General features: G+C 30.6%; 60 protein-coding genes, 1 tRNA gene and 1 riboswitch (2 of these 62 running past the window's edge). Of the genes, 10 read left to right on the top strand and 51 right to left on the bottom strand.

What is annotated here, in order from left to right:
• The 11 genes from B3086_RS01485 to B3086_RS01435 form a co-directional block, all read right to left on the bottom strand.
• Positions 1-318, bottom strand: partial view of a peptidylprolyl isomerase gene (locus tag B3086_RS01485; RefSeq protein ID WP_346848842.1) — the 5' end (the start) only. Its footprint begins 684 nt before the window's first position; 318 of the gene's 1,002 nt are visible here — the first part of the coding sequence; the start codon lies at positions 316-318; the stop codon falls past the left edge of the window.
• Between the two features lie 85 nt (positions 319-403).
• Entirely contained in the window at positions 404-3,919 is a 3,516-nt protein-coding gene (gene mfd / locus B3086_RS01480) for a transcription-repair coupling factor (protein WP_346848841.1), read from the bottom strand.
• A gap of 23 nt (positions 3,920-3,942) precedes the next feature.
• Positions 3,943-4,512, bottom strand: coding sequence for an aminoacyl-tRNA hydrolase (pth, locus tag B3086_RS01475; RefSeq protein ID WP_346848840.1), 570 nt, complete (start codon positions 4,510-4,512; stop codon positions 3,943-3,945).
• Between the two features lie 127 nt (positions 4,513-4,639).
• The gene (locus tag B3086_RS01470) at positions 4,640-5,767 is read right to left on the bottom strand and encodes a S1C family serine protease (RefSeq protein ID WP_346848839.1); all 1,128 of its coding nucleotides are present in this window, start codon (positions 5,765-5,767) and stop codon (positions 4,640-4,642) included.
• 33 nt (positions 5,768-5,800) lie between these two features.
• Positions 5,801-7,222, bottom strand: a complete 1,422-nt coding sequence (locus B3086_RS01465; protein WP_346848874.1) for a HAMP domain-containing sensor histidine kinase — start codon at positions 7,220-7,222, stop codon at positions 5,801-5,803.
• Between the two features lie 3 nt (positions 7,223-7,225).
• Positions 7,226-7,912: a response regulator transcription factor gene (locus B3086_RS01460; RefSeq protein ID WP_346870894.1), complete on the bottom strand. Its 687-nt coding sequence runs from the start codon at positions 7,910-7,912 to the stop codon at positions 7,226-7,228.
• Between the two features lie 259 nt (positions 7,913-8,171).
• Complete coding sequence (locus B3086_RS01455; protein ID WP_035132514.1) at positions 8,172-9,131, bottom strand: ribose-phosphate diphosphokinase; 960 nt, start codon at positions 9,129-9,131, stop codon at positions 8,172-8,174.
• 21 nt (positions 9,132-9,152) lie between these two features.
• On the bottom strand, positions 9,153-10,523 hold the full coding sequence (gene glmU / locus B3086_RS01450) for a bifunctional UDP-N-acetylglucosamine diphosphorylase/glucosamine-1-phosphate N-acetyltransferase GlmU (RefSeq protein ID WP_346848837.1): 1,371 nt from the start codon (positions 10,521-10,523) through the stop codon (positions 9,153-9,155).
• Positions 10,524-10,777: 254 nt separating this feature from the next.
• Complete coding sequence (gene spoVG, locus B3086_RS01445) at positions 10,778-11,062, bottom strand: septation regulator SpoVG (protein WP_035132518.1); 285 nt, start codon at positions 11,060-11,062, stop codon at positions 10,778-10,780.
• A 96-nt stretch (positions 11,063-11,158) separates the two neighbouring features.
• On the bottom strand, positions 11,159-11,989 hold the full coding sequence (gene purR, locus B3086_RS01440; RefSeq protein ID WP_035132520.1) for a pur operon repressor: 831 nt from the start codon (positions 11,987-11,989) through the stop codon (positions 11,159-11,161).
• 268 nt (positions 11,990-12,257) lie between these two features.
• On the bottom strand, positions 12,258-12,491 hold the full coding sequence (locus B3086_RS01435; protein WP_346848836.1) for a hypothetical protein: 234 nt from the start codon (positions 12,489-12,491) through the stop codon (positions 12,258-12,260).
• Between the two features lie 256 nt (positions 12,492-12,747).
• Between B3086_RS01435 and hutG the strand changes: the two genes are divergently transcribed.
• Positions 12,748-13,770: a formimidoylglutamase gene (gene hutG, locus B3086_RS01430; protein ID WP_346848835.1), complete on the top strand. Its 1,023-nt coding sequence runs from the start codon at positions 12,748-12,750 to the stop codon at positions 13,768-13,770.
• Positions 13,771-13,850: 80 nt separating this feature from the next.
• Here hutG and B3086_RS01425 read toward each other — a convergent pair whose 3' ends face one another.
• Entirely contained in the window at positions 13,851-13,994 is a 144-nt protein-coding gene (locus B3086_RS01425) for a hypothetical protein (RefSeq protein ID WP_156964321.1), read from the bottom strand.
• Between the two features lie 434 nt (positions 13,995-14,428).
• Here B3086_RS01425 and murC point away from each other — a divergent pair, with 434 nt between their 5' ends.
• Positions 14,429-15,805: a UDP-N-acetylmuramate--L-alanine ligase gene (murC, locus tag B3086_RS01420; protein ID WP_346848834.1), complete on the top strand. Its 1,377-nt coding sequence runs from the start codon at positions 14,429-14,431 to the stop codon at positions 15,803-15,805.
• Positions 15,806-15,882: 77 nt separating this feature from the next.
• Positions 15,883-16,809, top strand: a complete 927-nt coding sequence (locus tag B3086_RS01415) for a PhzF family phenazine biosynthesis protein (protein WP_346848833.1) — start codon at positions 15,883-15,885, stop codon at positions 16,807-16,809.
• A gap of 16 nt (positions 16,810-16,825) precedes the next feature.
• Here the strand turns inward: B3086_RS01415 and B3086_RS01410 are convergent, their stop codons facing one another.
• A complete protein-coding gene (locus tag B3086_RS01410) occupies positions 16,826-18,061 on the bottom strand; it encodes a glycoside hydrolase family 10 protein (protein ID WP_346848832.1) in 1,236 nt (411 codons plus the stop codon).
• An 80-nt stretch (positions 18,062-18,141) separates the two neighbouring features.
• Complete coding sequence (locus B3086_RS01405; RefSeq protein WP_346848831.1) at positions 18,142-18,567, bottom strand: hypothetical protein; 426 nt, start codon at positions 18,565-18,567, stop codon at positions 18,142-18,144.
• A gap of 210 nt (positions 18,568-18,777) precedes the next feature.
• Here B3086_RS01405 and B3086_RS01400 point away from each other — a divergent pair.
• Positions 18,778-18,853 (top strand) — tRNA-Pro (locus B3086_RS01400).
• 126 nt (positions 18,854-18,979) lie between these two features.
• Here the strand turns inward: B3086_RS01400 and B3086_RS01395 are convergent.
• The gene (locus B3086_RS01395; RefSeq protein ID WP_346848830.1) at positions 18,980-19,396 is read right to left on the bottom strand and encodes a hypothetical protein; all 417 of its coding nucleotides are present in this window, start codon (positions 19,394-19,396) and stop codon (positions 18,980-18,982) included.
• 163 nt (positions 19,397-19,559) lie between these two features.
• Here B3086_RS01395 and B3086_RS01390 point away from each other — a divergent pair, with 163 nt between their 5' ends.
• Complete coding sequence (locus B3086_RS01390; RefSeq protein ID WP_346848829.1) at positions 19,560-20,213, top strand: HAD family phosphatase; 654 nt, start codon at positions 19,560-19,562, stop codon at positions 20,211-20,213.
• Between the two features lie 69 nt (positions 20,214-20,282).
• Here B3086_RS01390 and ybaK read toward each other — a convergent pair whose 3' ends face one another.
• Positions 20,283-20,759, bottom strand: coding sequence for a Cys-tRNA(Pro) deacylase (gene ybaK / locus B3086_RS01385; protein ID WP_346848828.1), 477 nt, complete (start codon positions 20,757-20,759; stop codon positions 20,283-20,285).
• Between the two features lie 141 nt (positions 20,760-20,900).
• Between ybaK and B3086_RS01380 the strand changes: the two genes are divergently transcribed.
• Entirely contained in the window at positions 20,901-21,344 is a 444-nt protein-coding gene (locus B3086_RS01380) for a hypothetical protein (RefSeq protein ID WP_346848827.1), read from the top strand.
• Between the two features lie 95 nt (positions 21,345-21,439).
• Here the strand turns inward: B3086_RS01380 and B3086_RS01375 are convergent, their stop codons facing one another.
• Both B3086_RS01375 and B3086_RS01370 read right to left on the bottom strand, forming a co-directional pair.
• Entirely contained in the window at positions 21,440-22,621 is a 1,182-nt protein-coding gene (locus tag B3086_RS01375) for a cyclopropane-fatty-acyl-phospholipid synthase family protein (RefSeq protein ID WP_346848826.1), read from the bottom strand.
• Positions 22,622-22,692: 71 nt separating this feature from the next.
• A complete protein-coding gene (locus B3086_RS01370) occupies positions 22,693-24,597 on the bottom strand; it encodes an endonuclease MutS2 (protein WP_346848873.1) in 1,905 nt (634 codons plus the stop codon).
• A 435-nt stretch (positions 24,598-25,032) separates the two neighbouring features.
• On the opposite strand from B3086_RS01370, the gene B3086_RS01365 reads away from it, so the two are divergent.
• Positions 25,033-25,713, top strand: coding sequence for a lysoplasmalogenase (locus B3086_RS01365; RefSeq protein WP_346892680.1), 681 nt, complete (start codon positions 25,033-25,035; stop codon positions 25,711-25,713).
• A 90-nt stretch (positions 25,714-25,803) separates the two neighbouring features.
• On the opposite strand, the gene B3086_RS01360 is transcribed toward B3086_RS01365, so the two are convergent.
• Positions 25,804-27,045 (bottom strand): hemolysin family protein, encoded by a 1,242-nt coding sequence (locus B3086_RS01360; protein WP_346848824.1) that lies wholly within the window; start codon positions 27,043-27,045, stop codon positions 25,804-25,806.
• Between the two features lie 363 nt (positions 27,046-27,408).
• On the opposite strand from B3086_RS01360, the gene B3086_RS01355 reads away from it, so the two are divergent.
• The gene (locus tag B3086_RS01355) at positions 27,409-27,780 is read left to right on the top strand and encodes a YmaF family protein (protein WP_346848872.1); all 372 of its coding nucleotides are present in this window, start codon (positions 27,409-27,411) and stop codon (positions 27,778-27,780) included.
• Positions 27,781-28,044: 264 nt separating this feature from the next.
• Here the strand turns inward: B3086_RS01355 and B3086_RS01350 are convergent, their stop codons facing one another.
• Together B3086_RS01350 and pepV are read right to left on the bottom strand one after the other, a co-directional pair.
• Positions 28,045-28,500 (bottom strand): YdeI/OmpD-associated family protein, encoded by a 456-nt coding sequence (locus B3086_RS01350; protein ID WP_346848823.1) that lies wholly within the window; start codon positions 28,498-28,500, stop codon positions 28,045-28,047.
• Between the two features lie 332 nt (positions 28,501-28,832).
• On the bottom strand, positions 28,833-30,236 hold the full coding sequence (pepV, locus tag B3086_RS01345) for a dipeptidase PepV (RefSeq protein ID WP_346848822.1): 1,404 nt from the start codon (positions 30,234-30,236) through the stop codon (positions 28,833-28,835).
• Between the two features lie 237 nt (positions 30,237-30,473).
• Here pepV and B3086_RS01340 point away from each other — a divergent pair, with 237 nt between their 5' ends.
• On the top strand, positions 30,474-31,367 hold the full coding sequence (locus tag B3086_RS01340; protein ID WP_346848821.1) for a DUF1002 domain-containing protein: 894 nt from the start codon (positions 30,474-30,476) through the stop codon (positions 31,365-31,367).
• Between the two features lie 55 nt (positions 31,368-31,422).
• On the opposite strand, the gene B3086_RS01335 is transcribed toward B3086_RS01340, so the two are convergent.
• The 5 genes from B3086_RS01335 to B3086_RS01315 form a co-directional block, all read right to left on the bottom strand.
• Positions 31,423-31,848, bottom strand: a complete 426-nt coding sequence (locus B3086_RS01335) for a hypothetical protein (protein WP_346848820.1) — start codon at positions 31,846-31,848, stop codon at positions 31,423-31,425.
• A 138-nt stretch (positions 31,849-31,986) separates the two neighbouring features.
• A riboswitch (cobalamin riboswitch) is annotated at positions 31,987-32,176 on the bottom strand.
• A gap of 132 nt (positions 32,177-32,308) precedes the next feature.
• Positions 32,309-32,887 carry a DUF4269 domain-containing protein gene (locus tag B3086_RS01330; RefSeq protein WP_346848819.1) on the bottom strand — a complete coding sequence of 193 codons (579 nt, stop codon included), beginning with the start codon at positions 32,885-32,887 and terminating at the stop codon, positions 32,309-32,311.
• Between the two features lie 6 nt (positions 32,888-32,893).
• Positions 32,894-33,685, bottom strand: coding sequence for an HAD family hydrolase (locus B3086_RS01325; RefSeq protein ID WP_346892678.1), 792 nt, complete (start codon positions 33,683-33,685; stop codon positions 32,894-32,896).
• Between the two features lie 18 nt (positions 33,686-33,703).
• Complete coding sequence (locus B3086_RS01320; RefSeq protein ID WP_346848817.1) at positions 33,704-34,132, bottom strand: GNAT family N-acetyltransferase; 429 nt, start codon at positions 34,130-34,132, stop codon at positions 33,704-33,706.
• Positions 34,133-34,196: 64 nt separating this feature from the next.
• Positions 34,197-34,760 (bottom strand): HD domain-containing protein, encoded by a 564-nt coding sequence (locus tag B3086_RS01315; RefSeq protein ID WP_346848816.1) that lies wholly within the window; start codon positions 34,758-34,760, stop codon positions 34,197-34,199.
• A 354-nt stretch (positions 34,761-35,114) separates the two neighbouring features.
• Here B3086_RS01315 and B3086_RS01310 point away from each other — a divergent pair, with 354 nt between their 5' ends.
• A complete protein-coding gene (locus B3086_RS01310; RefSeq protein ID WP_346848815.1) occupies positions 35,115-35,285 on the top strand; it encodes a hypothetical protein in 171 nt (56 codons plus the stop codon).
• 77 nt (positions 35,286-35,362) lie between these two features.
• Here B3086_RS01310 and eutM read toward each other — a convergent pair whose 3' ends face one another.
• The 25 genes from eutM to B3086_RS01185 all read right to left on the bottom strand — a co-directional run.
• Positions 35,363-35,653 (bottom strand): ethanolamine utilization microcompartment protein EutM, encoded by a 291-nt coding sequence (eutM, locus tag B3086_RS01305; RefSeq protein WP_346848814.1) that lies wholly within the window; start codon positions 35,651-35,653, stop codon positions 35,363-35,365.
• A gap of 72 nt (positions 35,654-35,725) precedes the next feature.
• A complete protein-coding gene (locus B3086_RS01300) occupies positions 35,726-36,376 on the bottom strand; it encodes a phosphate propanoyltransferase (RefSeq protein ID WP_346848813.1) in 651 nt (216 codons plus the stop codon).
• Entirely contained in the window at positions 36,376-37,974 is a 1,599-nt protein-coding gene (locus B3086_RS01295; protein WP_346848812.1) for an acetaldehyde dehydrogenase (acetylating), read from the bottom strand. Before B3086_RS01295 ends, B3086_RS01300 begins: the two co-directional genes overlap by 1 nt.
• 34 nt (positions 37,975-38,008) lie before the next feature.
• A complete protein-coding gene (locus B3086_RS01290) occupies positions 38,009-38,686 on the bottom strand; it encodes a BMC domain-containing protein (protein ID WP_346848811.1) in 678 nt (225 codons plus the stop codon).
• A 17-nt stretch (positions 38,687-38,703) separates the two neighbouring features.
• On the bottom strand, positions 38,704-39,366 hold the full coding sequence (locus tag B3086_RS01285) for a cupin domain-containing protein (RefSeq protein WP_150843642.1): 663 nt from the start codon (positions 39,364-39,366) through the stop codon (positions 38,704-38,706).
• A gap of 78 nt (positions 39,367-39,444) precedes the next feature.
• Positions 39,445-39,708: a EutN/CcmL family microcompartment protein gene (locus B3086_RS01280; protein ID WP_035134869.1), complete on the bottom strand. Its 264-nt coding sequence runs from the start codon at positions 39,706-39,708 to the stop codon at positions 39,445-39,447.
• A complete protein-coding gene (locus B3086_RS01275) occupies positions 39,705-40,007 on the bottom strand; it encodes a BMC domain-containing protein (protein WP_035134867.1) in 303 nt (100 codons plus the stop codon). The genes B3086_RS01280 and B3086_RS01275 overlap by 4 nt, the downstream gene beginning before the upstream one ends.
• Positions 40,008-40,025: 18 nt before the next feature.
• Positions 40,026-40,871, bottom strand: a complete 846-nt coding sequence (gene eutJ / locus B3086_RS01270) for an ethanolamine utilization protein EutJ (RefSeq protein WP_346848810.1) — start codon at positions 40,869-40,871, stop codon at positions 40,026-40,028.
• Positions 40,853-41,533, bottom strand: coding sequence for a cobalamin adenosyltransferase (locus B3086_RS01265; RefSeq protein WP_346848809.1), 681 nt, complete (start codon positions 41,531-41,533; stop codon positions 40,853-40,855). The genes eutJ and B3086_RS01265 overlap by 19 nt, the downstream gene beginning before the upstream one ends.
• Positions 41,534-41,539: 6 nt before the next feature.
• Complete coding sequence (locus B3086_RS01260) at positions 41,540-41,986, bottom strand: EutP/PduV family microcompartment system protein (protein ID WP_346848808.1); 447 nt, start codon at positions 41,984-41,986, stop codon at positions 41,540-41,542.
• The gene (locus tag B3086_RS01255) at positions 41,983-42,336 is read right to left on the bottom strand and encodes a BMC domain-containing protein (RefSeq protein ID WP_035134859.1); all 354 of its coding nucleotides are present in this window, start codon (positions 42,334-42,336) and stop codon (positions 41,983-41,985) included. The genes B3086_RS01260 and B3086_RS01255 overlap by 4 nt, the downstream gene beginning before the upstream one ends.
• A 39-nt stretch (positions 42,337-42,375) precedes the next feature.
• Complete coding sequence (gene cutD, locus B3086_RS01250; RefSeq protein ID WP_346848807.1) at positions 42,376-43,329, bottom strand: choline TMA-lyase-activating enzyme; 954 nt, start codon at positions 43,327-43,329, stop codon at positions 42,376-42,378.
• Positions 43,330-43,438: 109 nt separating this feature from the next.
• On the bottom strand, positions 43,439-45,979 hold the full coding sequence (gene cutC / locus B3086_RS01245; protein WP_346879116.1) for a choline trimethylamine-lyase: 2,541 nt from the start codon (positions 45,977-45,979) through the stop codon (positions 43,439-43,441).
• Positions 45,980-46,028: 49 nt separating this feature from the next.
• Positions 46,029-47,522: an aldehyde dehydrogenase family protein gene (locus B3086_RS01240; protein WP_346879859.1), complete on the bottom strand. Its 1,494-nt coding sequence runs from the start codon at positions 47,520-47,522 to the stop codon at positions 46,029-46,031.
• Positions 47,523-47,562: 40 nt separating this feature from the next.
• The gene (locus B3086_RS01235; protein ID WP_035134854.1) at positions 47,563-47,871 is read right to left on the bottom strand and encodes a BMC domain-containing protein; all 309 of its coding nucleotides are present in this window, start codon (positions 47,869-47,871) and stop codon (positions 47,563-47,565) included.
• Positions 47,872-47,896: 25 nt separating this feature from the next.
• Positions 47,897-48,193 carry a BMC domain-containing protein gene (locus B3086_RS01230; protein WP_035134852.1) on the bottom strand — a complete coding sequence of 99 codons (297 nt, stop codon included), beginning with the start codon at positions 48,191-48,193 and terminating at the stop codon, positions 47,897-47,899.
• Between the two features lie 294 nt (positions 48,194-48,487).
• Positions 48,488-48,754, bottom strand: a complete 267-nt coding sequence (locus B3086_RS01225) for a hypothetical protein (RefSeq protein WP_346848804.1) — start codon at positions 48,752-48,754, stop codon at positions 48,488-48,490.
• Positions 48,741-49,853 (bottom strand): membrane protein, encoded by a 1,113-nt coding sequence (locus tag B3086_RS01220; protein WP_035134848.1) that lies wholly within the window; start codon positions 49,851-49,853, stop codon positions 48,741-48,743. The genes B3086_RS01225 and B3086_RS01220 overlap by 14 nt, the downstream gene beginning before the upstream one ends.
• A 120-nt stretch (positions 49,854-49,973) precedes the next feature.
• A complete protein-coding gene (locus tag B3086_RS01215) occupies positions 49,974-50,240 on the bottom strand; it encodes a hypothetical protein (protein WP_346879858.1) in 267 nt (88 codons plus the stop codon).
• Between the two features lie 4 nt (positions 50,241-50,244).
• Entirely contained in the window at positions 50,245-51,336 is a 1,092-nt protein-coding gene (locus B3086_RS01210; RefSeq protein WP_150843634.1) for a hypothetical protein, read from the bottom strand.
• 454 nt (positions 51,337-51,790) lie between these two features.
• Complete coding sequence (locus tag B3086_RS01205; RefSeq protein ID WP_346879857.1) at positions 51,791-52,621, bottom strand: MerR family transcriptional regulator; 831 nt, start codon at positions 52,619-52,621, stop codon at positions 51,791-51,793.
• A gap of 604 nt (positions 52,622-53,225) precedes the next feature.
• Positions 53,226-54,368 carry a 1-propanol dehydrogenase PduQ gene (locus B3086_RS01200; protein WP_346848802.1) on the bottom strand — a complete coding sequence of 381 codons (1,143 nt, stop codon included), beginning with the start codon at positions 54,366-54,368 and terminating at the stop codon, positions 53,226-53,228.
• A gap of 277 nt (positions 54,369-54,645) precedes the next feature.
• Complete coding sequence (locus B3086_RS01195; protein ID WP_346848801.1) at positions 54,646-55,410, bottom strand: molecular chaperone DnaJ; 765 nt, start codon at positions 55,408-55,410, stop codon at positions 54,646-54,648.
• Positions 55,411-55,511: 101 nt separating this feature from the next.
• Complete coding sequence (fliB, locus tag B3086_RS01190; protein ID WP_346848800.1) at positions 55,512-56,669, bottom strand: flagellin lysine-N-methylase; 1,158 nt, start codon at positions 56,667-56,669, stop codon at positions 55,512-55,514.
• 667 nt (positions 56,670-57,336) lie between these two features.
• Positions 57,337-57,671, bottom strand: the end of a protein-coding gene (locus B3086_RS01185) for a DUF3307 domain-containing protein (protein ID WP_346892675.1). It continues 487 nt past the right edge of the window; 335 of the gene's 822 nt are visible here — the last part of the coding sequence; its start codon lies off the right edge, out of view — the gene reads right to left on this strand; its stop codon occupies positions 57,337-57,339.

Genomic DNA, 57,671 nt, shown 5'->3' with positions numbered 1-57,671 from the left:
TACTCCAAGCTTTTCACCATTATTTTTTATGACAATATCGTTAACCATAGTATCTAGTATACTTAATCTTTGCTTCTTTATATATTCCATAGCCTCTGAATTTTCTTTATAATTTTCTCCGTACTGAGCCTTTACTTGCTCATAAACCGTACTTAACCTACTGTCCACTTCTCCTAAGGTTATCTTTTCTTTATAAACCTTAGCAACTACTGTCTTATTAATACCTGCCTCTGTTTTTTCTATCATTCCACACCCCACTGCTGAAAGCATTAGTGTAGACGCCATTAGACCAGCTAAAATCTTCTTTAATTTTATCAATTTATTATCCTCCATTCGGTTTTTTTAGTTATTATTGCTATTCAATTTTACCATAAAAATACTATTAAATAAATAGTAGCTAAATCTATTTACTCATTGTTGATAAATCCTTAATAATATTTATAAGTATATCTAATAGCTCCTTTTTATTAATATCCTTACTCTTATACACTAGAACTGGAACATCTCCCATTTTAAATGTGATTTGTCTCTTATAATTGTCTAGTATATATTTTACCATTTCAGAAGTTAAGTATGACTTGTCTTTAAAGGTTATCTGTACTTGAATTCCAGTATCCTTTATCTCTAAAACCCCAATTTCTCTAGCAATTGCCTTTAAATAAGCTATATTCATTAAATTATAAACACTTTCTGGAATATTAGAGTATCTATCTTCAATCTCCTCAATAACCTCTAACATATGCTCATAGGATTCAATAGATGCAATCTTTTTATATACTTGAATTTTTTGAGTTTCATCCTGTATATAGTTACTAGGAATATATGCATCAATTTTCATATCTACTGTAGTTTCAATAGGTTCCTTATCTACTTCACCTTTTACAATGCTTACTGCATCTTCAAGCATTCTGCAATATAAGTCATATCCAACAGCAGACATATGACCACATTGAGCTGCTCCCATTATATTCCCTGCACCTCTTATTTCTAAATCTCTCATAGCTATCTTTAATCCTGAGCCTAATTCTGTAAAGTCTTTTATTGCCTTTAATCTTTTTTCTGCAACCTCTGTTAAAACCTTATCCTTAGTATAAGTAAAGTAAGCATATGCTATTCTATTGGTTCTCCCTACTCTTCCCCTTAATTGATATAGTTGAGATAATCCCATCTTATCTGCATTTGCTATTATCATAGTATTTGCATTCTGAATGTCTATACCAGTCTCTACTATAGTTGTACTTAAAAGTATATCGTATTTTTTATCTACAAAATCTATAATTACCTTTTCCAATTCTCTTTCGGTCATCTGACCATGACCTATAGCAACTCTAGCTTCTGGGACCAACTTTTGCAAATATGTTGCCATATCACTTATAGTTTCAACCCTATTATATACAAAAAATACTTGTCCTCCCCTATTCATTTCCCTAATTATTGCATCTCTTATAAGTTGATCATTAAATTCTACAACGTAAGTTTGAATAGGATATCTTTCTTCAGGAGGAGTTTCTATTATACTTATATCCCTCACTCCTGTTAAAGACATGTGTAGGGTTCTAGGAATAGGAGTAGCACTTAAAGTTAATACATCTATGTTTTTCTTTATTTCCTTAATCTTCTCCTTGTGACTAACCCCAAATCTTTGCTCTTCGTCTACAATTAATAAACCTAGATCCTTAAATACCACACTCTTTTGAAGCAACTTATGAGTACCTACTATAATATCTAAATTTCCTTCTCTTAGAGCATTTAAAGTTTCTTTAACTTGAGACGCAGTTCTAAATCTGCTAATCATTCCTATTTTAATAGGAAAATCTGAAAACCTTTTTAACATATTTTTATAGTGTTGCTCTGCTAGTATTGTAGTAGGTACTAATATAGCTACCTGTTTTCCATCCATAACACACTTAAAGGCAGCTCTAAGCGCAACCTCGGTTTTCCCATATCCAACATCCCCACAAAGAAGCCTATCCATAGGTTTATCGCTTTCCATATCTTTTTTAATATCTTCAATTGCAGTTAACTGATCCGGGGTTTCCTCATATGGAAATTCTCCTTCAAACTGACTTTGCCAAGGGGTGTCCTTGGCATATTTATGCCCCTTTAAAGTATTTCTGATAGCATAAAGCTTAACCAAATCTTCAGCAATATCTTCAACAGATTTTTTTACTTTACTTCTAGCCTTTGCCCATTCACTTCCACCTAATTTATTTATTTTGGGTGATTTGCCTTCACTGCCAATATATTTTTGTACTAAATCTAATTGCTCTACAGGGACATATAAAGTATCTCCTGAATTATATTCTAAAACCAAATAATCTTTTTTATTTCCCTGTACATCTAATTGATTAATACCCTTATATACACCAACTCCATGGTTCACATGTACCACATAATCACCAAGCTTTAAATCAGTAAAGCTTTTTATTTTTCCTGCACCTTTTTTAGTAGTTCTTCTTGTGGCTTTCCTCTTAGATTGACCGAAAACTTCGGAGTCTGATATAACACATACCTTTAAATCAGGATACTCAAATCCTTTAATAGAACTTCCAAAGGTCACCACTACTTCCCCTTGCTGAATGCTAGAAACTAGGTCTTTATAAGTAGCTTCTATCCCTCTATCTCTTAAAGTGTCAATTAATCTTTCTCCCCTTGTTCTTGTACCAGATAAAATTAAAGTTCTATATCCTTTTTTCTTTTTCTCTATTATATCTTCAATAAGCATGTCTAACTGTCCATGATAATCATGAATTGTAATCTGAGAAAATGCTATTAAATTTCTTGGTTTTAATGCATTAGAAGCAGTTCCTAAACTCTGTAAAGTTATAGTTTTACTCACTTCTAAAATTTCTCCAATCATTTCTTTAGGTATTAGTAGTTCTCCTTGTTTCGGTAAAATGTTACCTCTACTTAGAAAATTTTCATAATTCTCTTCAAATTCAAAGTATACACTATCCAACTTACCCATAGCCCTATTTACATCATCCACTACAACTAAACTATCCTTAAAGTAGTCTAAAAATGTAGTTTTATTTTTATAAAAATAAGGAATATAGCTATCAATAGTTTCAAAGGTCCAAGTTTCTTCAAGACTCTCCAAATTTGTCTTAACCGTAGAATTTATTCTTTCTAAAGCATCCTTATCTTTAGATTTATTAAATCTTGATATAGCTCCATCTAATTCCTTTCTAATTTCTTCTTTTGCAAGATTTATAACCCCTTCTGTAAGAATTATCTCTTTAGCTGGAAATATTTCTACTTTATCTACTTTATCTATACTTCTTTGATTGTCTTTATTAAAAGTTCTTATGGAATCAACTTCATCATCAAAAAGCTCAATCCTAAATGGCATGCTACTAATAGGAGGATAAACATCTATAATCCCCCCTCTAACTGAAAATTGACCTATGTTTTCTACAACACTACACCTTTCGTAACCACATTGTACAAGTTTTTCGCTCAACGCTCTTATGTCTATGGTACTTTCTAAAGAAATTTCAAATGAAAATTTCTTGAATAGCTCTACAGGAGCATAGGATGCTGCTAAAGCCTCGATAGAAGTTACAACAATACATTTTCCCTCATGAAGAATCTTATTTAATACTTTCAGCCTCTCCCATCTCAAGTCCCCTGATACAGCTTCTACATTGTAAAAAGTTACCTCACTCGTAGGAAAATAATATACATCATTACAATAAAAGCTAAGATCTTCATATATGTTTTTAGCTTCCATGTCATTATGAGTTAGCACTAGCATACTTTTTTCTATATCTTCATAAACACCATATAGCAAGTAGCTCTTACCAGATTCCGAAAGACCATGTATGCCTAATGGATACTTTTCCTCATTTATATATCTCTTTATATCTCTATATTCACTACTTAACTTTAAAGGTGTCATTACTCCTTTTAGTCTCAAAATATCACCTCTTAAACTATTTACTACTTTCCTGCATTAAAAGAATTAAATTTATTCATTGCTTGATTAATTCCTTCATTTATGATCACTGATACTGCATCCACTGCTGCCTCAAAAGATTTTTCAATAATCTCTCTATCTTCATTAGAGAATCTTCCTGTAACAAACTCAACTAAATCATAGGCTGGCTCTCCAATTCCAACTTTAATCCTTGAAAAACTATCAGTACCTAAATGAGAAATTATATTCTTAATACCATTGTGACCGCCTGCACTTCCTTTTCCCTTTATTCTAAGTCTTCCAACTTCTAGACTAATATCATCGTATATAACTATAATATTTTCTACTGGTATTTTATAAAAGTCTATTATACTTCTAACGCTTTCTCCACTTAAATTCATATAAGTTTGAGGTTTTAAAAATATAACCTTTTCATTGGCTATACTACTCTCACCGTATACTCCTTTAAATTTTGTCCTATTTATACTAAAGTTATACTTTTTTTCACACATATCAACTACATCAAACCCTACATTATGTCTTGTTTTATCATATCTATCTCCCGGATTTCCTAATCCCACAACTAAATACATAATTACCTCCAATATATTCTATAACATAATATCTCTTAACATAAAAATAATCTTCTTTGACTATTATACTAGAAGTTTTACCTAAAATAAAATAAAAGTAGCATCCCTAAATGCTACTTTTTATATATTACTCTGAAATCTTTATTTTAAAGTCAACATAATCACCATTTTTGAATACTTTATATTTTATTGTCTCTCCACTTTTAAATTTACTCATTATAGAATTTATGTCACTGACAGTATTAACTTTCATACCATTCACTTCAACAATTATATCTGTTGGCCTAATTCCAGCTTCATAAGCTAAACCATTTCTTGTAACTTCCTTTGCATATACTCCATCAATACCATTTTCACTTTGGGAAATAGCCTCTTCCCCATAAACTCCCATATGGTTAATAAGAGAATCTTGCTTATCTAAAATTCCATAGGTAATAGGCTCTAGATCCTCTGCGGAAATATAAAAACTATTTTTTAAAAATTCATTGTGATATGTCATAGTAGTATTATTTACTCCTATAAGTTCTCCATCCAAATTACATAAAGCTGCTCCAGTATTGATAAACTTAGGAATAACTGAAGTCTTTATCATTCTTAAAGACTCAGCTACTTTAGTTTCTCTATTTTTAAATACTATATTTTCTCTAGTATTTAACACCGTACTTACCTCTATATTTTCATTAAAAGATTTACCCAGAGGATTTCCTACACTAATAACTCTATCTCCCTTTTCAATCTTAGTAGAATTCTTAGCTATAGTCATAGGTTGTAATGCATCTCCATTTATTTTAATCATAGCAATATCATAAATACTATCAAATCCTATTATAGATGCATTATATACAATGTCATTGTGTAACTTCACTTTAACACTGGTTGCATCCTCAATACCTAAATAGCTAGTTATAACATATTGTCCATTTTCTATGACAACGCCTACTCCTACATTAGTTTCTTTTATACACTTATCATCTGCAATAACCTTAATAACTGAAACAACAGATTGGGCTGCTTTGTGAGCAGCTGATTGAAGCTTTGAATTAGTGGTATTAACTTCTTCGTCTTTATTATTACCTTGAACATAATAATTTTCGTTTTCAGTGTTTACCACTAAAGCTGTAACAGCCCCACCTAAGGAGGCTACAAATAAGCAAAATATAGTAATTGCAACAATTTTACCTTTACGTCTTTTCTTAATTTTGTTAAAGGTTATTTTTGCTTTAACATCCTTATAATCATCATTAAAATTGCTCATAATAGCCTCCTTCCTCTTAGCTCCTTAAGATTATTACATACTCTTCTTTGCTAATTGTAAAGTAAATATAAATTCAACTCCATTTTCTTTATTACACGCCCATATTTCTTCATCATGTAAGCTAACAATCTTTTTAACTATAGAGAGCCCTAATCCTGTACTCACTTTTTGTGTTCTTGATTTATCAACTTTATAGAATCTTTCCCAGATATGTTTAATATCTTCTTCATCTATATTAGATCCCTCATTAAAAATTGATATATTAGCCTTCTTACCTTTTTTTCTACAGGATATTTGTATCAATCCATCTTCTTTTCCATATTTAATAGCATTATCTAAAAGATTAGTTATAACTTGTGTTATTTTATCTCCATCTGTAAGTACCCAGAGTTCACTTCCTTCAAAAAATACCTGTACATCCAAATTTTTATTTCTTATTCTATTTTCATTTCTCAATATGCATATTCTCACTATTTCATTAATGTCCACAGGTACCTTCTCCAGCTTATAAGTACCCGATTCCACTGCTGATAAATCAAGTAAATCATTAATAAGTCTTGTTAATCTTTGTATTTCTTCATAGGCTATATTTAGATAATACTTATGCTTTTCATCAGGAACTACTCCATCTAAAATTCCACCTATAAATCCTTTTATAGATGTCATTGGAGATCTTAACTCATGAGAAACATTTGAAATAAACTCTTTTCTATTTTGTTCTACCTTTTGTAGCGAGTCTGCCATCACATTAAATGCATTTGCAAACTCCTCCATTTCATCATCAGAATGAATTTCAACTCTTTTATCTACATCTCCTTGAGCTATTTTTCTTGCAACCCCACTCATTTCTGATAACGGATTAACTATCATCTTTTGAGAAAAATAATAAATTACGATACAAGAAGCAATTACAGCGAAAACTGCAGATAACCAAATAATTTGATAAACATTAGAAAGTGATTTATCTAAAATATCTGTTGATACACTAAATAAAGTGGCTCCCATAGATTGCCCTTTAGCATCTTTTACAACTTTCATCATAACGTATACTTTCTCATCCATATAAACTCCATACTCATTAAAAGCATCTATATAATCACTATTGTTTATATTTTCCAAATCATCATGAAAAATCTGTTTCCCTATGAGTGGAGTATATTTAATGTTAGTAACTGAATAAACATATCCATTACTATCTACGAGAACTATATCATCATTTATATATGTTGATATAAACTTTATATTTGTAGTTAATTCTTCATATGATGATGCCCCAGTTAAATATTTTGTTGCAATACCTTCAATTATATCTGCCTGTCTAGTAAGATCACTTTGTCTCGTCTTTATAAAATAATCTTGAAACCAAAAGGAAAGAAATGCAGCTAAAATAGTAAAACTTACTGTAATTATAATGGTGTAAGTAACAACCATTTTAGAAAATAAGCTATTTTTCACCATCTATTTCACCTCAAATTTATATCCAACTCCCCAAACAGTTTCTAACTGCCAATTATCTCCTCCTGATACTTTTTCTCTTAATCTCTTCACATGAACATCTACAGTTCTTGAATCTCCTGGATAATCATATCCCCACACTTCACAAAGCAGTTGTTCTCTTGTAAATACTCTGTTTTTATTACTTGCTAAGAAGTGTAATAATTCAAACTCTTTAGGTGGCATTTTAATTTCCTGTCCCATGTATGTTACATTATATGAATTTATATCTATAACTAAATTATCAAAGGTTAATGTTTCTTTACTATCACCCTCTGCAGTATATCTTCTTAGAACAGCCTTAACTCTAGCCATAAGTTCCTTAGGTTCAAAGGGTTTTACTATATAATCATCTGCTCCAAGCTCAAGTCCTAAAACTTTATCAAAAGTTTCTCCTTTTGCAGTTATCATTATAACTGGTGTTTCATTATCCCTTCTTATCCACTTTAGCACATCTATGCCATCCAGGTATGGTAACATAACATCTAAAAGCACTAAATCAGGTTTATAACTAGTAAATGCTTCTTGAGCCTCTCTTCCGTCATTGGCCACCTTAACATGGTATCCTGAATTCTCCAAATACATCTTTATTACTTCACATATATTTTTATCATCATCAACAACTAATATCTTTCCTAAATTACCTTCCATTGATATCCCTCCTAAATACTTAAGATATTTTATTTAATTTACGAATATAATTTCTACATAATATCTTTTATAATATTATATAACAATAACTTTAAGTCCAAGTATTTTCTCATTAAAATTAATATTTTTAACAAAATATTTATAAAGTTATGGTGAAAACATTCCTTTTTATACTAAAAATAGGGGAAGAAAAACTTCCTCCCCTAAATAAAACCAAATTACTGTCCAAACTTATTATGAATACATATAATATTTAATATTATTCATCAAAAAGCTTGCTTACAGAAACTTCTTCATATATTCTTCTAATAGCTTCTGCAAATAACGGTGCTATAGATAATATTTTTATCTTATCAAGCATTTTTTCTTGTGGTAGATGAATACTATCAAGCATAACTAGCTCTTTTATCACCGATGCTTCTAGTCTTTCTATGGCTGGACCAGAAAGTACAGCATGTGAACAACAAGCATATACTTCAGTAGCACCCATTTTAACTAAAGCATTAGCACCATTACAAATAGTTCCAGCTGTGTCTATCATATCATCTATTAGTATAACCTTTTTACCTTTTACTTCACCGATTATATTCATAACTTCAGCTACATTAGCCTTTGGTCTTCTCTTATCTATAATAGCTATTGGAGCGTTTAGTTTATCAGCAAACTTTCTTGCTCTTGTAACACTACCAAGATCTGGTGAAACTACAACTACATCATCACAATCTTTAAATCCTTTTTCTATAAAGTAATCACTTAGTATTGGTGAACCCACTAAATTATCAACTGGAATATTGAAATATCCTTGTATTTGAGCTGCATGTAAGTCCATAGTTAAAACTCTATCTGCTCCTGCTGCTGTAATTAAATCAGCAACTAATTTTGCTGTAATTGGATCTCTTGCCTTTGCCTTTCTGTCTTGACGTGCATATCCATAGTAAGGAATAACCGCCGTTATTCTTCCTGCTGATGCTCTCTTAAGTGCATCAATCATAATTAAAAGTTCCATTAAATTATTGTTTACTGGGGCACTAGTTGGCTGTATAACAAATACGTCCAGTCCTCTAACAGTTTCTCCAATATTTACCGCAATCTCACCATCACTAAAAGTAGTAACTTGACTTTCTCCAACAGAAAGCCCTAAGCGGTTTGCAATATCAGCAGCTAATTCTGGATATGAGTTTCCTGCAAAGATTTTAATGTTTCTTCCATGGCTTATCATTTATGTAGTCCTCCTAAAATTTTATTTGTTTTTATTTTTATCATATACCCAGTTCTCTTTATTTATTTGCCTAGCTCTTGCTATAGCTAAGGAGCCCTCTGGTATTTTCTCGGTTATTGTTGATCCAGCTGCAATATAAGTATTATCTTCTACCTCAACTGGTGATACTAAGTTAGTATTACATCCTATAAATACATTGTTTCCAATTGTAGTTTTATATTTTGCTTTTCCATCATAATTTACTACAACAGTTCCACACCCAAAATTACATTTTTCTCCCACTTCTGCATCTCCTATGTAAGTTAAGTGAGATACCTTAGTTCCGTCACCTATTGATGATTTTTTAATTTCAACAAAATCGCCTATCCTTGCATTTTCACCTATAGTTGTTTCTGGTCTTATATACGCAAAAGGTCCAACTGTAGTATTATTTCCAATCTTACTGTTTAATACTACAGAATTTTCTACAGTTACATCATCACCAATTATACTATTAGTTATTCTGTTATTTGAGTATAATACGCAATTTTCACCAACTACCGTAGTTCCTTCTATGATATTCCCTGGATATACAACCGTATCTTGACCTATAATTACATCACATTCTATATAGGTGCTTCTAGGGTCCATAATTATAACACCATTATCCATATGGTTTCTATTTATTCTACTTCTCATTATATCATTAGCAACAGAAAGCTCTACCTTTGAATTTACTGCTGTAATTTCTTCTACATCAACAGCAATAGCTCCAACTTTCTTACCTTCATTTTTTAATATTTCTATTACATCTGTTAAATAGTACTCACCTTGATTATTATTATTATTAAGTTTACCTAAGGTATTTAATAATATGTCTATATCAAAACAATACATCCCTGAGTTAATTTCATTAACTTTTACTTCTTCTTCATTACAATCCTTAAACTCTACAATTTTCTCTACTTCTCCTTGAGAATTTCTAATTATTCTTCCATACTTTAGAGGGTCACTCATTATAGATGTCAATATTGTAGCACTACATTTTTGTTCTTCATGATATTTAGTAAGCTTTGTAACTGTTTCTTGTGTTATTAGAGGCCCATCTCCAACAAATATAGATACTGAACCTTTTTTACCTTTTAAAAATTCTTCTGCACACATTACTGCATGCCCAGTACCTAATTGTTCTTCTTGAACTGAGTAGAAAATATTTCTACTTTCAGTGCCTTTTCTAACTTTATCAGCACCTTTTCCAATAACCACACTTACTTCTTCTACTCCGGACTTTCTTATATTATCTATAACATGGTTTATCATTTCTTTTCCACAAACTTTGTGTAGAACCTTAGGAGTATTAGATTTCATTCTTTTACCTTCGCCAGCAGCAAGGATTATAGCACATTTATACAATTCATACACCTCTTCATTTAAAATGTAATTAGTCTTTCCTGATAAATTATTCTATAATAATTTAAAACTAATATTTATTAAATTTTCAATATTAATCTATCATATTTATTATTTTTATATACTACTTCTATACTATTATATTGAAACTGTTACACTTTTTCAACCAAAGTATATTTTTTACATGAAAATATATATTAACGATATACTATTAACGATACACAAAATAAAAAGGAGTGCTACGCTCCTTTTTATAATTAGACTATTTCATCTTCTACTTGCTCTTCATTTTTTACTTTTTCATACTCGTCAAGTATAGATTTTTGAATTTTCTCTCTTGTTTCTGTATTAATTGGGTGAGCTATATCCTTAAATTCTCCATCAGGAGTTCTTCTACTAGGCATAGCTATAAAATTACCACTTTGACCCTCAATTATCTTGATGTCATGAACCACGAATTCATTATCTAAAGTTATAGATACTATAGCTTTCATTTTTCCTTCTGTGGTAATTTTTCTAATTCTAACGTCTGTAATTATCATGAAATTCCACCTCCAAGATGTGCTTTCATGTATTATTCTACTAATGCATTGTAAATCCTTCTATTTGTCGAAACATTTTCCATATTTTTTTGTAACTTATTCGTTTTTTTCACTAGATGGACTAACAATCGCAATTCCATCTTCTCCAATACCATAAAAATTTACTAATGAAATATAATCATCTACCAGCTTATCCTTAACTTCTACATTATCTATTAAAAAACCACTACCTAATAATTCACTATCAAATTCACTTAAAAGCTCTTTAATTCCCTTTGCAGTTCCTCCACCTCTCATAAAGTCATCTACAAATACACATCTGCTACTTCTCTTCATAGACTTTGTTGATAATGTCATAGTTTGAAGTCTATTGCTTGAACCAGAAGCATAATTTATGCTTACTGTAGTACCTTCTGTATACTTAGTATCATGACGTACTGTAACAAGCTGAACTCCTAATTGTTTTGCAACCTCATAACCTAATGGAATACCTTTAGTTTCTATTGTAACTACATAATCCACGTTCATATCTTTAAATTTACTAGCTAATATTATTGCTGAATTTTGAATAATACTTGGATTATATGCTATATCTGTTATATATAGAAAATTACCCGGAACAACTCTAGATTGCTGTCTTAGTGCTTCACACAAATCTTCTAAAAACTGTTTTCTATCTTCATTTGATTTTTCATTTATAAATCTTATTCCACCTGCAGCACCTGCTACTGTTTCTATCTTTCCCATGGATAAACCTTCTATTACTTCTCTAACTATAACAATATCTTCACTAATAGTAGATTTTGCTGCATTGAATTTCTCTGTAAATAAATTTAAAGTTATAACCTTATTAGGATTTTCTGTTAAAACTTTTGTTATACCAATAACCCTTTGGTTTCTATTAAATTTATGCTTAATTTTCTCCATACAAACTATACCTTTCCGAATTTTATCTTTATTTTTGCCTTTATTATTCACCTTTATTCTATCTGTTTTATTACTATATTACAATTACTTTTTTTATTTTCTTTAATATACTATTTAAAACAATATAAATTCATCTTTTATGTTAATCACAGATTAATTAGCAAAAAAATATCCTCATTGTAAATAAAAAGAGCTACTTCAAAATAAAGATTAAATAAATCTTCATTTTGAAATAGCCTTTAATTTCAATATTATTTTATAATATCTATCAACTACATGCCACCATTTTCGAAGTCAAAGGATTCCTTTTTGTAAATTCATTAGCTTCTTGTATATTTCTAGCTTTAAATAAAAGTTTTCCTCCATTCTTATTTAAAACTCCACCACAAAGCATGTATTTCTGACCACCTATTTCTTTATCATCTTCTAAAAAATTTATACCTTCAAGTCCTTGCCCATCTGCCTTATACTTTAACTCAATGAATAAATCTTTGTTTCCCATTCTTTAACCCCCATATCTGTTCTCATATTTACATGATATCGAACATACGTTCAATTGTCAATATTATTTTATTTCATTACTAAAAATTATTATCAATACCTTTTAATTCACTGCATATCTCTTTATCTTTAAATATGTATATTCAAAAACAAATAAAATATAACTACTATTTTACATATAACATTGATAATATCTCTCCTTTGACTTATACTGAAAACGTATAATACTACTAAGAAGTTACTTGTGGGGTGATTTTATGTTTATTAAAAACTATGAACCTATGAACGAAAACTTATGGCAAGGAAGAATAGACAGTGACGATAATTTTGATGCTTTTAGATGGCATCAATGGATAACACCTCTTGATCTTCGAAGAGATGATCTTGAGCCTCTTGATGGACTAAATTTTGCACTTTTAGGCTTTTGTTGCCATGAAGGTGTAAAAAAAAATAAAGGTCGTATAGGTGCCATGAATGGTCCTATATCCATCAGAAAAGAGCTTTCAAATCTACCTTGTACTTTTAATCAATCGGTAAAAATTTTTGATGCCGGAGATATCATAGTTGAGGACATTTCTCTTGCTGAAGGGCAAAAGCTTTTAAGCGACTGCGTGTCTAAGTTACTAGATCTGAATATTTTTCCTATAGTTCTAGGAGGAGGACATGAGACAGCCTTTGGGAACTATAATGGGGCTCTATCTCATCTGGATAAAATATCTTGTAAACCTCGAATCGGAATTATAAATTTTGATGCTCACTTCGATCTTAGACCATATAATAACGAGGGAAGTTCTGGAACTATGTTTAAACAAATCTCTGATATTTGTCATGATAAAAACATGGATTTCTCCTATTTCTGTATTGGGATACAACAGCACAGCAATACAGTGGATCTATTTAAAACCGCTAAAAAACTAGGTGTTCAATACACCCTTGCGAAAGACATCCTATATAGTGATGGTTGGCAACTTTTAAGAGAGCTAAATACCTTTATGAGAAACCAAGATTATATATATGTAACTATTTGCTCAGATGTATTTTCTGCCTCTTTTGCACCAGGGGTTAGTTCTACGCAAACCTTAGGTCTAAACCCAGAAATAGTTATAAAACTACTTAAACATATTTTAAAGTCAAATAGGGTTATAACCTTTGATATATGTGAAGTGGCACCTAGATTTGATAAAGATAATATCACTTCTAACTTAGCTGGAGTAATCATCTTCTCCATTGTTAATACTCTTTGCAAATTACAAAACTTACAGCACAACTTTTTAACATAATTACATAATAAAAAAGTCCTTAGTCTAAACTAAGGACTTTTTCACGATTATTATAGGGACTTTAAAATAGATTTGGCAATTTACAAGCTAAATTGCCACAATAAATATTCAAACTCCATACCCATGATATCATTCTCTTCACAAGTATTGAGCATTTTATCCTCTTCTTCACCATTAATATTCAGTTGCCAATTTACATATTCTCTCAGACCAATTGTTAACATTTTAACACACTCCTCCAGAAAATTTCTACTAGCCTTATGGCCTAGTAGTTATTGTAATTGATATTAAATATACATACACTTAGAAAACATCTATTATTTCCACTTAGATACTTAATAAATATAATTAGTTATTATACTTAAAAACCATCTCTAACTTTGTTTTTATTTTAACATATTTATTTCTATCCGAAAAGCCTTTTTCTGAATTTTCTTTTAAATTTTTTGGATATTTTCATTCATTTTTCCTATAGATATATAATTTACGAAGCTTTCTAAAATATATGTGTTTTTTATATAGATTTTTGTATATAATTTATATTAGGTATTCATTTATTTTTATACACATACAATGGTTATTAGGTTGATCTATAACTATGTTTTAATATACAAATTCATGAATGTAGTATTATATTTTATATAGGAGTTGTTATTATATGAGTTTTGATTTTTTACAAGATAAAAATAAAAAAGTTCACTTTATTGGTATTGGTGGCATTAGTATGAGTGGTCTTGCTGAGATTCTACTTAAAAACGGATATACTGTATCTGGTTCAGATATGAAAAATTCAAATATGGTTGAAAAACTTAGAAATAAAGGTGCATATATATATATAGGACACAGTGCAGATAACATACAGGATTCAGATTTAGTAGTATACACTGCTGCTATCAGTGATGATAATCCTGAGTTTCAAAAGGCAATTGAACTAAACCTTCCTATGATGGATAGAGCTGAATTCTTAGGCAGAATTATGCTTGGCCATAAATATAATGTAGCTGTTGCTGGTACTCATGGCAAAACAACCACAACTTCAATGCTTGCCCACATTGTAATTGAAGAACAAGTGGATCCTACCATATTAGTAGGTGGAGAATTAGATGTTATAGAGGGTAATGTTCTTGCTGGAAATAGTGATTACTTTGTTACTGAAGCTTGTGAGTATAAAGGATCTTTCTTAAAATTTCATCCTTATATAGGAATTATATTAAATGTAGATGCAGACCATTTAGATTTTTATAAGGATATAAATCACATAAAAGATACTTTTAATAAATTTATAGATATCATACCAGATGATGGTTTCCTTGTATGCAATAGTGATGATAGTAACGTTTCTGATATATTAAATAATCATAAATGTACTATAATGACTTACGGAATAAATAATGGTGAGTATAAAGCTAAAAATATAACTTATAATTCTCTTGGTTGTGGTTCTTATGATTTATATAAAAATGACCATATGTTATTTCCTATAGCCTTAAATGTGCCTGGAGAACATAATGTGCTTAACTCTTTAGCTGCTATATGTACATCCTTAGCTCTTAACATTTCTAATGAATCTATAATTAAAGGATTATCTAATTTTGGAGGAACTCATAGAAGATTTGAATTTAAGGGTTCTAAAAATGGTGTTACTGTAATAGATGACTATGCTCATCATCCAACAGAAATTCAAGCTACTCTTAGTGCTTGTAAAAATTATCCTCATAAAGATTTATATGTGGTATTTCAACCTCATACCTACACTCGAACTATAACTCTTTTTGATGACTTTGTAAGAACCTTCAATGGAGTAAAGCATTTATTATTAGCAGATATATACGCTGCTCGTGAAAAAGATACTGGAATTGTTAACTCAGTAAAGTTAGGCGATGCTATAAGACTTACAGGAGTTGATGCAATAAACTATCATAGCTTTGAAGAAATAGTTAATCACTTAAAATCAAAGGCCAAAGATGGTGATCTTATTATTACCGTAGGTGCTGGAGATATAAATGTTGTTGGTGAAATGTATCTAGCTAATTAATTTTATCTTATACCAATTAATATAGCTATCCTTTAATTAAGATAGCTATATTTTTAATATATAAACGAGGTGACAAAATGAAATCAAACTTTAATAAAACTGTGTACATAGTTAATGCCTTTACTCACAATGATATGGGTGGAAACAAGGCTGGTGTAGTTATTGATTGTGATGACTTATCCTCTAATGACATGGCAGCTATCGCAAAAGAAGTAAAACTTTCCGAAACTGCCTTTGTGATAAAATCAAAATGTGACGATTATGACTATGAGGTTAGATTTTTTACCCCTTCAACAGAAGTTGATTTATGTGGTCATGCTACCATCGCCACTTTCTATACCTTAGCTAAATTAGGCTTTATCAAACCAAGTACAAGTCCAGTAAAATTAAAACAAAAAACTCTTGCCGGTATTTTAGACATAGAAATTTATTTTGATAATGAAAAAATTGCCTATGTGCTTATGACTCAAACTAATCCTAAGTTCTATTCATATATTGATGATGTAAAAGAACTTTGTGATATATTAGGAATAACCTTAGAAGATGCTGGAATCCAAGGTCATGCATTAAAACCTATGATAATTTCTACAGGGCTTAAAGATATAATGTTCCCAGTTAAATCTCTAAATGCTCTAAAAAGAATAAATCCAGATTTTCAAGGCCTAAAAGAATACACAGATAACTTAAATTTAGTAGGTCTTCATGCCTTCTCTTTAGAAACTGAAAATTCTAAAAGCACTGTTGCAACTAGAAATTTCGGTCCTAGTGTAGGTATCGATGAAGAAAGTGCTACTGGCACATCTAATGGCGCATTATGTGCATACATAATGAAACATAACATACTTGATTTTAAAGATAAACTAACCATATGTTGCGAACAAGGTTATTACATGAATAATCCAAGTGAAATCATCTGCACGGGTGAAGCTATTAATAATGACTATTTAATAAAAGTTGGTGGCATAGGAAGTATAGAAAAAACTATAGAGGTGACTTATAAATAGTCACCCCTTTCTTTTTTTACTTAAATAAAGATTTTAAATTTGATCTCTCCTGTTGTATCTGACTTTTTACATTTGATGATGGATTAAACAAAGAGTCATACCTAAATAGTAATATTCCTTTGTACTTCTTTAACTTTCTTGAAGCTTCCACCTGTCTTTTTAATATATCTGTACTATTTCTCCACTCATCCTTTCCATTACCTGCCCAAGTATCTTCACTACCAACTTTATATACAGATAAACCTATATATAAATTTACTGTAGATTCAGCAACAAGACTATCAAACTCTTCAATAACTTGTTGAAAATTGCTATTATCATTTAAAAAGCCATAATATATTTGTGGACAAATATAATCAATATATCCAGGGTTTTGAATCCACTTCTTCACATCAATAAATTGGCTATTATAGTTATTATCCATAGAGCCTTGTGGACTTATTCCAAAGACTACCTCTGGGCTTATCTCTTTAACAATTGAATAAACCTGCCTTACGAGAATATTAACATTTTCACGTCTCCAACTCTCTAAATCTAAATCTCCTCCTGAACTTGTATACTCGCCATAAGCTTTACTATCTATAGACACATCACTAGATGGATAAAAATAATCATCAAAATGTATTCCATCAACTTCATAGTTCTCCACTATTTCTTTTACTCCATTCACTATAAGTTGCCTAACTTCTTCTTTGGCAGGATTATAATATATTCCACCATTACATTTTATTATATTATCACTACCATCTTTTATCCATTTGCTAGCAGGATTCTCCAAAGACAGTGGCAACTTAACACTATCACTTCTAACTCTATAGGGATTAATCCAAGCCTCTACTCTTATATTTCTTAAATGAGCTTCCTCTATAATAACTTGAAGAGGATCATATCCCGGAGCATTACCTTCTATGCCCGAACAATATATAGACCATGGATAATATTTAGATTGATATAAGGCATCAGAAAAAGGTCTTACATGTACAATTAAAGTATTCAACCCCATAGATTCTACATTATCTATTGCTTGTGATATATTTTTTCTAAATTCATTTTCATTTTTCCCCTTAAGCATAGCTGATAAATCTAAATAAGATAACCAAATTCCCTTTATCTCATCATAATTTATAATTTCTCTTTCTTTATTAATTATTTCATGGCTACTATTATCAATATTATCAAAGCATATAATCCACACTAATCCCAAAATAACTAATATAATTACTCCTAAAGTAGCAAGATTCATTTTATTCATTTATGCTCCCCCTTAATTTAAGAATAATATATACCTATGCTCATAATCTAATCTATAGAATTTAATTATAGTAAATATATCTATTTATACCTGGAAAACTTCTTCCAAAGTTCATCAACTTCACTTTGCTCTAAAAAACTAGATAATATTCTATAATCCCTTTTCCCCACGTAAAATATAATCCCTTTATTATCCCTCATTGCTTTATTTACATCTCTAAAATAAAAAGTTTTTGGTTTTTCATTCATATTGTTATTTATACAAAATTTATCTTTATATACTTTTATATATTTAAGCTCATCAATGCTTCTTACTTTTTTAGTAACAAGACCTGTAACTATTAATCCTACTATAAAAAACACTAATAAAAATCTCCCATAAAAAAGATTGTTCCTTATAAATAATCCTATTGTAATTATGAGTAAAAGACTCGATAAAAGTATACTATTAGACAATTGCTTTCTCATATATCTTTTAGAAGCCTCACTAAACCTATATTCCTTCATCTTTTGTACTCCTCCTTTTTTTAATGACAATAATATTATGTAAATATATATTAAACTTTTTGTATTCAGTAACATCTTTTATTATTTACAATATACTGATTTTATAATACCTTTTATTGGTCTTTTAAAAATAATATATAATATCGCAAAACTTTTTGCATAAAATATGTTGACAACCTATTAAATATATCATATAATAATTTTTGTCGGCGGGGTGTGGCGCAGATGGGAGCGCGCGTGGTTTGGGACCATGAGGTCGCAGGTTCAATCCCTGTCACCCCGACCAAAAGGAACATGAATGTCATGTTCCTTTTTATTTTACTATATATGTTTTTATTTACTATAGGAAGATAGTGTTTTGTAACTAGACCTTAAATCTGCTATAAGAACAATGTCTTTTTTTAATAATATATCATTTGGTGAAAATTATATGCATTACTAAAGAAACAATATATATTAATATTATAGTTGTATGAAACTTTCTTATTTGGCCCCTCTTATCTCTATAAATAAATTTATTTATAATTCCAGTAGCTACCATTATTAAAACACACACAAAGGTTGCAATTCCCCAAAAAGAAAAACTTTCCTTATAATTCATTATTAACATATGAATTATTGAAGAAATAAATGCACCCACTCCAAACACCCCATGGTTTTCTTCTAAAACATTATTTATGTTAATAGTTTTATTTATTATGCCTCTATGTTTTTTCTTTGACAAACCTTTAATAAACTTATTATAAAACCCTAAAGATACTACTCTTGACAATGCTCCTAAAGTAAATATAACCGAAATAACCCCCCAAAACTTACCTAAAAGATCCATAGTTTCCCCCCTTTATTTTACTAATACATTATATGTTTTTAATTTTATTACATTCTTTCTTATTACTTTTTTATTAGTAGTAAAAGGTAGTTTCCACATTATATTCATTACTCTTTACATTAAAAGTTTTATTTGTTATGTTAATATGCGGGGGTGATAATATATGTTTAAAAATATAGACGCTGCAATTTTTGATATGGATGGTACTATAGTTGATTCTATGTGGGTATGGAATAAAATCGATACGGAATACCTAGCTAAACATAATTTAGATGTGCCTCCATCATTAAATAATGACATTGCTCATCTTAGCTTTAATGAAGTAGCTATTTACTTTAAGAATTCCTTTAATTTACCTTATACCTTAGAAGAAATTAAAGAGCATTGGAATGACATGGCTTATGAAGCTTACTGTAATAAAGTGAAACTAAAGCCTGGTGTTAAAGAATTTTTTAACCTACTTAAAGAAAATAATATAAAAATTGCATTGGCTACTAGCAATAACACTTTACTTTTAGAAGCTTGCTTAAAAGCTAATGGAATATATGAATATTTTGATACAATAGCCTTAACTAATGAGGTAAAAAGGGGAAAAGATTTTCCAGATGTATATCTTCTAGCAGCAAATAAATTAGGTGTTTCTCCTGATAAGTGCATGGTTTTTGAAGACTTACTTCCAGCCATTCAAGGTGCTAAAAAAGCTGGTATGAAGGTTATAGGCGTATATGATGAACATTCCCTAGAGCAGCACAATGACATGAAAGCTTTAGCTGATGATTTTATATTAGATTATGTTAGTTTTTCTTTAGCTATATAATAATTAAAGGTAGTCTTAGTAAGAATTAAATTATCTTCTAGGACAACCTTTATTTCTTTTATGTATATTTTAATTCACAATAGGACCGGTTTCAGCATTTATCAGCTGAATTAAATCCCTTGGTGCTATTTCTACTTGAAATCCAATTTTACCACCACTTACAATGATTTTATCTAGATTCAGGGATGAATCATCAATTACAGTATTATAATTTTTCTTCATACCTATAGGCGAGCATCCACCTCTAATATATCCCGTTATCTTAAGCATATCACTAACTTTTATCATTTCTACTGACTTTTCTCCTACACGCTTTGCCGCCGCCTTAAGATTCAGTTCCTTTGCCACAGGAACTACGAATACATAAAAATCTCCACTATGGCCTTTTGTAACAAGAGTCTTAAATACATTCTCTACTGCTACTCCAAGTTTATTGGCTACTGATATTCCATCTACAGCACTATCCTTAACCTCATATGTATATATATTATAATTTATATTACTATTATCTAGTATCCTCATCACATTAGTTTTAGTATTAGCCATTTATTCATCAACTCCTCACATAGAATTATATCACTAAACTTTTACTAGTTTTATTAATATTACTTATTAATTTTACTAAGTCTATTTCATAAATAAAAGGAATATATTTATACTACCAAACTCTTTTATGGAGGTACATTCGTGATAAAAACTTTTTTCATTTATGTCCTACTTCTTACCTCTGGTGGATTAGGAATTTTATATTATCTTTTAAATGATAAATATAACAAACAAAATATTCAAGTAAGAGTTCTAACAAAACAAAATAATAGTTTAACATCTCAATTAAACACTATTAATAAGCCAAATGAAACTTTAAAAGTTTACTCTAGACCTATTAGATTTAATACTGGTGAAACAATAAAACGGTGCTCTCTTTATATCTCACCTCTCAGTAATAGTCCTATACTCCGCTCCATCCCATCTAACTCAAGGGTAGCAATTCTTGATGGAGTTGAAGCTTTAGAAACCTTATGGTACGAAGTACGCCTTATAACCTCTGACACAGTAAATACAAAGGGTTTTGTTAGACAAGAATTGATTAAAGAACTTCAAATTATAGAAACTCACATTATAAAAAATTAAATCTTTCTCTAAAAGAAATCAAATTATTCATAGTATTATTAAAATTTTTAAAAACAAAACGACCAGGATATACTTGGCCGTTTTATTCTTTAAAATTATTTATCCATATATTCTCTTGTAGGTGGTAGATCGTTTTTAGCTCCTTTAGTAAATAGCATTTGATGTAAATCTACAACTCCATTATTAAATGAAGCCGCACAAGAACATAAATATATTTCCCACATTCTTATAAATCTTTCATCTACCAATTTTTTAATTTCATCTATATTATCTTGAAAATTTTTATACCAATAAAGCAATGTTTTCTTGTAATGAAGTCTTAAACTTTCTACATCTATAGTACAAAACTTATGCTCACAAGCAGTATCCATTATTTCTCTTATACTAGGAATTACACCGCCTGGAAAGATGTATTTTTTAATCCATGGGTCTCCTTGAGATTCATGGATACTACTTATATAGTGTAATAAAAACTCACCTTTAGGATTTAATACTTTACTTACATTATCAAAGAATAAACTGTAATTTTCTCTTCCAACATGCTCAATCATACCAACACTAACTACTCTATCAAAGGTCATACCTGAATCCTTTAATTTTCTATAGTCTAAAAGCTTAACTTGTAGATACTCCCTTAGGTTTTCCTTCTCAATTAGCTCTGAAAACCCCTTATATTGTTCTTCACTAAGGGTTATACCAACGCCATGGATTTTATATTTTTTAGCAGCTTCTACTAATAAATACCCCCAACCACATCCAATATCTAATAAGCTCATACCTTCCTTTAAATTAAGCTTATTAAGTATATGATATATTTTATTCATCTGAGCTTCTTCTAATGTATCATTATCATTTTTAAAGTAAGCGCAAGAGTAACTCATGGTTTTATCAAGCCATAACTTATAAAAATCGTTTCCTATATCATAATGAGAACATACCTCCTCCTTTTGATGCTTTAAAGAAGTAGAAGTATGCAGTAGCTTTTTAAGACCTTTTATATCTAAGGTAAACTTATCTATGTTACTTAATAGCGTATCAAGAGCATAGTATAGATCTCCTTCTATTAAATCTATATCTCCATTCATATAAGCTTCTCCTAAAGCGAGAGAAGTACTTTTTAGCAAATCAGTTTTATTAGGTAATTTTCTTATAACTATCTTAAACTTAGGTTCACCTTCACCTATAATAAATTTCCCTTCGTCCTTATATTTTACCGAAAAAGGAACTGTATCAAACTGTTTTAAAAATCCTTCAATTAAACTTTTTTCTATTGCCATAATTTCCTCCACTAATTAACAAAATCTTTTTATATTATGGACAATATTTTCTATAAGAATACAAAGGTTACTTATTGTTCACAAATTCCCTTTTGGGATTCCTTTCTAATTTTTTTAAGTGCTTTTTTAGAACCTCTTTCTATATCATGTTCTAACTTTCTTTCCTTATAAGCTATAAAAATCTGATTTAAGTCATAACCTTCAGGATATAACTCTGTAGCACTAACCTCTAGCTTTAACCTCTTATAATTCACTTCAATAAAATCACCATCTAAAAATACAATTATATTATTAAATTCATCTTTTTCTTTATATACAACCCCTGGTAACTTCTTATCTAGAACAATAACCCTATCACCTTTTTCATAGTTATAGGATTCTTCACTATAATTATCAACTTCTTTATTTCTATTAATCTTGCTATCTCTTAACAATTCATAGTTATAACTTTTAGTTTCAATATATTTTCTTGTTCTATCTATTATTTTATCAGCTATACCCATTTTTTTTGAAATATAAAGGGCATTACTATTTCCACTCTTCCCAATAGAAATCTTATATAGTGGATCTAAGGTCTCTCTTTGGAATTCCATGGCTGCATTTTCAAAATCAGGATGATTCTGAGAAAAGTTCTTAATCTCTCCATAATGAGTAGATGCTATGGTAATGCATCCTTTATGATAAAACTCCTCTAGTATCGCAATAGCAAGTGCTGCTCCTTCATTAGGTTCTGTACCACTTCCTATCTCATCCAAAAGAAGAAGGGTATTTTTATTACTCTCCTTTAAAATTCCACTAAGATTCTTAACATGAGATGAAAATGTACTTAAAGCGTTTTCCACACTTTGATCGTCTCCAATATCCACAAATATTTTCTCAAATATGGCTATTTCGCTTCCTGATTCAGCACCTATATGAAATCCACTTTGCGTAGCTAATGTAAGAAGTCCCACTGTCTTTAACACCACTGTCTTCCCCCCTGCATTAGGTCCAGTTATAATCAAGGTTCTATAATCATCCCCTATATTAAAATCTAGCGGAACGGCATTTTTAATTAATGGATATCTACCCTTAATTATATTTATATATCCATGATTATTTAGAATTGGCTGTATTCCATCTATATCTTTACTATATTTTGCTTTTGCTATAATCATATCATATTCTGCAATGACTTCTATATTTATCTTTAACTCTTTAATCCTCTCAAATATCATATCAGTTAATGTTGCAAGTATTCTATACTCTTCCATGGCCTCTTCTGATTTTAGTGTAGTTAACTCCGTAGTATACTTTGATACAGAACTTGGCTCTATAAATACAGTAGTCCCTTTAGAAGACACTTCTACAATAGATCCTTGAACTTGATTCTTATAGGAAGCTTTTATAGGAATTGTATATCTACCATTCCTTTGACTTATAAAAAACTCTTGAATATATTCTTTATTGGCACTACTTCTTATAAACTTATCTAACCTTTCTTTTATCTTTTCTTCACAACTTTCTATATGTCGTCTAATTCTCTTAAGTTCTTTACTAGCATTAGAATCCACTATGCTTCCTTTAATTGAAGTCTCTATTTCCTCTTCAATATATTTTAATTCTGTGATACTTTTACCATAAGCACTTAAAGTTGGCGCATATCCTTCTTTATCTTCTATAAAAATTTTAACCTTTCTGCATCCACGCAAAAAATTATCTATTGTTGTTAGCTCTGATGGTTCAAGCACTGAGCCTTTTTCAATCTTATCTATCAAAGGAGCAATATTAAATATTCCCTTTAATGGCATGTGATAAGAAGCATCAATAAGGTTTCTACCTTCAGATGTTTCCTCTAACATTCTTTTCACTTGCTTAATATTATTACTAGGTTGAAGTTTATCTAGTAACTCTCTTCCTAATCCACTTACACAATAAGATTTAATAATTTCTTTTATTTTATTATAATGTAATTTTTCCAATGTACTAATATTCATTTTCACGATTCCTTTACTTATTATTAAGTCCATGAAATCCTTCATAGATTTCCAAAATAAAAAAAGCCATGGATACTCCCACAGCTTTAAACTTGCCATTAACAGAGATAGCTATAGCTATCCTAAGGTAAATTTCGTGGACTTGTATCTTTAATAGTTTTAATTAATCCCACAACAAATAAAGGTATATACTACCCAAATTTTTAAGATTAATATTTAATTACTATTTTAAATACTAGACACTCACAAAAATACCTCTCTCTCATTTTCGAAATCTATGTAACTTAATGTTAAAGCATTATTTATAAAAAATCAATACATTTTTTAAATCAAATATATCCATTAATAAAATATTTTCTTTTCCATTGTTTTACTTATATGTAACATATGCTATAATAATTTTATTACTTGTATTTTATTGAAGGAGGGTTAAGTATGTTATCACTTACATTTTTTATATTTATGCTAATATCACTAGGATTTCTAATATACTTTAATTATCATCCTCATGGCTATAAAATGCCTATAGTTAAGACTATTACTAGTCTATTATTTATTGCTATATGCGTATCTAGCTATAAAATTCTTTACTTCAATACCCAATACTTCATATTTATACTTTTTGCATTAATAACATCTTTAATTGGAGATGTATCCCTTGCCTTTAATACTAATAAAGATGATGAAGTAAGCAAAATGTTTGTATATGGATTAATTAGTTTTTCTATTGCTCATATATTCTTTTCTTTAGCCTTTGCTACTCTTACCCCTGTGCTAATTTGGCATGTTCTATTATTTATTCTAATTTCAATAATCTCTATTCTATTTTTAAATCTAATAAAAGGCTTTGATTTTAAGGGAGCCTATAAACTAGTTGTTACTTATTCAATTATAATTAGTTTTATGGTTACAAGGGCATTATCATTAACTCCCTTAATCCATGAAAACTTTTTAAGTACTATACTTATAATTATAGGTGCATGTCTCTTCTTTTTATCTGATTTAATTTTGTGTTTTATATACTTTCATAAAAAATCACCATCTTACATGACAGCATTGAACTTGTTATGTTACTATGTAGGACAAGGTCTTATAGCTCTTAGTTTAGCTCTATAACAGCTTTACAACATAAGCAGTATAAATTCTATAAATAAAAAATAGATATTAGTATAGTTTTATTAATATCTATTCTTTATTTGCTCCAACCTATGTATATATTCTAATTTTCTTTATCCTATTCCTATCTATATCTTCAATTATAAATCTATAATTACTATAAATTATTTCTTCGCTTATATTAGGGAATCTTCCTAGCACACCTATTATAAATCCACCTATGGAATCAAATTCCTCGGACTCAATTTTTGTTCCTATAAGTTCATTTATATCCTCTATTCTAACACTTCCTTCAACTATATACTCATCTTCCTTTACCACATATATTTCTGGTTCTTCATCATCATATTCATCACTTATATCCCCAACTATCTCCTCTATTAAATCTTCAATAGTTACAATTCCAACGGTTCCACCATATTCATCAAGGACTACTACCATATGCTGCCTATTTTTATTCATATCTTTAAATAGCTCTGTAACCTTTCTAAACTCATAGGTATAGGTTATTTCCCTCATATAGTTTTTCAAACTAAATCCCTTAGTATCTTCCATAAATATAATATCCTTAACATTTAATATCCCCACTATATTATCTATAGTATTTGAATATATAGGTATTCTTGAAAACCCTTCTTCCTTTATAACTGAAATAATCTTATCCAAACTTTCCTCTATATCTAAAGCTATTATGTCTACCCTTTGAACCATAACATCCTTTGCATAAAGGTCTCCAAATTGAAATACATTATGAATCATATCCTTTTCCTCTGACTTTAGTATACCTTCCTCTTCACTAACGTCCACCATAGTTTTTAATTCATCTTCTGTTATAAATGGTTTATTACTATCACTTTTCCCTCCAAGTAATTTTATAAAGAACTTTGATATTGTAGTAGTTATGATAACTACTGGTTTAAGCATCTTACTTACAATAAATATTGGATTTGCAACTCTTAGTGATATTTGCTCAGAATTTTGTGAAGCTAAAGTTTTTGGGGTAATCTCACCAAAAATAAGTACTACTATAGTCATTATTATAGTACTTATAGCCACACCTCTACTTCCAATAAGATTAATAGCTAAAACCGTTGCTAAAGAAGATGATGCTATATTCACAACATTATTCCCAACTAAAATTGATGCTAATAAGCTACTAGGATTATCAGTTAATTCCTTAACTCTATTAGATCCCTTTATGTTTTCCTCTACCATATGTCTAACCCTTATCTTGCTAATAGACATTAAGGCAGTTTCTGATGCAGAGAAAAAGCTAGATAGTATTATTAATATTATTAATCCTATAATCTGTATATATATTATTGAACTCAAACCTACTCCTCCTCTCCCTTAACTAATATCTACTTCAATTGATATTAAACAAAACTTTAAAAGTAGTAATGAAATAAAATATATATCTTAATTATGCTACATTTCACTCTAAAATATTATCTAAAAGGTTTTATAAGAAAAATATATCTTTTAATAAAATATATTTTTAAAAATCATAATAAAGGTGTCACCAATATATTAGAATAATCATAATATGTAGTATGCCTCTAAGGCATTGGAGGGAAATAAATGAGTAATATGTATAGTAACTATAATAATTATAATGATGCTTATGAAGACTATGAGAATTATGAATGTTATCCTAACTATTCTAATTATGAATATGATGCCAATGATAACTATATGAACCACAATAACTGTAGTAATAATTCTAATGACTCTTGTAGACACAAAGAGCAAACCCATGTTCATGAATATACTGGTAGTACAATAATAGCTTCTGAAGATTGTTCAGTTCATAACCATCGATTTGCTGGGGTAACTGGTGAAGCTATTCCTTACCGTAACTCACACGTCCATAAGCTTCAAACAAATACTGATTTCTATGATCACTTTCATGAAATTTGTGATACAACTGGACCAGCTATTCCGGTTGGCAATGGAAGACATGTTCACTTTGTAAAAGGAAGAACTTCTGATGAAGATGACCATACTCATAAATATATGTTTGCGACTTTAATTGAATCACCAACTCTTTGTAACCACAAAAGATAATATATAAAGTTATTTAACTTAAAATAGAATAACTACAACCTAGTAAATTCCAGGTTGTAGTTTAAATAATATTCTCTATACATACTCTAGCTTCATAAGATTCCCTTTTACAATTTGTCCCCCCCAGGTACTTTTAAAGGAATGAAACTAGAGTTTATACAACCCAAAACTTATTAAAATCCCTGTAATATAGTATTGCAGGGATTTTATTATACAGACTATTCATCAATAATCTTTGTACTACATAGGATTTGGGGACTTTATTTATAGCTTCTCTTTATTAATTAACTTATTTATCGAATCCTCTACTCGTTTTTTTCGTGTTTCTTCCTTTTTAGCAGAATCTATATAATCCACATATTTCTTCTGATTAGAGTAAGATAAACTATTCCAAAAATCATATACTTCATTAGATTCTTCAATTCTTATTTTAAAATCTTCAGGAAGATTAATTTTTCTTTCTTCCTCATCCTTTTCAACTGTAACTTTAACATAATCTCCAATATCTTTATTTATCTTTTTTCTTATATCTTTAGTTACACCTATTATGTGGCACTCTGTTCCCATTTTAACAATAGATCCCCTATATGGCACCCCATCAAAAGTAGCTTTAACTTTAACCCTCTTAGCTCCAAAAATTTCTTCTACATTAAAAGGTATCTCTATATATGCTCCACCTTTTCCCATTGCTTCTTTAAGTTGTCCTTCAAACTTCTCCATTATATTATTCTCCTTTATATATGAAATAAAATATTCACTATAACTTCGATATGTTATAACATAATATCATATACTAATTATAATAAAATCTCACTTAGGAAACTATACAAATATTCATATAGGAAACTATTTACATATAAGCCTATTTAACTAGTTGTTTTATTCATGCGGGTTTCTGGGATTTTGCTGTTTTATAACATGGTTAAATCCATGTTATAATAGGGATAATATTTAATACTCTTCTTACCTATTTAACTACTATAAAATAGCCTAGCTAAGATAAATGAAATTATTATTCTACTTATCCTAACTAGGCTTATTAAATTAAAATATTATTTACATAGATCAATAATTACTTGAGTAAATATTTTAGCACTAAGTAGAAGTTCATCTACTACTGCAAACTCATCATCCCCATGTAAATTATTATCAGTACCTGGCATTGTACATCCAAAAGCTACTCCATTATTAATATGGTGAACATAGGTACCTCCTCCTATGGCTATACATTCTCCCTTTTGTCCACTATATTCTTCATAACATTTCAAAAGAGTTTGTATAAACTCGGAGTTTTCATCAACATGATGAGCTGGGAACATATCATCCCTAGATAAGATTATATTATCCTTTGCCATATTGTCTCTTAAAACATCACGCACATTTTCATTAGTTGCACAAAGTGGCGCTCTACAATCAAAGGTTCCACTTAACTCTGAAGTAGTATATTTAAATATATTTAAAGTTATAGTTAATTCACCAGATAAATCATCACTCATCTTAACACCACAAGCTTCCCCCTTGAAATCTCCATGTGGAAATAACTTACTAACAGCACATAGCTTCTTAAATCCTTCACTATTAGCGCATGGCATAGATGTAAGTAACTGTAACATTCCTGTAAGAGCATTATTTCCATTTTCAGGAGTAGACGCATGTGCTCCTGCTCCCTTGGCCTTAATAACCCAGCTTTCACCGTCTTTATCAAAGGTGAATTTTAAATTTGTGCTTTTTGCTGCATCTATACAATATTTATTTATTTCTTCCTCTGAGAAGCCTTCCACAACTGCAATTGCAGTGTCTGGAACTACATTAACCTTAACTCCACTTGTCATAGAAACTACTCTTGGTAAATTGTTATCTTCTTCAAACTTACTTTCAAAGGGACTATGTAGTCCTCCCTTTTCAATATTTATAACAGGAAAGTCTGCATCAGGTGAAAAGGTCATAGGTGCTTCTTTCTCTTTTTTATAGTAATATGCTATATCAGAACTTCCACATTCCTCATCTGTTCCTAATATAAGACGAACATTTTTACTTAAAGGTATATTTAAATCTTTAACAGCCTTTAAAGCATATAAAGCTGCTAATGCTGGTCCCTTGTCATCAGCTGAACCTCTTCCATATAATTTACCATCTTTCATTATTGGCTCAAAAGGTTTTGTAACTGTCCAATCATCACTAACCGGTACTACATCTAGATGGGCTAAAATATCTAATTGCTTTTCTTTATCATTAAAATCAATAGCTCCTACATAGTTATCATAATTTGTAGTATTAAATCCCATACCTTCTGCTAGCTCTAAAGCAGCCTTAAGAGCCTTTGCTGGGCCCTCTCCAAAAGGCATATCTTCTTTAGCCTCTGATCTATCACTTCTTATTCTTATTAAATCACATATGTCATTTAACATTTCATCCTTATGATTGTGAAAATATTCTTCTATTTGATTTTTATACATCCAAATCCCACCTTTATTTTAAAATTTAACTATAATTCCATTCTAATACTAAAATTGTTTTATTTCCATAGATGTTACAGTTAATTTACGCTTTTCGTTTCTTACAAATTTATTAATATTTATTCTATATCCTATAAATATAAAATATAATATATATAATAAGATATATAAAGTAACTATCTAGATTTTATTATATAGATAGTATTACTTACATTTTAAGTATAAGGAGAATTTAAGATGTCAAAGAAATTTTTTAAAAAATTAGCTATGACTATAGGTATTTTAACATGTATATCTATACCTACAACTGCTTTTGCAGATATTCATGGTGAATATCCAAGTGGTGAAATTCTAAGCTTTGGTTCTGATTTAAGTGATAGTCAAGAAGCTCAATTAAGAAAGTACTTTAAAGCTCCAGACAATATTGAAGCTATATATGTAGACAGTAAAATGGCACTAAAACAATTTGGTCTTGATGAAAAAGAATTAGCCAATTTTACAGGTGGATGGTATTCTAGTGCCTATGTTAAGCTATTACAAAAGGAAAATGGCGTAACAGTAAACTCTTCTAACTTAACACTAGTAACTAATGATATGCTTGCAAATGCATTAATTACTTCTGGAATATTGAATGCAGAGGTTACAGCCTCAGCTCCTTTTGAAGTAACTGGAGAATCAGCTCTTGCTGGAATCCTTGCTGGTGCTGAGAATATAATGGGTGGTGAGTTATCTACCTCTAATAAAAAAGCAGCTCAAGAGGAAATAGACGTATCCCTAGACTTAGCTGAAGAGATAGGGGATACAGAAGCTTCTGCAATTATCAACGAAGTTAAAACAGCTGTTATAAAAGACAAGCCTTCTAGCGAAGAGGAAATTAAAGAAATTATTGAAAAAGTTGAAAAAAAATATGATGTAGATATAAGTGCTACCATTCAAAACAATATGGTTGCATTAATGTCTAATATAAATGACCTAGACTTAGATTATTCTAAACTTAAGGATACCTTAGACAAAAGTGCATCTAAATTTAAAGATGAAATGGAAGCTCTAGGAAAAGAACTTAAGGATTCAGGCTTCTTTGATAAACTATTTAGCTGGATTAGCGATTTCTTCAGTTCACTTTTTAACTAAAATAAAGATTTAATTAAAAAAATAAACCGTACCTTTTAGGGTACGGTTTATTTTTTTATAATTTGTTAGTAAACTCTATCATATGATTATATAATTTATCTATGTTATCATGGTTATCCACGTAGAATTTATATAGTTCATTATAGGATACATTTTTTATAGTTTCTTCACAGTTTCTAAAGCCTTTTAAATAGTTATAAAACTCAGATGATATTTGTGGTAAAAATCCAGCATCTACTGAGTTGTCTATACTTACACTATATAAATTTTCATTATAAGGCTCGCTTATAGTCACTAAGCATTTACTCATATATTTTCCTAAAAGCTCTATAAAGTTAGTAAATTCCGCCTTAAAATTTCCTTCTGAAGTATCTGGTTTTTCATTATTCCTATCTATAATATTATCTAAGTTTTTTAAAACCTTTGGTATTTCTGATATAACTAATAATAAACTTCCCTTATCAAATTGTGCTCTTTTCATATACACTCACTCCTTACTAATAATTTAAATTTATTGCTTTATTAATGGCAAATTAAAAAACCTCTTAGCTACTAAAACTAAAAGGTCTTAAATCTTATCTATCATAGATTAAATCACACCCTTCCATCTCTCGTAGAATTATAGCGTAAAAAATAGGCAGGTGTTCTGACTCAAGTATCATTATTTTCTTCTGCCTTCCCATAAAAACAGTGGCATATTAGAAGAAAACTCCTCTCTTACAGCGGCGGGACCGTGTGGGATTTTCACCCAGCTTCTCTTTTAATCAGTTATAGGAAAATATAATCGAACCCATCTTCCATAATATTCAATTGTTACTATTATATTATACCCTTCTAATTTTCATGTCAAACCATTAATTATAGCCCTAACCATTGTTTTTCCTCCAAATTAGAAGTTTTAGTAGTTCTTTTAATGTTTATTGTTAAATATCTAAATTTAACTAATTATTTCTAATATTATCTAACATATCTTTAATCTTTTTATCACTATATTCTTCTAATTTCAATAGCTCATCATATGGATTTCCATCTAGACCTAAGTGTTTTGCAAAAGCCGGTTCTGTTTTCAATCCATTTTTCTTAAGGATAACAACCTCTTCTCTAGTTCTTTCTCCACCTAATCTAAGTATTCTATCTTCCACTACCATATGCCTATAACCATTCTGTTTACAACTATCCAATGACTGAGCATATATTTCTATTTCAATATCCTCCACATAAAAGTTTACAGTTAATATTGTCTCATTATCTGTACTATTATTACTTATATGAAATTTACTGAACATAGAATACCTATCTTCTACTATCTTCTGAAATTCCTTAAAATCATAAACTTCACATACTATATCTAAATCACTGTTTTCTATATCAATATTAATAGGTATAGTCCCTACTAATATTGGATTAAACTTTCTTAAAACATTAAATATATCTAGCTCCTTAAGTACTTTATATGAATTTTGTTGTTTTCTATTACCATGTTTAAGGTAGTTTATATTTATAAAATCTTTATTGTTCATACTAATCTAATTTTCATCCTTCTCTAGGAACTTTTCACTAATAAAAGTTGCTACACCATCCTCATCATTACTTCCTGTAATATGTGATGCACATTCTAAAATTTCTTCAATTGCATTTGATACTGCTATGCCTTGTCCACAATGTTTTATCATTCCTAGGTCATTAATATCATCACCAAATGCAGCTACCTCTTCTAGGCTTATATTTAAATATTTAACTATTTCGTTAATGGCATTAATTTTTGTTGCCTCTCTATGGGCAAATCTACACCAATCTTCTCCAACGTAAGTTAGAAAACTACATTGTGGATATTTAGAGGCTAGCTCCTCTGCAGCTTTACTCTCGAAAACCTCCACAGTTATTTTATAGGTCATACATTTTAGTGACTTGGAATAATCATTATATTTAGCATGAGTATAATCTTCACCGAATTTATTTATCTCTTCACTATTGGAATAATATCCACTTTCAGTTTCAACAGTTATTTCACCAATATTTGAACTCATCACACAATCTTTAATTAGGGAATCAGATACCTGTGCTGATAACATACATTTATAAATAACTTCATCTTTGCACTTTGCTAATGCTCCCCCATTAGAAATTACAATATCAGGATTAATTAATTTAATATAATTTGCAGCAGCTTGCTCTGAACGGGCTGTAGCTATAGCAATATATATTCCCTGATCCTTACATCTTCTTATAACATCTAAACTATAGTTAGAAATGCTTTTATCCGTCCTTAAAAGGGTTCTATCTAAATCAGTTATAATCAATTTTATCTTCTTCTCCATATTAATCCCCCAACTAAATTAATTTTCTTTATTAATGCTTAAATTATAGTAATTTAAATCCTCTCTTTTCTCCCATCCCATGGATCTCCAAAACCCATTCCCAACTTCATTATTAGTAAATACAACTAGTGCAGCTTTATTTATTCCTTCGCATTTTAAGGCATTAATAACTGAATTGACTAGCTTTTTCCCAATACCTTTTCCTCTGTATCTCATATCTACAGCAGTATGATAAACATATCCTCGTCTACCATCATGTCCACATAATATACTTCCTACTATTTTACCATCCTCTTCAGCTATAAAATTAGTAGTAGGGTTTCTCCTTAGAAATTTATCTATACCTTCTTTAGAATCATCTAAATTTCTTAGACCCATTCCAGGGGTAGAAGTCCATAGTTTAAAAATATCCTGGTAGTTTGAAATTTTCATTTCTACTATTTCCATATTAAGAACCCTCCATATTTTTTTACTACCTTATTTAAATATGTATAATACATCTCAACACTAATTATCTTAATATAGCTTGAATCATATTTCTTTTATCTTGATAATATTCTTTGCTCTCTTTAGACATTTTATTATAGCTTCTTTCAAGTTTGCTTTTAACAAACTCTAACCCATCATCAATATTCAGTTTTCTTTGAACAAATGCCAAATAAAATAGTGATGGCAATGTATCGTAATGAGAAATAGCATCAGCATCAGCAACGCATATTTCTTCCTTAGTTGTTTTTTCTTTTAATACACTTCCACGGTGATTTAATATACATAATTTAACTAACTCAATTTTATCTGTTGGATAATTATATGATTTTAAGATTTTCTCTGCCATATTTGCACCATGAATATGATGATTTTCGTATAACTTATAATCTGTGATTGAAGCTATATCATGCAACCATCCTGCAATTTCGCATACCTCAACATCTGCTTTATATAGTGTAGCTAATTCAACTGCATTATTCGCTACGCTTTCAATATGTTCATAACTTCCAACACCAAAAAAATTATTTGGACTTTCACATCTTCTTTTTACATCTTCCTTTATCTTCTCAATTATATTCCTTTCCATTTTTCCTCCATTCACCAAGCTACATCACTTATTAAAATATAATACTATTCAATTATCAAAAATCTATTTACTTAACCTTATCTACAATTGTAAAATATCTAAATTATCTTCTTGATAATATGAATTATATATAATTCTACTGCTCATTTAAATAATTATAATACATTTTATACATAATTATCTAGTTATTCTAAAATTATCTTTAGTATATTTTATAAACTTAAGACGAAAATTTTTTCAATAGTTATTTTTACAATATGACTAATGCTGCAATAAAACTAACCCAACTCATAATATTTTTTACTTTATGGAAGAACATTTAGAAGATTATAAATATGAAGTATGTTACCCGTCATGAAAAAAGGTACTGGGCAAATATCTACTACTGCTTCTGCTGTAAATGTGCAAAATTATGTAAAGTTATCAGAAGAGAAAATTCATAAAATAATGACAGAGAACCAATACAAACTTAACTTATCAGAAAAACAAAAAATAAGATGGCATAAAAATGCATTTATTTGGTAATAAAGTATTATTTCGTTAAAAAAACGCCGCTAAATTATCTTTAGCGACGTTTCTATTTTTAAAATGTTATTAAAATCCTATTTTACAGCTTCTTTAGAAGATGGAAGAATTACTTCAACCTCAGAATGTGGACGTGGGATTACGTGAACTGATACTAATTCTCCAACACGTTGTGCAGCAGCAGCTCCAGCATCTGTAGCAGCTTTAACAGCTCCAACATCTCCTCTAACCATAACAGTTACAAGTCCGCCTCCAACATATTCTTTACCTATTAAATATACGTTAGCTGCTTTAACCATAGCGTCAGCTGCCTCAATTGATCCTACCAAACCTTTTGTTTCTATCATTCCTAATGCATCGTATTTCATTTTATAATCCTCCTAAATATCTTTTATTTATATTATAATTTTTAATTATAACCACTTATTTTGTTACTTTTTTTACTTTACAATTGTTACTTTTGACTTTGAGTTAATGCCCATTGCATTAGCCTCTTCTATATCAAGATGACATTCAAGTTTTGAAGCATCATTAGCTCTAATAGCTACATTACTATATATTCCGCCTCTTAAATCGTCAAATTTTATACATACTGTATCTCCATCACAAACTCCTAAGTTTTTAGCATCTTCAGGTGTCATGTGAATATGTCTTTGTGCAACTACTAAGCCTTCTTCAATTTGAACAGAGCCTTTTGGTCCTACTAATGTAATCCCAGGAGTTCTGCTTAAATCTCCAGATAGTCTTACATTTGATGCTGCTCCAAGTTTAATGCAATCTCCATTTAATACTTCAACCTGAGTCTTACTTCTTACAGGTCCAAGGATTCTAACTTTCTCGATTGCACCTTTTGGTCCGCAAATTGTTACAAGTTCCTTGCATGCATATTGACCTGGTTGAGATAAGTCTTTAAGTTTTGTAAGACTATAATCTGTACCAAAAAGACTCTCTAAATCCTTTTGTGAAAGATGTACATGTCTATTGGAAACTCCTACTGGAATCTCAGATGAATTTCCCTGAGATGCAGTTTTTTGTCCATCGTTTTTCACAGCTTCTAGTAAAAGCTTTAATACTGCTTCACAATTATCCATTAGTTTGCCCCTTTCATAGCGGCAACTATTTGATTAACTAAATCTAAAAGCTCTTCATTTTTTGTGCTATCAGTATTGCATTCAGTGCAAGTATTAGTATTGTTAACGCAAGCGTTATCTTTATTTAAAGCCGCTGCAGCTGCTGCAATTTGAGCTGGACTCATATTCATAAGTTGATTTTGTACGCTGTGACAATTCTCAGCAGTTTTTATGCAGTTGAAAGTTGGGTCATTAGATGCTAATGTTGCGCAGTCTTTTAGACCATAAGCAACTCTCTTAATGTTTATAAGGTGCTCAGGAGTAACATTTTCAGATACTGAGCTTCCTCCCCATGTACCACAACCTAAAGTGAATGAAGGATTAAGACCTGTGCTTGCACCTGTTCCACCTTGTGTTCCACCAGTGTTAACAAGGATACGAGAAGCTGGCTTTTTAGCAAACTTCATAACTATATCTTTATTTTCAGTATGGATACTCATTGTGTGACCAATTCCATTTTGAAGTAATTCAATACTTAAATCACATGCTTGGTAACAATCTTTTACTGTATAGAATCCAAGAACTGTTGTAAGTTTTTCAAATGATAATGGATTACCTTCGCCTACTCCGTTTTGTCTTCCTATAAGTACTTTAGTTCCTTGAGGAATTTCAATTCCTGCAGCACTTGCAATAACTTGTGGACTTCTTCCTACAAATTTAGCATTCATTGCATGTCCATTTTTGAATAATAATTTACAAACTTTATCAGTTTCTTCTTTAGTCATGAAGTATCCACCATGCTTTTTGAACTCTTGAATAACTGCAGCTTCATTACATTCTTCACAGATTATTGATTGTTCTGATGCACAGATTGTACCATTATCAAAAGTTTTACTTGCCATAATATTTCTAACAGCTTGTTCTATGTTGGCAGTTTTTTCTATGTATGCTGGAGAGTTTCCTGCACCAACACCTAGAGCTGGTTTTCCTGCACTGTAAGCAGCTTTAACCATTCCTGGACCACCTGTAGCTATTATTATAGCAACTTCTTTGCTTTTCATTAACTCATTTGTAGCTCCAATTGAAGGTGAAGTTACACATGTTATAACATTCTCTGGTGCACCAGCTTCAACAGCTGCATCGTGCATTAATTGAGCTGCTTTAATTGTACATTTTGCAGCAGATGGGTGTGGTGAGAATACTATAGCATTACGAGATTTAATTGAAATCATAGCTTTGAAAATAGCAGTAGAAGTTGGGTTTGTTGAAGGTACTATACCCATAACTAAACCAACTGGCTCAGCAATCTCTATTATCTTGTTTACCTCATCTTCTCTAATTATATCGATAGTTTTCATATCTTTAATTGATTCATATAGTATAGTAGCTGCTAAATGGTTTTTAAAAGTTTTATCTTCAACTTTACCAAAACCAGTTTCTTCAACTGCCATTTGTGCTAAACAAACTGCATTTTCTTCTGCAACTCTAACCATGTTACGTAAAATTTTATCGATTTGCTCTTCAGTATAATCAGCAATTTTATTAGCTGCTACCTTTCCAAGTCTAGCAAGATCTCTCGCTTCTTGTATTGAACGTAAATCTTTATCAAATTTCTCCATTGGTCATTACTTCCTTTCGTAAACCTTACAATATCTAATTTTTCTCGTAATACAACTTGAATTTAGCAAGTAATTGATTTTTACCTGCTTTTGAAATTACTCTACCTGTAATTCCAAAATCTTTATATTCACGAGCTAGATTTCTAAGCTTAACTACCTTTAGCTTAGATAATATTAAAACGGTTTTTTCAATACCATTTTTAATAACTAAATTATCTACATCATCTTTATGTAGATTCTCTAAACTTCCTTTATGAAGTTTATCTAAATCATTGTCTAAAGCATCACTATTTTGAATTTCTTCAACTTCTTCAGTTTCTTGAATTTCTTCTACAACTTCTAAGTCTTCTGCATCTTGGATCTGCTGAGTCTCTTGAATCTCTTCAGGTTCTTCAACTTTTTCATCAGATACTAAAGCCTCTTGAGTTTCCACTGAAGATTTAGATCCAATTATGCTTTCCAACTCCTCATGAGGACGTGGAATTACATGTTCTGATACTAAAGCTTCTTCATTAAGATTTTTAACAGCTGCTACTCCAGCTTCTATAGCTGCTTTTACTGCACCTACATCACCTGTAACTGCAATTGTAACAAGACCGCCACCTACATAGGTCTTTTCAATAATACTTACATCTGCGGATTTCACCATTGTGTCAGCTGCCTCAATAGATGCAAGTAATCCTTTTGTTTCTATTAAACCAAGTGCTTGCATAGGTCAATCCCCCTAATTTATAAAAGATCTGCCCAGTTAGCTGGATATGTTGTGTAGAATACCCTTGCTTTATCTGGAGAACCCCAAACTACTTTAGAACCAGATGGAACAAATAGCACATCTCCAGCATGAGCTGTATATGTTTTTCCATTGATTTCAACTGTTAAAGTTCCCTCGATAACATAGTCAATCTCTTCATAAGTTAATTCCCAATCAAATTTTGAATTTTCAATAACTAAAAATCCAGCACTCATTTTTGATTCTTCTTTGCTTACTAACTCTTGAAAATAAGCTTTTGCATTTGGATTTCCAGTGTCGAATACGTCCATTTTTACTGTTTTTCCTCTAACAACTTTAAGTCCATTAGGATCACTTTCAGCTTCAAATAGAAGATTCTTTGGTTTTAAGCATTCAAGCATTTCTTGTAAAAGACCCTTGTCCATCATTGCTCTGAAGAAATTAAGCATCATTTCACTATCCATACCTTCTATGCTTGGGACCTTTTTAGCTTCTAAAGTCTCTACCTTAGGTGCAGGAGCTTCTGTAGTAAATAGTATTTCATTGTTCTTTGCAAGATCCTTAGCTGATGGTGTAATTATTTCACTACCATCTATATAAAATACTTTTTCACCCTTTAATATTAATTGTTCAATATCTTTTGCACAGATTAATTTTTTCATATTTTCACTTCCTTTCAAATAATATTGGTATCTATAAAAAACCTAAAATCCTATGATTATTTTTAAGAAAGATTGTGTTTAACCAAAGTTACAATCATTATCAACTATTCCAACAACAACTGCATCTACAGGTATATTATCATCGCCTAACATTCTACGAGCAGATGATCCAGTACTAACGATAACTCTATCACCAATACCTGCACTGATATTATCAACAACAATAAATCTACGTCCTTCATCTACTCCACCAATTTCCTCAGCAAGCATAAACTTAAGTCCGTTAAGTGATTCAGCTTTTCTAGTTGCCCATACATTATCAATAAGTCTTGCTACTATCATATTGTTTTTCCTTCTTTCATTTTCAGTTTAATCTCATTTATTGCAGATTCAACTGATGATGTGTCGCCAAAAATTCCAATTAAAACCATATGTTGGGGACATGTGCCCTTTATATCTTCAACAGTGACACCAGCACTTTTCTCAGCAATATCTGTAGCATATATCATATCGATAAGTTTGCCTTGAACAAGTCCTATTGCATCAACACCGTCTAATTTGGTTTTACAATTTCCACCAATTCGTCTTATAAGAATATCTTTAGTGCTCTGGGAAGGTGATTTTATAATTCTAAAATCCACTTTTAAACACTCTCCTTATTATTCCATAATATCTTGTGTACAACTTAATGCTATTCCAAGTGGTGTAACAAACATAGGATTCTTAGGTTTGTGAGTATAAACTCCAGTCTGTTTCTGAATAATTTCTTCAATTCCAGTCAAACAACAAGTACCACCAACTAAAGAAATCTCATTCACATCATGATTCTTGATATGCTGGTTAATAATTGATGACACCTTTTCAACTACTGGCTTTAACACAGGTAAAATTTCCTTGTGGTTTTCATTATCTCTTTTAAACTTATCTGCCTCTTTAAAAGGCATTCCATAAGCACCAGAAATAACTAATGAGAAATGAGTACCTCCTGTTGGTTCATCAACAACATAAACAACCTTTCCATCTTTTAAAATTGATATTCCAGTTGTACCACCACCGATATCAACAACTGCACCATTTTCAATTTTAAGTACAGCATTGGCAGCAGTAGGTTCATCTAACAGATTTGTTAATTCAAATCCTGCTGACTGAACTACATTTTTAATTGCTCCAGAATCTAAAGCATCTGTTCCAGGTGGAATTGCAGCAGCTGCATAAAGAAGCTCTGTATTCAATTTTTCCTCAATTTCCTGCTTAAGTTCTCTAACAATTCTTATGGCACCAATATAGTCTACAACCATACCATCACGAACCACATCTGCATACCTATACGCACCAGCCACCGGCTTATAGTTTTCATCTAAAACAGCCAATACTACACAAGCAGTACCTAAGTCCACACCTGTATAATAAACAGAAGAACCGTTAAGGATTGGCTTTTCTATAACCTCTTCAAAATCTTGAACCATCTTATCACAATATTCAAAAGTTAATTTTTTCTTTGACATTCTTTTCCTCCTACTGCTGAACAAATCAATTGAGACAGCGAATTAATTATTGAATTAGTGTTCTCCATAATTCTATTTTTTAAACCGTCATCATCATTTTTGTAGGTATCAATTATATCAAATTGTAATTCTCGCATAGCACAACGTAGTGCGTTCATTTTTAAAATTGCATTGCTTTTTTCAAGCTGCATATGAAATTCTGTTATTTCAAAACAATCATCAAGGTCAGTCATGAAATTTAATGGATTAATTCCAGTGCATTCTTTGCAGCAAATAGACTCAAGAACACCTTTTCCTTCCACAACATTTCTGATGTTTGATATTTTTCTACCTAAATTCATAACATTTTGTGCTAAAATGATATCTTCTCTTAATATTTCACTACTAGTAACAAGAAATACTGCCTCCATAGATTTCAACTTACAACAAAGTTTCTTCAAATATAAATTAGTGTTTCTCTCTGGTTTTACTGCTTCAGTCTTATTTTCTTGAGAAACATTTTTATCTTTTTTAGAATCATTATTATTCATTGTTATTCTCTTATCAGACAAATATTGAGCTGCTCCAGGTGTAAGGCGCTGTCCTTGTTGTAACTTGTAGGTATTAAAAGGTTCTTTTCGATATAAATCTCTCAAATACTCTTCGGTAATAAATTTCATCATTGACCTTTACTCCTCACCTTTTTCAAATAAATACTTTTTCAAAGCATCAATTCCTGTTGCCATTGGAAAACTAATATTAAAATATGGCTTTGATACTCCTATGTTCTTCAACTGTCGTAAACATTTTTCTTCATTTTCAGGTATCAAGTCACATTTTGTAATAACTCCAATCACCGGGCATCTAAAAGACTTTGCAAATCCATGGGAGTATATTTCATTGCAATTAGACTGATCAACCAATATAAGCACATGAGATGCATCTTGAGCTGCTGCTATTATATGCTTGTACATCCATGAATTTTCTAAATAAGCACTTGGAACATCAATAGTGTTTTTACCATAAATTAAATCTGGTGTTCGTTTTAGCGGACCATCATAATTATTTAGGGCATTAACTAATGTGGTTTTACCACATCTTGAAGGTCCAATTACCATTATGCGCTTTTTTCTCATGTCCTTGTAATGGGTGCCGGAGTAAATCCAAGCATATCTCTTAACGTATCGTTTACTGCTCCAAGTGCTGTTTCCACACTTTGAACATCGCCATTTATTACAACAGAACCTGTAAAACGATCAAGAAACCCAATTTCAACATTAGAAGACTTTGTAGCAATATCTGCTGCTATTATTGCAGTTTCATATGGAGAAAGAGTTAAAATCCCTATAGCTCCTTTTTCATCGATTCCAAGACGTTCATATATATCAGACATAGGTGACGCAATGATATGTGCTATTGTAATCTGCTTTCCTGGCACTGACTCTTGTATAACACGCTGTATGTTTCTATCAAGAAAATCTCCCATAAACCTTACCTTCCATCTTATTATCTATTTGAAAATTATTTAATGACGGATTACTTTTACATGTAAATCGTACTTTTTAATCCATCCTTCTATTCTATCTAAATCTTCATTCTTTAAACTTGGATCATCCTTTATAGGATATTCCATTCCTAATTGATTGTATTTATTTACCCCCATTTTATGATATGGAAGTAAGTCAATCCCTTTAAAATTTTTATAATCTTTGTATGGTGTTAAAAACTCCATAGTCTTTTCAATCTCATCTTGAGAATCATTTATACCTTTAAGTAAAGGCATACGAATCTTAACATTATATTTGCGGCGAAGTAGTTCTTGCAGATTTTCTAAAATCTGTTCATTCCTCACACCTGTTAACTGAAAGTGTCTATCAGAATTAATATGTTTAACATCAAATAGGAATAAATCTGTAAACTCCGCAACCTTAAGTACTGATTCAAGTTTTGCATAACCACAAGTTTCAATTGCAGTATTTATCCCTGATTGCTTACATGCCATTAACAGGCTGCAAGCTGCTTCAGGCTGCATTAAAACTTCACCACCGCCTAATGTAACACCACCACCAGAAACTTCATAAAAAGTTCTATCTTCCTCTACAATCTCCAACAGTTCAGAAATAGTTTTTACTTCTCCAACTATTGTTAAAGCAGATTTAAGACAAGCTTCTTTGCACTTACCACATCCGATACAATCAATATCACGATTAACTTCATGCTTTAAAGTTTCATTAGATATGGTATGTATTCCAACAGGACAAACAGAAACGCAAGCCCCACAATTAACACATGAATTACTTTTAAACATAACTCTATGCTTTTTAACTAGTCCTTCAGGATTTGCACACCATTTACAACGAAGAGGACAACCTTGAAAGAATATTAAAGTTCTTACTCCATCTCCATCATACATGTTATATTTCTGTATATTAAAAATCGTCGCTTTTCGTTCGATTATACCTAAGTTTTCATTACTCATATTTTTCATTCTCCAGTTTCATTACCTTGATTTTTAATATATATCTTATTTATAATCTGTAATCTACAGAACACTGCTGCAGATTACAGATTTTATACAATTTTTTTAATTAAAAGTGTGTAAGCACAGTTCTGCTGATAATTTCATCTTGAACGTCTTTGCATAACTCAACAAAGAATGCACTATATCCAGCAACACGAACAATTAAATCACGGTATTGCTCTGGGTGTTTTTGTGCTTCAAGTAATGTTTTGTTATCTAAATAGTTGAACTGCATTTCTCCAAGCTGAAGGGCACATGCACTACGTAGTAATGTAATGATTCCATTTTCACCTTCAGGTGTATCAAGAAGACCCGCTACTAACTTGAAGTTATGAACCATACCTATATTCATATCCTCGCAAGACATTTTAGAAACAGATTTAATTATAGCAGTAGGTCCTTTAAAGTCAGCTCCTTGAGTTGGACTTATACCATCTGATAAAGGCATCCATGCTCTACGTCCATTTGCTGTAGCTCCTGTAAGTTGTCCAAATGGAGTGTTGTTTGAGATTGATAAAGTACCATGGCTAAGAACTGAATATAATGTCTTATACTTACGATGTTCTTGCTCAGTAAAGTTAATTAAATCCGCAGCAATTAAATCTGCATAATCATCATCGTTACCATACTTAGGTGCTTCTAAACAATCTTTTTTAAGTTGTTCATATCCAACGAAATCAGCTTTTAAAGCTTCGTTCATTTCTTGTAGTGTATATTTTTTATCTTCAAATACTAATTTCTTTATAGCTGCCATAGAGTCTGCATAAGTAGCAAGACCACTCCATACTACTCCTGGTCCGAAGTTATACATAGCTCCACCTGCTTCTACTCCTCTACCATTTTCCATACATCCTTCATACATCATAGACATAAGTGGTTTTGGTGCAAGGTCTCTGTGAACACGTTGAGAAATTACTGTAGCAACACTTGTCCATTTAGTAATGAATTTAATTTGCTCTTTAACAGCTGCTTCAAATTGCTCGTAAGTTTTGAAGTTGCTTAGATCTCCCATATCTGGGCATACTTGCTTACCATACCATAGTGGTACACCATGGTTAAGAGTAAGTTCTATACATATAGGCCATTGAGTATATCCTGTAGAAGTCCATTGATATAATCTTCCTGACTTCTGTGGCTCAACACATCCCATTAAGCAGTAATCTCTTGCATCTTCTATAGAAACACCTTTAGCTAACATCATTTTTATATGAACGTCATCAAAGTGACATGCTGGGAATCCCATACCTGCACGGATAACATCAACTATCTTTTTAAGATACTTTTGAGGTGATGCTTTGTGTATACGACAAGCTAAAGTTGGTTGATATATCTTAACATGACGAACTGCATCCATTAGAAGGTATGTTAATTCGTTTGTAGCATCTCTTCCCTCTCTAGTAACTCCACCTAAACACATGTTAACGAATGGTTGGTAACCTGCGAAGAATTTAGAAGCTCCTTCACTTGTAAGCCACATCATCTCAGACATTTTTATAAGCATACAACCAGATAACTCAAATGCTTCAAAATCAGTCATACGACCAGCTTCAATATCCGCTTTGTAGAATGGGTACATATATTGGTCAACACGTCCTATAGACATACCTGTTTGGTTTTCTTCAACTACAAGTAATGATTCTATAGTCCAAACTGATTGAATTGCTTCCCAGTAAGTGCTTGGCTTATGAGCTGGAACTCTAGCATTTACTTCTGAAATTTTTAATAACTCAGCTTTACGAGTAGGATTAGTTTCTTTTGCAGCTAATTCTGCAGCATAATCTGACATACGTTTAGCGTATATCATAACACCCTCTGCAGTATCGATTAGAGATTTGTAGAAGTATATTTTTTCCATATCTTCTGGTCTTTCATAGCTAAGGTCAGCTAATTTCTCATTACATTCCTTTACTATGTCAAGCATACCTTTTTTCATTAAGATAACGTCGTATCCTGGGTTAGAGTCTCCTCCTCCATTTAATGCGTGGTATGAACAATCTGATACGAAAGATTCTCCAGAAAGTTCCCATACTCCAGCTTCTCTGTATTGACTCTCACAGTATTCATCAATTGATTTACCTTCCCAGAATGGGAATAATTCTTCACGCATGATCTTCTTATCTTCTTCTGATACGTAGAATGGGTCTTGAGCACGAGTTCCTATTGTATCAAGTTCGTCTCTCATCCATCTCCAAGATATATCAGGAGAGAAAGATCCAGCACGTGGTTGTCCATTTGGTGCACCAACGATAAGTTCATTATCTTGAATTACTAATGGTGCAGTTTCACAGCAACGCTTGAAAGACTTACCACGTAAAATTGCCTTAGGTATACCAGGGTTTTCTTTTGCTATTTGAGTAATAACTCTTGCTTTGTGAGTAGTGATTGTTGGTACATGAGTTAAGTATTTTTCCTTTAACTTAACTAAACGCTCTGTTATTCCATCTGGAATTTGACCATTATTGTCACACACAACACAGCTAGTAGTTGATTCATCCTTTGTTATTTCTTTGGAAACACTAGAAAACATCTTCATTAAACTAGCACGTTCTTCATCAGACATGTTTTGAGTTGCTTCCATAAACTTATTTGAAAATTCACGAATATCCAATTTATTCCCTCACATTCTTTAATATATTTCATACATTTTGTATGACCTATTATTTTAAGTCATTTAAAACTTTTTTCAAAATACTCTCTAATAGCTTAACACTATCAATTTCATTTGCGTTTAATTTATCTTTTAAAACTTCATAGTTGGAATCCTCTTTATTGTCCATCATGCCAACAATTTCATCTGCCTTACGAACCCCATATCCAACTTTACGTACATATATTAGGTTCATAGGTGATACATTATCTGAAGTCATTCCATGCCCTGCAGATCCACTGCCTAGAGTCATTGATGGAAACAAGTTTGTGGTTGCTCCCATACTTCCAAAAGTTCCTGGAGTGTTAACAAGTACTCTTCCAACAGGTTTTTTTAATGCAAATTGACGAATAACCTCTTCATCCTTTGAATGTATAATAAGTGTATGTCCATGTCTCTCACTAAGTAATAATTCTATACACTTTTCACAAGCATGCATCCAGTCATCTTCTATATAAAAAGCTAAAACAGGACAAAGCTTTTCTCTTGAATAAGGATTTTTTTGAGATACAAATTTTTGCTGAGAAATAAGAACTCTTATATTTTCAGGAACACTGAAGCCTGCCTTTTTAGCTAAAAATTGTGGCGATCTCCCGATCATATCCATGTCAGAACTTCCATCTTTGTAATATAAGATTGATGCCAATTTTTCAGCTTCTTCTTCTGTCATAAAGTATCCACCATTTTTAATAAGTTCTTGTTTTACTTCAGCTACTATACAGCTATCCACAACAATTGATTGTTCAGCAGCAGATACAACTCCATAATCGAAGCTCTTACTATCAATAATATCTTTAGCAGCTTGCTCAATATCAGCAGTACGTTCTATAAATGCTGGACCATTTCCATTGCCACCATAAATTACTGGTTTGCCGGACTTATAAGCTGCATCAAGCATTTGTGGAACCCCTGTATTCATTATTAGTGAAGTATCTTTATGATTCATAAGTTCTAATGAACCACTTGAAGTCACTGTATGCAAATATGCAAGTGCACCTTCTGGAAGCCCTACCCCTTCTCCAGCTCTAATTAAAATATCAATTGTTTTAGAAATTGTATTTTTAGCTCCTGGATGAGGTGAAAATATAATTGCATTTCCTGACTTAATTGCAATTAAGGCTTTATATATTGTTGTAGAAACAGGACTCATTGATGGAGAAAAGGCTATAATAACACCCATTGGTACTCCTATATCCTTTGTCTTGTTCATTTTATCTTCACTAATGATACCTACACAATTCATACCTTTAAGTCTGTTTTTCAGATACTTACATACAAAGTGATTTTTAATATGTTTATCTTCCCACTTTCCATATTCAGTTTCCTCATTAGACATTTTTGCAAGTTCTTTTAAATGTTTTTCAATCTCTTCGGTCATACGTTCAACTATCTCATCAAGTTTTTCTTGTGGGAAAGCTGCTAATTTTCTTTGTGCCTCACGAGCATTTTCAACAAGAATTCTCGCTTCCTGCATGGAGAGTAAATCATTATCAATAATATTCATTTTTCTCTCTCCTTTTCCTTATAAAAAGTTTTTCTATTTATTATTCTGTTACAAGATTTGTAATTGCATAACGTTTTATTATTTTTTCTAGATCTTGGTGTGGTCTTGGAATAACTATTGAACTATAAAGACTTCCACCTTCCATTCCTTCAACTGCTGCAACACCAGCATCTACTGCTGTTTTACAAGCACCAACATCACCACGAACTAAAACAGATATATAACCTGACGCAACGTTTTCATATCCTATTAGTTCTACATCTGCTGCTTTGCACATAGCGTCTGCTGCTTCTAAAGCAAAAACCAGACCAAAAGTTTCGATTAATCCTAAAGCTTCATATCTTGACATATGTAAATCATTTCCTTTCTATGCTTTATGCGTCGATATCGTGTACTGAAACGATATCTCCAACTTCTTTAATAGGACGTGGCATAACATTGTGTGCTGTTAATTTACCAATTGCTGCCGCTGCCTCAGCACCTGCTTCTACAGCAGATCTTACTGCACCAACATCACCTTTTACCATAATAGTTACAAGTGTTGAACCAACATTTTCATATGAAATCAATTCAACATTAGCTGCCTTAAGCATTTTGTCTGCAGCCTCAAGTGCAGGAACCAATCCTATTGTTTCTACAAGGCCTAAAGCCTCATCTCCATAATATCTCATTACTAATTCCTCCTTCCTATTTTTAGCTCAATATACTTTAGCTTAACTACATAACTTCTATATATTATATTTATGTTTGCATGCATCTTTTGTTTGTTCTTATATATTGATTATATCCCTTACCCTTTGGGGGAAAGTCAATATATTTCTTGCATTAAAATTCTTAAATATTTTTACAAGAAATTATGCTGTTAAGAGTAAAGTCTTTTCTTAATGTTTAATAAGAATAACTATTTTACTAAATTCATAAGAGATTTTTCCTTATAAGCATTACCCTATGGGTAATGTTAAAAATTAATCTCTTATGTATTTGTTAATTGTTGCTGCACCATCTTCATGGGCATGATAATAAACCTTTAATTGGTTGTTTTTATCTAATTCAAATCTTGTTTCCTCAATAAGACCATTTGCTTCTGCTGTCATTAACGCAGTAATTACAGCGTTCTTTTTTAAAGCTTTAAAATTTCCATATTGTCCCTTTAACGCTTCTATAACGTCATCTGCGCAAGCTTCTTCTACTTTAGTGAAATATTTTAATATTGCATAATTAAGCGGCTTCATCTATTTTATCCCCCTCTTTTTTTCCTCTTAATAAATCAAGTGGATTCATAGATATTGTAAGGATACCAAACATCATTATTACAGCTCCAATCCAAGCAACTGAAGGTAATGACCATCCATCCATTCCACCATATACTCCTAATAACAATAAGCAGAATAATGGTCCAAAGAATGAATATGTACCGTTACATGCAGTTCCAAGCCCTGCTCCACACATACTGTTTCCAGCATACCATGTCATAAATGTGATAAATGATAAAAGACCACTTAATGCAAACCAAATCATTGCAGGACCACTTGTAAATGCTTGTATAGCAAGGTCAACAGAAATGTTCATTCCACCAGCCATAATTCCAAAAACAGGAACTAAGATGAATAAATTTGCTATACCTGATGTAACTTGACGAATACAAATACCAATTTCAGGATCGATCATTGATGTACCATATCCAGCTACACAACCTTCAAATCCCCATGCAAGAGCTGCAATAATAGCTATTAAAATACCAATTAAAGTACTTGCTGAAGCTCCACCGCTAAAGCCTGTACTACCAATTAAGAAACTAGCAAATACACATACTGCAATACCTAATGCCATACGTTTATTTAATTCCTGCTTATATAAAATTTTACCTAATATAGCAGCAATAGCAGGGCAAAGAGCTGATATTGGAACAACTATTGGTCCAGCCATTTGAAGAGCTATAACATAAGCAGTACCAGCTATAGGTCCTCCAATAAGAGCTGCTAATATCATAATTCGTCCCGGAGTAGTGTTAATGCATCTTACAAAGTCTTTAAATTTACCTTTTACTAATGCAAATGAAATCGCCCAAACTGCACTACATGTATCATTTATTGCATTACCAAGTGCAGCAAGTAAGTATGCTATAACAAATGCTGATAAACCTGCTGAATTAATGCCATACCAGTCACCCCATACTCCTTTTGTCATACCCATAGTCAGAAATGCTGTATATAACCCATAGGTAAGTCCTGAAAATAAAGCTAGAGATATACCCTTTTTGAAGAAATCACTTGATAATTTCTTCTTTGCAGCCATAGCTTGTGGGCTTACTGCTTTTGAAACTTCCTTCATAAAATAAAACTCCTTTCAATTAACCATATCTTTTGTATATTAATAAATAATTATGGCTCATCCCTATGAAACATAAATTATAGCAATGAGCCTTTTAATTAATTAATTCAAAAAATTTTTTTAGTCTTTTATATATTTGTTGATTGTAGCAGCACCATCTTCGTGGGCTCTATAATAAACTCTCAACTCATCATTTTTATCTAATTCAAATCTTGTTTCTTCAATGAGACCATTTGCCTCCGCTGTCATTAACGCCGTAATTACAGCTTTCTTTTTCAAAGCTTTAAAGTTGCCATACTCTACTTTTAGAGCATTTATAACATCATCAGCGCAAGCTTCATTAATTTTTGTAAAATATTTTAATATTGCATAATTAAGCGGCTTCATTATCTTATACCTCCTTCTTTTTAAACAAATCCATTGGATTCATAGCTATTACAAGGATACCGAACATCATTAATACCGCAGAAATCCATACGATTGGAGGTAATGCCCATCCGTCCATACCGCCTATCACTCCAAGAATTATCCAACAGCAGAATGGACCCCAGAAGGAATATGTACCATTACAAGCCATACCAAGAGCAGCACCACACATACTATTACCGTTATACCAACTCATGTATGAAACAAAAGCACAAAGACCACTTAGTGCAAACCATATCATTGCAGGACCACTTGTAAATGCTTGACTAACTAAATTAGTTGAAAATTTAATCCCATCTCCAAATATCATTCCAAATAAAGGTACTAATATTATTAAGTTTGAAAGCCCAGATGTAGCTTGACGAATTGTAATACCAATCTCTGAGTCAATCATAGATGTACCATATCCAGCTACGCAACCTTCAAATCCCCATCCAAGAGCTGCAATAAATGCAATACAAATTCCAAGGAACATTCCAGCTGGAGCATCTCCACCAATACTAGTACTTCCAATCATAAAGCTAGATACAACACAGATGGCAATACCAAGCATCATACGTTTGTCTAGTTTTTGTTTGAATAATATTCTTCCTAAAATAGCACCGATAGCTGGACAAAGAGCTGTAATTGGAATAACAATTGAACCCGCCATTTGTAAAGCCACAACAAAAGCTGTACTTGAAATTGGTCCTCCGATAAGAGCTGCCAATATCATTACAGCACCTGGTTTGGTTTTAAGACATCTGAAGAAATCTCCAAGTTTACCTTTAACAGTTGCATAAATCACTGCCCAAACAGCACTACATGTATCGTTTACGGCACTACCAAGGGCACCAAGCACATATGTAATAACTACTGCTGATAAACCTGCTGTATTAGCACCATACCAGTCACCCCATACTCCTTTAGTCATTCCCAAGGTTAAAAATGCTGAATAAAATCCATACATAAGACCTGAAAAAAGAGCAATTGAAATACCTTTTTTAAGGAAATCAGATGATAATTTGTTTTTTGCAGTAATGGCTTCTAAACTTACCGTTTTCGAAACTTCCTTCATAAAATAAATCCCCTCCACTTAGTTTGATAATAACTTTTAAATTTATATTACTAAATAAAAATTTACAATGAGTACGTTTTGTGATTGTTATAATTTGGGATATTTCATTTTAAAACTATTGAATAACTTTTCATTTGATATCTTGTGGTTATTTTATTAACAATTAAATTATATGCCTTTCCCTATGGGGTAAAGTCAACATGTATTTGTCATCAAAATTCAAAAAAAATTAACACAACTAACTTAATAAATAATTATAAGTTAGTTGTGCCAGTTGTTTTAAGTGCTAAATACTAGTTTCCGTCAATATCATGGAGTAGAAATTTTATTTTATAAAAGAAATATATGTATTTTTTTCAAAAGATATATTTGTATTTTTTTACAAACCGAGTTTTATCGACATTTTATCCCTTACCCTACGGTCAACGTTTTCAGTATTTTCAGTTTAATGAATCTATCTCTTTCTTCTAATTTTAATCAAAATTTCCGTTACAAACTTGTCAGTGTTTTTAGTTGTCCAATAATCTGTTACATATCTTTCATAAGATTCTTCAGAACATATGTAATCATGTTCCTTAGCCCATTCTTTTATTTTTTTATATGTTTCATTAATTGTTTCATGAGTACCTATATGATAGCAAGAAGCTGCTAACCATCCACCAAATTCAATACTTTCTTCGTCCTTACACTTTAAAATAGTCTCTTGCATTATTTTCATCTTACTACATTTCCCATTAATCTTATCCTCAAAAGATGGAAAACATATAATTACAGGACCTGTTATTGCATTATTTATACTATCAATATAATTGTTAAACTCTATGTTAATTATACACTCCATATAATCATAATTAAAATTTTGATTTAAGAATATTAAATTGCGCTCATCAATATATTTTATAGAGACATCGCAAACATTATTTTCAATTACCATCTGTGCCTCAACTATAAGTGTATGCCAATCTCTTACAGATCTTATCTTTAAATTTATTTCCTTTTCAAGTTCTCTTAATTCATCAATTTTTGTTCTAAAACTTTTATCAAAAAAATCATAAGTTGTTCCTTGTAAAAAAGCTCTCATTTCTTCTAGCTTAAATCCACTTTGCTTATAATATTTTATTACTGGTACAGATAGTAAGTTTTTCTTGCTGTAATATCTATAGCCACTTTCATCAGCTACTTTATCAGGTGATAATATACCCATTTTATCATAATATCTCAGTGCTTTTTTTGTTATTTTACATATCTCTTCCACTTTTCCTATGGAATATAATTCTTCTCCCATACTAAGTTCACCTCTTTTATAATATTTTTAGCCGTTTTTAAAATCTAAATCATTTTATTCCAAAGATTTCAAAACTTTATTAAAAAGAATTTCCCCCACTAAATGTAAAGAATATAATGAGGAGTCCTTATAAGCATTAAAAAACAACTTCACCTTTGTAATATTTATAAACATTTTAAATTTATTCTAAGAGCCACGAACTCTTTGCAATTTTCAAAATGTTTATCATAAACTTATATATAATAAAAATCCTAATGAAATTTTAGCTAATTGTTATATCAAACTTTTTGTATAAATAAATGGATATTATTATGATTATGATGAGAATTATAAATACTTAATTATGTGATTTTGAATAAACAGAGTTTGATAATATTCAAAAATAATTGAAGAATAATATTTAACCTTAAAATGAATATTTTACCATGTGAAATTAAAGAAAAAATATATTATTCGTATAAACAATATTACATATTATAGTCAAACTGTAAAGAGGAAATTTATTACATCAAGCTAAATGTATAACATTCCATCCTAAATTTAAGGAGTTTAGCAGAACCAATAAAAAAACCACCCATTAATGAGTGGTATAAAATACAAAATTTTATCCAAAAACTTTTTCTAAAATTTTTGATAAATCTTCTCCTGTTACTTCTTTAGGATTTGCTGTTGTACATATGTCATTAAGAGCTGCTTTAATGATTTCTTCTTTTGATGCTTCAGCTAGTTCCATATCAGCACCTTGTTCCTTTAATGTTGTTGGAATCATCAAAGTCTTTTGAAGTTCTACAATACTTTTAATTAAATTATTAACACCAATATTTACATTTGGTGCATGCAACTTCAATAATTTGGCAACTCTTTGATACTTTTTAGATGCTATGTCATATTCTACATTGAAAGCACCCTTATTTAAATTGGCATTATATTCTATTACATAAGGAAGTATCATTGCATTACTTCTTCCATGAGAAATATGTAATTTCCCACCTACAGCATGAGCTAAACTATGAGTAATTCCTAAGCCAGCAGCATTAAAAGCCATTCCAGCAAGACATGATGCATTGTGCAGCTTTTCTCTTGCCACTACATCATTTCCATCAGCATAAGCTAGTGGTAAAAATCTAAAAGCTAAAGTAAGTGCTTTCTCTGCAAGAGCATCTGAAAAATCAGTAGCATTCTTTGAAACATAAGCCTCTAAAGCATGTGTAATAACATCCATTCCTGTATCAGCAGTTATAGCCTTAGGTACAGATTTTACTAGTTCCGGATCAAGAATTGCAACTGTTGGAAGAAGAGATTTATCTGCAAGAGCATACTTTAACCCTTCTTGTTTATTAGTTATTACTGCATATTCAGTTACTTCAGACCCTGTACCACTTGTAGTAGGTATAGCATAGAATTCTTCTATAGAAGAAGCTCCACCAGTAATTTTTTTTGCATATTCTCTCATAGCTTTAGCTCCATCAATTGATGAACCTCCACCAAGAGCTATCATAACCTGAGCATCACAATTTTGTAATTTCTGAATGCCTTCAGCAATAACTTCTACAGATGGATCAGGTACAATATCACTAAATACAGCTACTTGACAATCAACAAGCTTTTGCTTTACTTTCTCAGCCATACCTGATGTTTCCATGAATTTATCACATACAATTAGCACTCTTTTATTCTTGATTTCATTTAGTTTTTCTAAAGAGCCTTGTCCAAAATAGACCTTTGTGTTAATACTAAATTCTTTCATATACAATCTCTCCTATTTTAAAAATATTCAAGATATGAATGAATTAGTTTTCTTTACTTTAAAATAAAATTAACCCACAATTATAACAATCAAAAAAGTTTATAATAAACTTTACTTGATTCATTATATCAATAATAAAATACTATTGCAACAGAAGGTTCGGTCAGTTTCAGTAAAGTAAAGTTTTTCAAGTTAACTTCTTAAAAATATAATAAAAATTATATTTTTTAATTATAAAAATATAAAATACTAACAATTATATTTCTACCACTTAACATTAAAAAACAAACTTTTTTAATTTGTTATTTACTTTACTTAACGTAGATACAAGAATTTTTAGGATACTTGGTAAAAATAAAGAAACTACAAAGCCCACAGCACATAATACAAATATCTTATATTTAATAGCATGTCCAATATAAATTTGATATCCATGGATAGCAGATATAGCTATAGCTGCTATTATTATAATCTTAGATGCAATCCAAGATATTATATTTAATATTTTACATAGAAATATTATTATGGATAATATAACTACCACAGGCATGAGCAATATCTTAAGTGACAATTGAGTAAGGGAAGATTCACTACTCTTTTTATTACTTCCTACTTTTCTACTACTATCCCTTTTACTTTGTTTTTCAGATTTAATATTGTCTCTATCTTCTGTAGACTTCTTTTTAGATTTTTTTTGTTTTCTTATTGATGTACTCTTTGAAGATGATCTCTCCTTTTCTTTACTAACTGTAGATTCTTGTTCATATTCATTAAAACTTTCATAGCTATTACTATCATTTTTATGAAAATTATTATTTAAATCTTTCACTTGATTATCTATAATCACAGTTTGCTGACTTTTATTTTTTTCTCTCTCTTCCTTTATTTTTTCATAAGCTTCATCAAATACTTTTATAAAGGATTTTGCTCTTTTTTCATCTTCTATCTCTTCTTTAAATTTATTTATCCTATCTTCATAAGCCTTTGTTATCTCTTCCATAGATGTATTTTTATCAACACCTAAAATTTTATAATGTTCCATATCTCTCCTTCTCCAACTATAAGTTTAATTTTTTCATTTGTAATCTAATATTTCAAAATCGAAGTAGTCTAAATATTACTTAATTATCTAATACCTTATTTTTAGTTTATTAGTATATTTATAATTCTATCTTCTTTAAATACAGGATTTCTTTTAAAAATCTCTGCCAAGGTGTCTATATTCTCCTCTAAATGTTCAATGTCTTTAGAATATGTATGACTTATATCTACCATATCCTCATCACTAAGCTCTCCACTTTCTATCCACCTTACTACACATAACTGTTTAATCATTAAATAACTCACCACGGCAGTCTTCACTTTAGCAGCCACATCATAATCAAAGACAGCCTTCATAAAGTATCTAAACACAAAATAAACTAATATATTTTCAAACTTATACATATTATCTTTATAAAAATTGTTAAATTCCTTATATTTATCTAGATAAATATCTTTATTCTCAGCACTACTCTTAATATAAGATAACACCTTATCTAAGCCTAAGGGATCATTGTTATTTATATGCTTTAAGCCTTTAAATACATAAAAATACTCTTCTATATCAGTATACCATTGTTCTTTATCTCTAATAGTTTTATTAAGATCATCACTAGTCTTGTTTATAAAGTTTTTATCCATATATCTTTCTTTAATGGTCTTTAAACTAGTTAGATCGTCCTCATCTATCTTATCCTGAACTTCCTTTGCAAAGTCAAGAATTATAGCAGCTCTTATATTTAAATCAATACTACGATTCTGAAGTATATTAAAAATTATACTTCTGCACTGCATAAGGTCGATAAATAGCATGGCATCAATATCGTTATAGGAAGTTATAAACTCATCATTTTCACTTAACTCAAATTCAACCTTATTAGAATCACCTAGTATTATCCTTGCTGCCTCTGGACAGGAAAGTGATATACCTATTTCTCGTAAGTTCCCGAACTCCTCCATATACCTAGGATACTTCTTGCAAGTATAGCAAAGACCATCTTCTCCAAGTTCATTATATATATAACATAATTTGTTTTCATTTAGAAAGGCACAATTTCCTTTTTTCAATACAAATATATTGTCTTCTCCATCATTGACTATCTCACTTCTTAGTCTTTCTCCAAAGCTACCACTAAGATTTTCATAGTAATCATAAGTTTCTTTATCAATAACAATTTCCCAACCAGCACAACATGTATCCTCACACTTGTCTGCTATACATTTGAATTTATTAAGATATTTTGGTACTCTTATTTTCATTTTTCACCTCAAAGTTTTTATTATATATTTAAGGTATCTGAAAATAAATAATAAGTCAAAGATGGGAAGTATATTTTGAGTTAGACAAGGAAACAGGTTCCGCAGATAGTAGCACTATCTAAGGGTTCTGTTGACGCAGTATAACACAAAATAGACGAACATTCTGACTTATTTATTTTTCGAAGATGCCTTATGTTAAATTCTATTTTATCATATTCTCATAATTTTATATTGTAAATATGCTTTTACTTATTCTAACATCATTCTTTTCTTCTCACATTCTTATTTTTTTAAAAAATATACTTTTATCAAAAACTATATGCTTTAACCTGAATTATTCATAGAAAAATAAAAACCATGCATAGCTTGATACCTATATTTATTAACATTTTGCTTTTCACCTAAAAAATGATGAAAATATAGAAAAGGAGTCCCTCCTTTGTTATGGTTAACTTGCAGAAAAACACTTAACAATGGAGAGACTCATATGAATAGTTTAATAGAAAAATATGTGAATTAAACAAGAAAATTAAATTTAATAATCTATAGCGGCTAAGATTGTTACTGGCTGTAGATATATACCATTTAAACTATGCAGTAGTTGTCCTTATATAAATAATTTTAGTGAATAACTCAAGTTAATATATTAAAATATCTTATTAACCGATTAAAAAATAAAGTTATAAATAACTATAACAAATAAAGTACTAAATAATGTTCCAATTAAATAATACTCACCAAATTCTGCATCCTCAGAAATCTTATTATATCTAGCAATTGACTTTGCTGTTAAAATGAATCCTATAGCCGAGTATTGATTACTATATAAAAACATAGCAATTATTATACGTTCTAAAAAACCTATAACTGCGCCATTATTACTACCATTGTTAGCAACGCTGCTATTGATACTATTGTTAACTACCGAATTATTACTAGTAACTAAGTTTCCCTTAGGCTTACATCCTGAAAATATTATTTTAAAAGTTATATTTGCCGGCT

The sequence above is a fragment of the Clostridium sp. UBA871 genome (assembly GCF_002295255.1).
GTDB classification, from domain to species: domain Bacteria; phylum Bacillota; class Clostridia; order Clostridiales; family Clostridiaceae; genus Clostridium_J; species Clostridium_J sulfidigenes.
Note: the sequence above shows the minus strand (reverse complement) of the source record. Positions and strands in the feature narration are given on the sequence as shown.

Excerpts from the sequence above, each read along its gene's own strand:
- pth (WP_346848840.1), bottom strand. The coding sequence starts at position 4,512 with ATGTATTTAGTTGTGGGATTAGGAAATCCGGGAGATAGATATGATAAA.
- B3086_RS01470 (WP_346848839.1), bottom strand. The coding sequence starts at position 5,767 with ATGAGCAATTTTAATGATGATTATAAGGATGTTAAAGCAAAAATAACC.
- B3086_RS01460 (WP_346870894.1), bottom strand. The coding sequence starts at position 7,912 with ATGGAAGGTAATTTAGGAAAGATATTAGTTGTTGATGATGATAAAAAT.
- B3086_RS01455 (WP_035132514.1), bottom strand. The coding sequence starts at position 9,131 with ATGATAAGCCATGGAAGAAACATTAAAATCTTTGCAGGAAACTCATAT.
- spoVG (WP_035132518.1), bottom strand. The coding sequence starts at position 11,062 with ATGATAATTACAGACGTTAGAATTAGAAAAATTACCACAGAAGGAAAA.
- purR (WP_035132520.1), bottom strand. The coding sequence starts at position 11,989 with ATGGAGAAAATTAAGCATAAATTTAATAGAAACCAAAGGGTTATTGGT.
- B3086_RS01435 (WP_346848836.1), bottom strand. The coding sequence starts at position 12,491 with ATGGGAAACAAAGATTTATTCATTGAGTTAAAGTATAAGGCAGATGGG.
- hutG (WP_346848835.1), top strand. The coding sequence starts at position 12,748 with ATGTTTATTAAAAACTATGAACCTATGAACGAAAACTTATGGCAAGGA.
- B3086_RS01425 (WP_156964321.1), bottom strand. The coding sequence starts at position 13,994 with ATGTTAACAATTGGTCTGAGAGAATATGTAAATTGGCAACTGAATATT.
- murC (WP_346848834.1), top strand. The coding sequence starts at position 14,429 with ATGAGTTTTGATTTTTTACAAGATAAAAATAAAAAAGTTCACTTTATT.
- B3086_RS01415 (WP_346848833.1), top strand. The coding sequence starts at position 15,883 with ATGAAATCAAACTTTAATAAAACTGTGTACATAGTTAATGCCTTTACT.
- B3086_RS01410 (WP_346848832.1), bottom strand. The coding sequence starts at position 18,061 with ATGAATAAAATGAATCTTGCTACTTTAGGAGTAATTATATTAGTTATT.
- B3086_RS01405 (WP_346848831.1), bottom strand. The coding sequence starts at position 18,567 with ATGAAGGAATATAGGTTTAGTGAGGCTTCTAAAAGATATATGAGAAAG.
- B3086_RS01395 (WP_346848830.1), bottom strand. The coding sequence starts at position 19,396 with ATGGATCTTTTAGGTAAGTTTTGGGGGGTTATTTCGGTTATATTTACT.
- B3086_RS01390 (WP_346848829.1), top strand. The coding sequence starts at position 19,560 with ATGTTTAAAAATATAGACGCTGCAATTTTTGATATGGATGGTACTATA.
- ybaK (WP_346848828.1), bottom strand. The coding sequence starts at position 20,759 with ATGGCTAATACTAAAACTAATGTGATGAGGATACTAGATAATAGTAAT.
- B3086_RS01375 (WP_346848826.1), bottom strand. The coding sequence starts at position 22,621 with ATGGCAATAGAAAAAAGTTTAATTGAAGGATTTTTAAAACAGTTTGAT.
- B3086_RS01370 (WP_346848873.1), bottom strand. The coding sequence starts at position 24,597 with ATGAATATTAGTACATTGGAAAAATTACATTATAATAAAATAAAAGAA.
- B3086_RS01365 (WP_346892680.1), top strand. The coding sequence starts at position 25,033 with ATGTTATCACTTACATTTTTTATATTTATGCTAATATCACTAGGATTT.
- B3086_RS01355 (WP_346848872.1), top strand. The coding sequence starts at position 27,409 with ATGAACCACAATAACTGTAGTAATAATTCTAATGACTCTTGTAGACAC.
- B3086_RS01350 (WP_346848823.1), bottom strand. The coding sequence starts at position 28,500 with ATGGAGAAGTTTGAAGGACAACTTAAAGAAGCAATGGGAAAAGGTGGA.
- pepV (WP_346848822.1), bottom strand. The coding sequence starts at position 30,236 with ATGTATAAAAATCAAATAGAAGAATATTTTCACAATCATAAGGATGAA.
- B3086_RS01340 (WP_346848821.1), top strand. The coding sequence starts at position 30,474 with ATGTCAAAGAAATTTTTTAAAAAATTAGCTATGACTATAGGTATTTTA.
- B3086_RS01335 (WP_346848820.1), bottom strand. The coding sequence starts at position 31,848 with ATGAAAAGAGCACAATTTGATAAGGGAAGTTTATTATTAGTTATATCA.
- B3086_RS01330 (WP_346848819.1), bottom strand. The coding sequence starts at position 32,887 with ATGAACAATAAAGATTTTATAAATATAAACTACCTTAAACATGGTAAT.
- B3086_RS01325 (WP_346892678.1), bottom strand. The coding sequence starts at position 33,685 with ATGGAGAAGAAGATAAAATTGATTATAACTGATTTAGATAGAACCCTT.
- B3086_RS01320 (WP_346848817.1), bottom strand. The coding sequence starts at position 34,132 with ATGGAAATAGTAGAAATGAAAATTTCAAACTACCAGGATATTTTTAAA.
- B3086_RS01315 (WP_346848816.1), bottom strand. The coding sequence starts at position 34,760 with ATGGAAAGGAATATAATTGAGAAGATAAAGGAAGATGTAAAAAGAAGA.
- B3086_RS01310 (WP_346848815.1), top strand. The coding sequence starts at position 35,115 with ATGAAAAAAGGTACTGGGCAAATATCTACTACTGCTTCTGCTGTAAAT.
- eutM (WP_346848814.1), bottom strand. The coding sequence starts at position 35,653 with ATGAAATACGATGCATTAGGAATGATAGAAACAAAAGGTTTGGTAGGA.
- B3086_RS01300 (WP_346848813.1), bottom strand. The coding sequence starts at position 36,376 with ATGGATAATTGTGAAGCAGTATTAAAGCTTTTACTAGAAGCTGTGAAA.
- B3086_RS01295 (WP_346848812.1), bottom strand. The coding sequence starts at position 37,974 with ATGGAGAAATTTGATAAAGATTTACGTTCAATACAAGAAGCGAGAGAT.
- B3086_RS01290 (WP_346848811.1), bottom strand. The coding sequence starts at position 38,686 with ATGCAAGCACTTGGTTTAATAGAAACAAAAGGATTACTTGCATCTATT.
- B3086_RS01285 (WP_150843642.1), bottom strand. The coding sequence starts at position 39,366 with ATGAAAAAATTAATCTGTGCAAAAGATATTGAACAATTAATATTAAAG.
- B3086_RS01280 (WP_035134869.1), bottom strand. The coding sequence starts at position 39,708 with ATGATAGTAGCAAGACTTATTGATAATGTATGGGCAACTAGAAAAGCT.
- eutJ (WP_346848810.1), bottom strand. The coding sequence starts at position 40,871 with ATGTCAAAGAAAAAATTAACTTTTGAATATTGTGATAAGATGGTTCAA.
- B3086_RS01265 (WP_346848809.1), bottom strand. The coding sequence starts at position 41,533 with ATGATGAAATTTATTACCGAAGAGTATTTGAGAGATTTATATCGAAAA.
- B3086_RS01260 (WP_346848808.1), bottom strand. The coding sequence starts at position 41,986 with ATGAGAAAAAAGCGCATAATGGTAATTGGACCTTCAAGATGTGGTAAA.
- B3086_RS01255 (WP_035134859.1), bottom strand. The coding sequence starts at position 42,336 with ATGGGAGATTTTCTTGATAGAAACATACAGCGTGTTATACAAGAGTCA.
- cutD (WP_346848807.1), bottom strand. The coding sequence starts at position 43,329 with ATGAGTAATGAAAACTTAGGTATAATCGAACGAAAAGCGACGATTTTT.
- B3086_RS01240 (WP_346879859.1), bottom strand. The coding sequence starts at position 47,522 with ATGAATATTATTGATAATGATTTACTCTCCATGCAGGAAGCGAGAATT.
- B3086_RS01235 (WP_035134854.1), bottom strand. The coding sequence starts at position 47,871 with ATGTCAAGATATGAAGCTTTAGGATTAATCGAAACTTTTGGTCTGGTT.
- B3086_RS01230 (WP_035134852.1), bottom strand. The coding sequence starts at position 48,193 with ATGAGATATTATGGAGATGAGGCTTTAGGCCTTGTAGAAACAATAGGA.
- B3086_RS01225 (WP_346848804.1), bottom strand. The coding sequence starts at position 48,754 with ATGAAGCCGCTTAATTATGCAATATTAAAATATTTCACTAAAGTAGAA.
- B3086_RS01220 (WP_035134848.1), bottom strand. The coding sequence starts at position 49,853 with ATGAAGGAAGTTTCAAAAGCAGTAAGCCCACAAGCTATGGCTGCAAAG.
- B3086_RS01215 (WP_346879858.1), bottom strand. The coding sequence starts at position 50,240 with ATGAAGCCGCTTAATTATGCAATATTAAAATATTTTACAAAAATTAAT.
- B3086_RS01210 (WP_150843634.1), bottom strand. The coding sequence starts at position 51,336 with ATGAAGGAAGTTTCGAAAACGGTAAGTTTAGAAGCCATTACTGCAAAA.
- B3086_RS01205 (WP_346879857.1), bottom strand. The coding sequence starts at position 52,621 with ATGGGAGAAGAATTATATTCCATAGGAAAAGTGGAAGAGATATGTAAA.
- B3086_RS01200 (WP_346848802.1), bottom strand. The coding sequence starts at position 54,368 with ATGAAAGAATTTAGTATTAACACAAAGGTCTATTTTGGACAAGGCTCT.
- B3086_RS01195 (WP_346848801.1), bottom strand. The coding sequence starts at position 55,410 with ATGGAACATTATAAAATTTTAGGTGTTGATAAAAATACATCTATGGAA.
- fliB (WP_346848800.1), bottom strand. The coding sequence starts at position 56,669 with ATGAAAATAAGAGTACCAAAATATCTTAATAAATTCAAATGTATAGCA.